The following is a 57,671-nucleotide window of genomic DNA, read 5'->3' as shown; positions in this document are numbered from 1 at the left end:
ATGAAGAAAGCTATAAAAAGTATGAACACGAAAAATTAACCAATATTCAAGCCATAACTCAGGAAAAGGGCGATGTTTATGTGCTGGGCAAAGAAGACAATGCTCGTTGGCATAAATTTAACCACTTGGAATCCAGTGCGCTTAAAACGGTGCCGGCCTTACCGCGAATGGCCGAAAAAGCACAAACAGCGTTGAGTGATGCGATTTCTACAATTTTAAATACGCCAGATGGCAACAGTTATGTTTTTGCTGGGGATAAATATTTTGATACTTCACTTGGTTTGAGTTTTAAAACAAGCGAGGTGTGGGGGCGCTCGCTTAATCCAATTTATGATCAGGATAGTTTGGATGCGGCTTTTGTTGGCCGTGACGGGGTGACCTATGTTTTCTCAGGCGAATGGTTTGTCCAGTACGATACATCAGATTATACCAATAGTACGGTTATGTATCCGCCAAGAAAAATAAGTGATAAATGGCATGGGCTGAAAAATGTCGCATTAGCTTATGTATGGAAAGACACAACCTATTTATGTGAACACCCTGATAACGAAGGAAACTTCCGCTTGCTTCGTTATACAGATGAAGATTACAGCAGACCAGATCCAGGTTATCCACAAATCGGCGGCCCAGATTTTTGGCAGATCCCAGAGGCCTATGCTCAAGAAGGGTTTGATACACTAGATACTATTTTTGTACTCGAAGATAACTTGATATTTATCAGCGACCAAGAATTTATCCGTTTTAATCTAAAGCATGAAACTTGGAGTTATCCGCAGCCACTATCGCTCATTTATCCCGGTATTCCCTTTAATAAAACTGATTTTCAGGACCTGAAATCTGGCTTTGTTGGGGCTGATGGTAAAGCGTACTTCTTCAATGAGCACAGCTTTATAAGTTGTATAGGCGACGCCTGGACACAGCCCAAAAATATTAAAGACTACTGGGGTAAACAAACCAATATATTTGAAAACGGGGTAGATGCAAGCTACGTCGCCTCGGATGGAACGAGTTATCTTTTTGCTGGTAATCAGTACGTTCGTTATAGCATTTCTCTCGATATGCCTAATGACTACCGCTATGTAGATGAAGGTTACCCTAAACACATAGCCACTTATTTGCACGAAGAACCTGCGTTTTCAGCGCTACCTAAAATGTTTCAACAACACTTGGATACGCTAGAAGCTAACAATGAAAGCCATTACTTTTCAGGTTTTTGTGATACAGGGCGCAGTTTGTACGTATTTAGTCAAGATAGCCTACATACTTGGTCAGAAAATAAGTATGAAGTGTACTCCATTGAAGGGTTAGGCCAAGTTGAAAACAACTTCACACAAGGAGGGGTAGTTGATGCTGCCTTTGTGAATAAAGACGATAAATTAACCTATTTATTTTCTGGTGAGCAATACATTCGCTATTCCGGTGATGAATATAGATTTATTGATGAAGGTTACCCAAAACTGATTGCACAGGACTTGGCGTCTGAATTGGGGGTCAATGATCTGCCCGAATATTTTAATGACGGGATAGATGCAGCTTGCTACTTACCAGACCAGGCTCTCTTTTTATCAAAAGATCGCCAATATTTAGCTGTTTATGCTGGTAATACTTCCTCTGGAGATATTAAAAACCTCATTGGGAAAATGGAAAATGCATTCACTTTAGACCCTAAGATAGACGGTGCTTATACCGATGCGCAAGGTGCTTTATATGTGTTTAAAGGCACTCAATGTATTCGATATAGTGATACGCAAAAGTTGCTTTCATTGAATCGATACAATGATGCCTGTTATACCGATACTGGCTTCCCACAGAATATCAATGAACACTGGTCTAGGTTAGATGATGAAATCTTGCCTTCTTCAGGCATAGACAGTGTCTTCAAATTAAATGATCAGGTTTACTTTCACACCGCTCAGAGCTTTGTAACTTATGAGGCTGATTTAAGCGATAAAGATGAAATTAAACCGTCTCAGGTATTGGCATATCGATTTGGTACTTGGTCTGATTATTTGCTTAGTGATATTCAGGCTATCAGCCAATTTAAAGCACTGAATGAGCGTTATACCGGGGGAGAACTTTCATTAACTGAGTTAGTCACAGGCATTAATGGACAGGTTAAAGAACCCTACATGCAATTTGCGGCTATTTTCGGCTTTGAAAAAGAGCAGGTTCGCTGGTTAAAGCAGCATAATGCCTTTTTACCAGGGCCGAACAACGCATTAGAAACGAAATTTGATATAGAACAAGTATTGCGTTTGTATCATATTTTGGCCACAACACAGCGCCTTAATGTAGAGGTTATACCGCTTTATAAGAACCTCTGGCAAAATTTATATGGCGCGATGCGCAATGATGCAAATGCAGCTCTGGCGGCTAAAAATCTTCTGCTACAAGTCGGTTGTGATAACAATTATCAGGTATTAGCCAAGCAAATTAATCGTGAGTTAAATGCACTTAAACGGGATGCACTGGTGCCATATGTGATCTCTCAAGATACAAGTATAGATAACACTCGGGACCTGTATCAGAAACTGCTAATTGATATTCAAATGGACTCAAGTGCTGAAACCTCACGTGTTAAAGAGGCTACAGCTGCATTGCAGTTGTATATGCATCGCTTTTTTGTCAATTTAGAAGACTTACAACTGGATGCGGTTGATCAGCATACAGCACGTGAAGATTTAAAAGAACGCTGGGAATGGTTAAAGAGCTACCGGGTCTGGGAAGCAAACCGAAAAGTTTTTCTTTACCCAGAAAACTATTTACGCCCAGAACTAAGAGATACGATATCTCCTGCATTTAAAGGTCTGCAAGAAAGTTTGACGCAAGGAGAATTAACTGAAGAGCTGGTAAAAGATGCCTACATAAAATATTTAGATGCGTCAACAGAAGCTTGTCAATTAAATATCGCAGGAGGGTATGTTTATGACGACCAACAGAGTAACGATAAAAACTTGGCCTTATTTGGCCGTACTCGTACAGCTCCTTATCGTTACTCTTATCGATTTGCTTCGTTGGTTAATGGCAGTAGCAGAGCGATAAAGTGGCAACCTTGGCAAGAACTGGATATACAAATTCCCAGTGAAAATGTGGAGCCTATCTATGCCTTTAATCGCCTATTTGTATTTTGGACAGAACTTGAAGAAACGATCCCCAATGCGGCTTCTGGTTCAGTTAATATTAGCGAAAGTGGCAGTACTTTTAGTGCGTCTTCCGGCAACAATGTGCAGTATCGCATAAATGTTTATTACTCATTTTATAACCTGAATAAGACCTGGTCTCGGCCACAATTATTAAATACGAGTGGCTATTTATATCGTTCTTTTCGTATCTATCAGAACCAAATAAAGCTTTTTGTAAAAACACTTGTCAATCACGAAGGGCTAACTGAAATACGTGCAACAGTGCGTTGCAAGAACTTGGGCAGTTACTACCATTCAGGCCATGGGCATTATCATTATCATTATTACTATTATGATGCATATCCCTCATTTAGCCTGACCTCAGAGTTAACAAGCCGTTATGTAGGAAATTGGCCAGTTGGTAATCCAGGTCAAAGTGTGTTTAGGAAATTATTCCCCAACGAAGGGAATATAAGCGAGAACAACGCGATTATGCTCAGTGGCCAAGATAGCTCGGTAGACAGCCCTTGGTTTGCCTATAATCATCATAAAGGCAGCAGTTTTCTGGTTAAGCCTGATGTTGTTTCATTGCCTGACAATGTTTGGCCTACAGCTATCACACACAGTAATATGCCTACTTCGGCTACCATTACCGCAGCGTTTCAGGTGGCAGATAACAGCGATGTTTACTTCTTTCTCGCGGATAAAACCTATCAAGTTTTATCCGAAAATGGCACGCAACTATCTGATGCTAAACCCATTAACAGCCGCTGGGGAATGCAATTTTTAACCGAAATGCAGACAACAAAAGCAGTTGATTCAGCATTTGTGATGGATAAGGATATCTATTTGACGCTTCATGAAAAGCTCTATAGATATGATGACAATGCTATAGCGTTTTTAGCCGAAGAACCTCAGCCTCTGAATACCTTGATTGCCGATATACCAGCAAACTGGCATAACGTGGATGCTGGTTTTAGCCGAAATGGAGAGGTATTTTGGTTTAATAATGAAGCCGGCGATGTGCTCAGCAGAACAGGCGGAAATATTCCTCGAAGTATTAGAAGTCAATTTGCATTACCCAGCCAAAGTAATGGTGGAATCATTGATAGACTTGATCATGCAGTTGTCTATAAAGATGTAGTTCATATCATTCGAGACAATGTATACGAAACTTACTCGAATGATGGAGCCAGTGAGGTTTCATCTGAAGCAACAATGCAAAAGATTGCCAATTCGCTTACCGGTACCACAGTAACTGGCCTGCAAGGTGCAAATGAAACTGTTACTGGAATGATGGTATTAAATGAGGGTGTTTGGTTACGAAGTGATAATCACAGTAATATTGTAGATGGACCAGCCTCCTATATTTCCACAGTTAATGACGTGGATCTGGTAGGATACTGGCCTCTCGCAGGGAATGCCAATGACTATCATGAAAATAGTTCCAGTAATAATGGCACGAATCAAGGCGGAGCTAACTGGATATCTGTTACAGATTGTCCCATTTCAAATGGAGATCCGATGTATGTTTTGGATTTGGATGGGGAAAGTGGATACATCAATATTCCCTACAGTTCGGAGCTGCAATCTCTCGAAACTGTTACTGTCGAACTATGGGCAAAGTTAACCCCACTAGAGTCGAGACAGATGCTGGTTTCCAACTCGAATCTCTCGCTACAAGTCACCGACGAAGGGAATATGTACTTTGTATATGGTGGCACGACCATAAGCCGAACGGATGCCAATGGCATAGATGTAAATGATAATGCCTGGCACCATCTGGCGGTTGTCTATGATTCTAGCGGCAACGTTAGACACTATATCGATGGCAACCTTGAGTACAGCGCCAACTACGGCTCCTACAGCCTTCAGCCTTTTACATACCCTTTAACTATTGGTATGGAAAATGTCTATGACCGCTTCTATACCAAAGGCCAAATTGCTGAAGTAAGAATTTGGAAATCAGCCCGGACTCAGCAACAGATACAGGCAAATATCAACAGGAGTCTGCTGAGTCAGGAGGCTTCCTATCCACTTCCCTTCAGTGAAGCTACCAAAGAGTGGAAGTCAGGGTTAAGCTACAACGACAGCAGCAAAACAACCACTATTGCGTTTTATGAAGGTGGGATAGCACGTGCTTGGATAGATAATACCCCCGTTACTTTTGGTGGAAATGGAACCTTTGAGCATGGGTTAAATGTCACCTCAAGTTTTGTTTCCAGTAATGGGAAAAACCTCATCGTAGTCACTGACTCAGAGATCTACCATATTTTCGACCACATTCAGTCACCGGATGAAGTTCTAATCCAACTTAAAGAGGGTAGCAATCAGGGCAAGCTGGAGCATTTACAAAAAAAAGTCTATCTGGGGGATGTAATGCAGCAAAACCCGATTTGGGCGAATAACAGTGTAGATGCGGCATTCATTGGCACAGAGTCGTTGGGTGAAAAAGATGCTCTTTACTTATTTAGCGGTAACAAATACTGTCGTTATTCACCAAATAATGAGGGACAGTTTGCGCCATATGCTGATAACGGCTATCCAAAAGGTATTGTCAATAATATCGAAGGATTTCCGGCTAACTGGCAACAAGTCGACGCCGCTTTCACAGCAACAGATGGCACGAGTTATCTGTTTAACAATGCAACCAAGCGCTACTACCGAAGTGATACTGCTCAGATAGAAGCCATCGATAGGTGGGGAACCTACCTTTCAACAGACTTGATGCGCGAACAGCACGTGAAGGCCGCATTCTGTAACGATAAGTACCTCTATTTGCTAACGGATAAAGAATACTATCGCTACACGTTAACAGCAGAAAAGCAGATCCCCGATGTCATAGACTCGGATTATCCTAAGTTATTGCCAGAACTGGCTACAGAAGATCCATCGGATAATGATGAACCGGCTTCAACCAATATGGCTGAACCAGCAGATGATGAGTCAGCAACAGGGCATGTCAGTGTTGATGCCATTTTCTCATTAAACGGCAGTACTTATGCTTTGCAGGGGACGCAGTACCAAAAACTAGCGTTAGTCGATAGTGCGCTTGAACTGGACAACCTTAAACAGGAAGACTTTCAACCACTCACAGGTACTTGGGGAAATATACCAACCGATATTAGGCAACATGGATTAAGTGCAGCCTTCAATGCCAGCTATGCGGGTTCAAAGGTACTGACCTTTATCCAGAATGAAAACTACATAGAGTATCGCCTTGAAAGTGACAGTGCCTTGCCCTACGTCAATACGGATGTTAAATACGAGTTGATCCGGCTAAGTTCCAGTACCGCAGAGCAATTAAATCAGGTGCTGTTTTCTAGCGGGGTAGAAGGCTTACTGAAAATGTCGACTCAGGAAAAAGATGAATCGCCAACAATCAGTTTTGCGCCAAGCAGCGGGAGAAACATTCAGATGAATGTATCTCAATTTTCAATTGAGCCAGTTAACTCACATCTGGATTTTAATAGTGCCAACGGGCTTTACTATTGGGAAACGTTTTTCCATGCGCCGTTTTTGATTGCCCAAACGCTCAATGCCAATCAAAAGTTTGAGCAGGCCAAACAGTGGTTTGAGTATATTTTTGACCCAACAGAGCCCGGCGATTATTGGAAGTTTCTGCCCTTCTTGGCAGCAGATCCTGACGCCATAATGGCAAGCTTGTTGAACGATTTAGAGCAATTAGCTCTGATCTCCGGTCTGAACGTTAGTCACATACTCACCTACCAGCAAAGCTTAGCGTCTAGGTTAGCCCCTTATCAGGCGGTTTTTCTTGGCTTGAAAGACAAAGCATTGTTTGAAAGTGAACTTACTGACGATCAAAAGCTAGCCAATTTAACCCAGTGGCAGGAGTATAGCCAATTAAAAAATGCGATTGACGGCCTAACCTTGCCAAGTCAACCAAGTACTAAAGAAAAGGAAACATTTAAACGACACTTAGATGGTTTTAAAGAGGGTCTTGCCCTTGTCGCAAAGCTGGATCGCCGTATTGACCTAATGAGTAATTACACTGCTCAGTTGGCAACTTATCTGGACGACCCTTTTGACCCGCACGCTATCGCTTCATTGCGACCACTTGCTTATCGCAAGGCCATCGTCATGCGATATATCGACAATTTGTTGGATTGGGGTGACATGCTGTTTCGCCAATACACCAGAGAGAGCATTAATGAAGCCAGAATGCTTTATATATTGGCTTACGATCTGTTAGGTGAAAAGCCTCAAAACATGGGGAAAGTCGTATTAGAAGCACCTAAAGCCTATAAGGATTTCAAGCACTATAGCGGCAATATGCAAGAAAACTACGACTTTCTGATTGACATGGAAAACTTGGGTACGGTGGCAAACTATGAACCAAGCTTAAGTTTTGCTGCCACGCAGTTTGATACCATTACGCGTCCATATTTCTTCCTTAAAGAAAATGATTTGTTTACTGAATATTGGCAGCGTGTTGAAGACAGGCTCTACAAGATTCGCAGCAACTTAAATATTGATGGTGTAGCTCAGCCACTACCACTGTTCCAACCCCCCATTGATCCTATGGCGTTGGTGAATGCCGTTGCGGGCGGTGGCAGTGTTGCATCTGCCGTTGCCGCGGCTGGCGGGGCTGGTACAGTGCCAGACTACCGATTTGATGTGATGTTAAGCAAAGCGCGCGAAATTACCAGCAAACTTGCCGGTTTCAGTGATGCATTGATGTCAGCGCTTGAAAAGAAAGATGCTGAAGCTTTAAGCATACTCCAAGGCAAGCAAGAGTCGGCCATGCTCAATGTTGCGAAACAGGCTAAGCAATACCAAATTAAGGAAAGTGAGATATCGCTGGATAACTTACAAGCAAGCCTTAAGCGCGCCAAAGAGCAACTAAAGCATTATGATGAGTTGATTAATGATGGCTATTTAGACGAAGAGAAACAACAACTTCGCTTAATGAATGCAGCAACAGGCCTTACCAGTGCTGTTGCGCTTGGCCACCTTGCAAGTGGTGTTTCCTATATGTTACCGCAAGTTACGGTTGGCGCGTTCAGCTTTGGCGCAACCTCAGGTGGTACCAATTGGGGAGCCGTCGCAGGCAAGTTTAGTGAGGCGCTGCAATCCACTTCTGAGGCTGTAAGCACAGCAGGTGAAGTCGTTGGTATTAAAGCCCAATTTGAGCGGACCAAGCAAGACTGGGTATTGCAGCAAAAAATGTCAAAGTATGAAATTGAGCAACTGAGGCATGAGATACGAGCACAAAAAGAACGTATTAAAGCCTCACAACATGAATTAGTACTGCATGACCAAGAGGTTGAGCACAAAAATGCGATTAATACCTTTATGCAAGAAAAATACTCTAATGAGCAGCTTTATAGCTGGATGAGTGGCAAGCTTTCAGGGTTATTATTTCAAACGTATAAAATGGCGCACGACTATGCCAAACAAGCCGAACAGGCATTTATTTATGAAAAAGGCCTAAAAGCGGGAGAGGTGAATTATATCAATGGCATGTACTGGGATAGTTCACAAAAAGGTATGTTTTGTGGGCAATCACTGGAGCTCGATTTAGATCGTATGGATAAAGCTTATATGGAAAATAATGGCCGCAGGCTTGAGATCACCAAAAGCATATCTTTGCTGGAATTGAACCCGCTCGCTCTGTTGGATCTACAAAGCAAAGGAGAATGTACTTTCCGCTTAAGCGAAGAGCTGTTCGACTATGATTTCCCCGGGCATTATAACCGTCAGCTCAAAACCATTTCGGTGACCTTCGAGTTACCTCAGGGGCAAAAAGTGAATGCAACACTGACGCAGCTAAATTCTAAGTTAGTGATGGCACCAGACATTAAAGCGGTTAAACACTTAATGGACCCAAGTAACGAGGCGACCACTAATGTGAGAGAAAACTGGCGTGCCAATCAGCAAGTTGCTTTGTCTCATGTTGACGAATACACAGAAAACAACGGCCTGTTTGAACTGAACTTCCATGATGAACGATACCTGCCATTTGAAGGCACCGGCGCGGTATCAAACTGGCGTTTGGCGCTAAATGGTCACAAAGGCAGTTATAACCCCGATGACTTAGTGAATGTCATTATTAAAGCTCGTTACACAGCCGAGCAAGGCGGGCAACGCTTTGCTAATGAAGTCAAAGGGTTACTTAAGCCTTATCATGCCAACACTGTGTTTGATATGGCAAACCATTTCCCTCACGCTTGGCTCGGTTTAACACAAGGAGGAGAAACTGAAGTACAGATCCAGCTAACGCAAGATATGTTCCCAAATATGAGCAGCAGCAAGGTAATCGGAATGTTGGTGCGTTACCAGTATGCTGAACAATCACAAGGGGCCGTGCTAAACATTAATGATGCATTGCAGCTGAATAATGTGACATACATACAGCCGAGTAACCTCAACATAGATAAAGCAGGCAGCCAATGGACACTGTCATTAAAAGGTGATCCAACAGGACTACAAAATGCAGAAATGGTAGTGGTGTATAAAGCCAAGGTATAAGCCTAAAAAAACCTACTAGCCGTAACTTACCCGGGCGTTCTCGCCCGGTTATTTTTGCAAGCTATTACTGAGTTAGCGCCATCAATAACGCTACGCAAGGGATTTTATAGGTAAGGTTAATTATGAATCCACATTTAAAGAAAAAGCTTCAGCGTGCCAAAAAGAAACTGGATGCAAAAAATAGTATACATTCGGGCTCTGGCAGCTTAAGTGTGAGTAAAAATACAAGCGCACATAGCGCGCCTATTTTCAAAAAAATTGAAGGCAAACAGGCATTGTCGCAAGGCACGCCTAAAACTGATTTTGCCACCGGCCGTACTTTGTTTCCGGTTGATGTTGGTAATGGAAAAATCCAGTACTTACCCAGTAAAAAAGATGCCACCCCCGGTGAGCAAAGACTGGGTATTTTTGTGGCGGATAAATCCATTACCAAAGCACCAGCGAATAGCTTAGACAAACAAGGTAAAATTGTCACTGAATTCGCTACCGGGCGAACCCTATTTGCCACTCAAGACAGATATGGCAAAACCCAATATTTGCCGTCGAAAAGTGAAGCCAGTGCTAAGGAGTTGAGCAGTGGTAAATATGTTCCTGATAAGGCAGTTAAAATTAAGTCGGTCAATACGTTAAAACCCGGTGGAAAAATGGTCAAAGATGTCACGTCAGGGCGTGCACTCTTTGCCACTACCAACAGCAAAGGAGAAACCGAGTACTTACCCGCACGCAAAGATGCCACACCTAAAGAACTCGCCAGGGGCAAATTTGTAAGCAACAAAGACATAAAACAAGATCCACTCAATCCGCTCAAAATGCCCAAAAAAACGGTTACCGATGTAGCAAGTGATCGCACTTTATTTGCCACGATAAGAGAGACTGACGGAAAAGTCGAATATCTGCCCAAATACAGTGAGGCGAATGGTCTGGAGCGTGCTTCAGGTATGTACGTAATGGATCTTGATGTGGCCGAGGATGCAAAAGACAATGAACTGTTGGATCAAGCGCCTGAAGTCGATACCGACAACAATGACCGTAAAGTTTACCCGACCCGAGACGAAGAAGGTGATATTGAATACTTGCCACTGAAGAGCGAAGCGACGGATGAAGAGTTGGCGGATGGTGAGTATATTGATAACGAGGATTTTATTGCGTTTCAGGAGGCAATAAGTAAAGCCAACGTAAATGATGCTGCATCCAGCCAACCGGAGCAAGCACAGAGCGAGCAAAAAATGATCTCTATGCTCAACACTCCAGAAGACATTAATACACTCAGTAAACAAGCCGATGCTACGGCTCCAGACAGGCTGAGTAATGATAGTAAAACAGATGTTGAACTTGATACTGGAATTGAAATCAGCGGGGAAGATACATCGGAAAAACCTCCGATAAGTGGGAATACTAGTGAGGAGGAAAATAATGCCTTGAAGCAAGCACTCAAGCAGCTCTAATAGACACAGTCCAAAAATCAACCATCTCCTTCGATGACAGAAAAATTTAATGATCATATTGTCTCAAATAGCAACCGGTAAAAACTTAGAACAGGCCTAGCAGTGGTTATGTAAACGGCGAGAAGACAGCCACTTTAATAATGATATTTGGCATCTTAGGTTTCACTGGCAAACCATCAAACCCCAGCTCAAAGAGCTATTATTGACTGGAAATTATCACTTTTCCCCTTGCAAAGCCTACCGGGTTAAGGGCGAAAGTATTGGGGTCTGGTGTGCACAAGATGCCTTAGTGTTAAAAGCAATGGCGTTGGTGCTGAGCGAGTATTTATCACCAAAGCTCAGCCAGGATTGTTATCACATAAAGGGCAAAGGCGGGAGTAAAGCCTATGTGATGACAGTAAAAGCAGAGACTTCTCAATATCGGTTTGTCTGTCGTAGTGATGTGAATTCCTATTACGCCAGTATCAATCATCAGATTTTATTGAAACAGCTCAACATGTTTATTCCTGATAGCAAGGTGATGAGATTAATCGAACGCATGTTGACGCGCTTAGATGATGTAAATGGCCAGCTCTATTCGATTGATATCGGCATCAATAAAGGTAACCCCTTATCACCGCTGCTCGGTGCGGTATATCTCATGCCAATGGATACACGATTGAGTGCGTTTTGTCGAAAACAAAACATGCGGTATTACCGCTATATGGATGACTGGGTAATTTTATGCAAAACACGACACCAATTACGCCATGCCGTAAAAATCATGAACACATGCTTGGAAGCGGTAAAACAAACTAAGCATCCTTTTAAAACGTAATTTGGAAGAATTAAGGAGACAGGTTTTGATTTTCTTGGATACCGGATAACGCCAAAGATAAAAAATTCAATCGGCCTCGCCTGGAAAACCTGGGGCAACCACTTTAGCAAACTAAAGCAGCTTTATGAGCAAGGTATCTCGAAAGAATCTATCGCTGAGTATGTGAAAAGGTGGCTCACCTGGGTGAAAAGCGGGGTCAACATTAATATAGACAAAATTATTAAACAAGGGTTAAAGAGTAGCGCTGGAGTTGAGCTAAACCGTCACCATCAGGTGGCTGAGGTTTACTTCGTCTGACTTATTGTGAAGCAAGCGATTTGACCCCTTAGTTTACATACTTATCTAACCATCAAAACACTTTGAAATACCATGAAGATAATCTCATTTGAGTCCATTGTGCGGACTTTCATCTAATTACGAATTGGCTGGTTATTTCTGTGTTAATGCATCAAAAAATTCAATTTATAAATAGGAGCAAATAATGGACCATAAGAAGAAGTCAAAGATGACTAAACAAAAGCAAAAAGCCTTAGATAAAGATGAGGGGCGACAACTAGTACGAATGGCAGAAATCGATATAAAAAAAATCAAAAATGAAATCAGTGAGTTAGAGCATAAAAAGGAAACATTGTCAGGTCTTAATACCCATTATAGTGAAGATAGTGAATTGATGCAGAAACTAATGGGAAATGATGATGAAGGGTATGTCTCTCTTAAAAGAAATACCAGGGTTCAGATGAGAAACAAGTTAAGAGGAGCTGATACTCGAAATAGTTATGATTACCAGATTCAACAAAAAAATAGGCATTTGACTACTACAAGAGGCAAAATTACCACTATATACAATAAATATGGCATTGGAAATGAGCGGCCCCGAAGTGAAAGCGTTACAAGTACCCAGATTAAAATCAATGACTTTCTGAAAATGAGAGGCTGGACACAGAACTCGATAGGGTGGCGTCATCCTCGCAAGAATGATCCTGGTGGAGAAATCTATTGGAGCGCGGGGCAAACAAACACGACAGCAATTAATTATAATGAGCTTGGCTCTTTAATAAAAGGGGTTTCAAAGCAAGATCTTGCAACGGTGATAATTGGACCAAAGGACGAAGGGTATTGGGATGCCTGGAAAGCTATTGAAAACCAAGCAGGTAAAAATAAGAAAATCATAAATGGAGTAAAAATGCTCGCAACAATTGTAAATATTGCCGAACCTAAAAGAGGTGGCGGGGCGGTAAAGATGTTGGTGAATTTACTTAACAATAAAAATATCGGCGATGTACAAGTAGCACTAAGTCAATTCCCGTATATGACTGCAGTGGGTGGCAGGGCTAAAGCTGAAGAGCGACTAGAAGATCTAGAATCTGGACAGGAACATCTAGCTAAGTACTATAACGAGAATCCTTGGTTCAGTAAAGATGACAAAATCGAAGACTTTGAATCAAACTCTGAACAGCAACAGCAACAGCAACAGCAACAGCAACAGCAGCAAAAACCTAAAATCAGGAAAAGTGATTCAGAAGTCATCTCTGATGAGGACGATTTCGATGAAAGTAACGACTATCAATCAGGTCTTCAACAGCAACAAAAAACTAAAATGAGGAGAAGTGAGACAGAAGTCTACTCTGATGAAGATGATTTCGATGAAGATGACGACCATGAATCAGAGCTTCAACAGCAACAAAAACCTAAAATCAGGAGAAGTGAGTCAGAAGTCTACTCTGATGAAGATGATTTCGATGAAGATAACGACCATGAACCAGAGCTTCAACAGCAACAAAAACCTAAAATGAGTAGCAGTGACCGAGAAGGCAACATTGATGAAGAGGATTTCGATGAAAATAACGACTCTGATTCGAATATTCAACAGCAACAAAAACAAAAAACTATGACAAATGATTCAAAAGGCTACTCTGATGAAAAATTCATCTCTCAAGTTGATCAAATAAAAAAGGAGAAAGGCAAAAATTATATTTTAATAAAACCAAAAAATGTTAATAATGATAAAAAATTCGAAGGGTTCCCATTATCTCAATAACAAAATAATGATCTTACGAAAGGTTATGATTTTTTTTTGTAAATTACTCTTTGATGGGCTCTCTGGGCTTAAGTATTGGTTTGGCGCAGAAGACCAAATACCAATGAGTTAAAAATATTGGGGCAGTGATTTTAAGGCTTCAGTGATCCATTTCTATCGTCAAAAAGCATCCAAAAATAAATGTGGGAAAGGTATATTTTTGGGGGCTCGAACACAAATTACACTATTGCCATTGTCAGGTGAATACCGTCAGGATCTCATTAAATATACATGTAACATTAGGGTTAATAAAAGTTTCTAGCGCACCCATTTATCTCTATTACAATAGGCTTGTGTCGAGCTTGATATTGAGATTATCTTCGCCAGTTCACCACAAGTCAAAGGGGGAATTGAGCGAGCACTCGATACACTACAAAATAGACTTATACGTGAGTTACTTAAATCAGGAGTACAAAGAAAAAGATGCGGTTAAGACGCAAAAAAAACAACACCTCAAAGCTGGTGATAGAACATATCAATCACCAGCGTCCTCCTTTATCTTCTAAATTGCATAAACAAACCACGCTAAATCAAATCGAGCTGGTCCCCTTATCTGCCAGTCATCGAGACGACCTAATAAAATACGCCAGCGATATCCAGGTCGCCCGTACTTGTGATCTCCCTCATCCATTTCAACCCAAAGATGCAGATAATATGATTGCTGCGACAAGTAATGCCGAGCGAGCAGATTTTGTGATTTTGTATCAGGGGCAATTTGCTGGGGTAATAGGGTTAGGCCAAATAAACATAGAGAGGTCATCTGCATGGGTATCTTATTGGGTTGCACACCCTTTTTGGCGTAGGGGTATTGCCACACAAGCTTTAGAGCAGTTGAAAAACATAGCCAAGAACGAGATGGGTTTGCAGATACTAATAACGGGCGTGTGGTCGCAAAACCCAGCCTCAAAACAGATATTGGTCAAACACGGGTTTAAAACAGTTCGATGTCATTACAGGACTGAACACTACCACAATCGCTTTAATCAAGAGCATGTGAATGAAATGATATGTCATTTATAATTGTTTGAACCTTAAAGGAGTCCGAAGCAAAGTCAGTTCCAACCAGTGATCCGCACCAGAACTTTAACCCTTAGTTGAATTAGTGTGATTACCAAGGGAAACTGACGGTATAATTACAGAGCGACTTTGACGTAATCACATTATCAGCGTCAGCCCAAGTTGGCAACTCGAGTCGACTTGGGAAGTAGCTCCAACTTAGTCAGCCTTAGAGCGGCTGTATTCATATTTTCTCGTAGCCATAGATAACGCACACCCGCAGGACTGATTTGTACTAGCTCAGACTTGATCTGACAGTTACCCGTTTTTCAATCGGTGACTGTCAGCTTAGATTTGAGCTAAATTTTTTTCTGCCCAAATTCGTTTTCCATCTTCCAATGTTTCAAGTGGCGTTCTGCCACAGCACATTTTTCCTTGATGAGTTCGGTTATTATTGTAATAAACCATCCATTCGTCCAGATCCTTTTGTAATTCTTCTAGGGAGCTATATAGCTTTTTACGGAATGTAACCTGATAAAACTCATTTAGTATTGTCTTATGGAACCGCTCACAGATACCGTTTGTCTGTGGCGACATGGCCTTAGTTTTTTGTTTGGTCGATATCGTTAATCGCCAAATATAACTGGTAATCATGATGCTCGACTTTACCGCAATACTCCGTGCCTCTGTCAGTGAGTATGCGTAGCATTGGCAACTCATGCTGTTCGAAGTAAGGTAGAACCTTATCATTGAGTATGTCGGCCGCTGTAATTGGTGTTTTGGTGGTATAGAGCTTAGCGAAAGCTACTTTGCTGTACGTATCTACGAATGTTTGCTGATAGATACGTCCAACACCTTTTAGGTTGCCAACGTAAAACGTATCTTGTGAGCCTAGATAACCAGGGTGAGCTGTTTCGATTTCGCCACAAGCCTCATCGTCATTTTTCTTTTTTTCAAGCGCAGCGATTTGGCTGTCTGTTAAGATAATACCTTCGTTAGCTACTTTGTCTTCCAATGCTTTCAGGCGCTTCTTAAAGTTCTCTAAATTATGACGTAGCCATATCGACCGAACACCACTGCCTGATACAAATACACCTTGCTTTCTTAATTCATTACTCGTTCTGTGTTGGCCGTGAGCAGGGTAATCAACAGCATATTTTATAACAGCTTGTTCAGTTGCCTCATCGACTCTGTTTTTAATGTTTGGAGACTTACGACTTTTATCAACTAACGCATCGAGCCCGCCATCTTCGACCAGCTCTTGATATCGATAAAATGTATCTCTTGAAACGCCCATAACTTTACAGGCTTTAGAAACATTACCTAATTCTTCAGCAAGATTAAGCAAACCAGTTTTGTGTTTAATGATTGGGTTGTTAGTATGTAACATGAGAGTTACCACCTTTAAGTTGTTTTGATTAAAAGATTCGACACCTTTATCAAAACGGGTAACTCTCAATTTTTCAAATCGAAATGTCAGATGAAGTCGAGACTAATTCAACTGATTTCAATGTCCATTTTAGCCTTGAGCTGACGAGATATTTGAGCTTGGCCTAGGTGAGGGTTTTTAAGGCTGAAGTCTATAACGACTTTTTCTAGTTCTTCTTCGGTTCTATTTTTATATCGTAAATCAGGTGTCTCTTGCCGCCTTAGCGCGTCAATTCCGCCTTCTTTGATGAGTCGCCTGTGGCGGTAAATGGTGTCTCTTGATACACCACTGAGCATAGCAGCTTCGGATACGTTGCCAAGCTTGTCTGCTAATGCTAAGACATCTAATTTTTTCTGTATCTCGATATCTTCCATTGAGGTTTGTTCTGCACAACTAAATCAGGACACTTTTCTTAAAGAACTTAGCTCATACTCCGCTGGCGATAAATCACCATTAGCAGTATGCAATCTTTCTAAGTTGTAATAGTGTATATACGCGGCTACGTCTGTTCTCATATATTTTCGTGTTGGCTGAGGCACTTTTAACAACCAATCATACTTTAAGTACCCGAAGAAGCGTTCTGCAACCGCGTTATCCCAACAAGCACCTACATCTCCCATGCTGTCCCGAACTGGTGTATTGTGACCCCGACCTGAATGGTACACTAAACCTATTGGTGGTGGGCGCAAATTATGCGCTTTTATAATCGCTTTACTTACTAAGTCTGTCGTCATGCGCTTATCAATGTGTCAGCCGTCAATTCGTCAGGAGTATAAATCCATTACTAGGTACATTCAGCCTTCACCCGTTCTCAAGTACGTGACATCACCAGTCCAAACTTGATTTGCTGCTACAGGATTGAACTTTTGATACAATAAGTTATCAGCCACGCTATCACTGTGTTTGCGCTTCGTCGCTACCTTATAGGCAACCCATTGTATCACAATTAAGCTGAGCTTTTTCATGAACTGTTGAACTCTATAATTACTCACCTGAAAGTCTTTCTTGCATAACTGTTTCTTTAATTCTCGGTAACCCAAGCTATTTCGGCTGCTTTTAAAATCGCTTTGGCGCTTAGATATAGATTAAGCTGCTCAGGTGCGATGCACTTCACAGGCCTATTCAGCCAATCATAATAAGTGCTGCGACTCACACCAATTACTCTACAAAGCTGCGTAACAGGAAATATCGACGAGAGTTGTTTTATCGTTTTAAACGCTGTTTGGTTTCCTTTAGCAACAGGGAATAGGCATTTTTTAGGATTTCTTCTTTGTGTGCCTAATCATTGATTTTTATTAATAACCTTCAAAATCTCAGCTCGCTAATCAGCATTTAGGCTTGTTCCAGATTGCTCTGCTTCAAACTTAGCTATCCAGTTGTATGGTAACTTATCTGTGATCCCTAAGGATGCTGCTGCTTTGGCAACGCTATGAATTTGTTCTGTGACCAATGCAACAGCTTCTTGCTTAAACTCTGTTGGATAACTTCTATTTGTTCTTTTTGTCATTTTCCACTCGATATTTGGATTATACTCCATTATCAAAGTGCCCTGTATGATTAGAGCAGATCATGCCTTCTAATAAAGGAAATGCTTGAGTTTCGGAACTAGAAAGATATATCACACGTTTATATAATATATCATTGAGTTGTGAGTCGGAGGTTGGGTTTTGTAATTCCTTAACTTTCATTATATGATTCCATTTTAAATGATTATATATTTTAAAAATTAGAAGTATTATTACTAGGTCAAAAATGACCGGTTAAGATTAATAAAAATATAAACCCAACGCGTAAGGGAATGAATGAAAAGTCAATATAATGGCGGGTGCTTGTGCGGAAACATTCGATTTGTCGCAACAGGTGAAGCGCGTAATCCACATACTTGCTCGTGTAAAATGTGTCAGCGTCATAGCGGTTCATTAACTCAAGTATGGGTTGAGTTTGATAAAAAAGACGTTAACTGGGTTGGACCGGGGGGAATTCCGAAAATTTGGCGTTCTTCAGACTATTCATCACGTAGCTTTTGCGACGTGTGTGGTAGCACATTAGGGGCCATAGATGACGACCCAGTGATTGCTTTAGTGCTCGGCACTTTTGATTCGCCCAATAGAGTCGCACTTAGGCCAACCTCACATTCTTATGTATCAAAAAAGCCGAAATGGTGGCATGTTAACGCTGAGGTTTGATAAGCTCATAGACTGTATGATTTGCCACTAGAGTGTTCAAATGCGGCAGTCTGTTAAAGCATATATCTGTTCGAAGTGGTGGAGATCAACTCCCAAAAGAAAAAAGGCCGGGCACGGGTAACTAATGACACAAGTTTGTCGTAATTATCACTAAAAAAATTAGTCAAACTTGGGGGAAAACAATCATGAATCAACATGAAAAACTCAATTATGTGGAGTTTGCTGCAAATGATTTGCAAGCGACAAAAGCTTTCTTTACTCAGGTTTTTGGTTGGGAGTTCGTCGATTACGGCCCTGAATATACTGCTTTTACAAACCAAGGGTTAGATGGGGGCTTTTATAAAGCGGAAATGTCCAGCCAAGTTGCAAGTGGTGGCGCGCTATTGGTATTTTACAGTAGTGATATTAAGGCAACACAGGCAAAGGTAGTTGAAAATGGCGGTGAAGTTGTAAAACCTATCTTTGAATTTCCGGGCGGCTGTCGCTTTCACTTTGTAGAGCCAAGCGGTAATGAATTCGCTGTCTGGTCAGAAACGCAGTAGTTTGATTTAAATATCTTAGTGAATTAAAAAGCACAACTGATCCATACCGTTACTCAATTCGTTTAGTGAGAAAAGACTAACACGAGATAAAGGTATGTTTGGATTTTTAAAACCTGACCCAGTAAAAAAACTCAGAAAGATTTACGACAAAAAGCTTGAGCAAGGTATGCATGCGCAAAGAAATGGAGACATTAAGGGCTATGCCATGTTAACAGCTGAAGCTGAGGCTATTTGGAAAGAGATTGAGACATTGCAAAATAAAAGCAATTAGCTTGAAGTTGTTAAGATTAATAACGCACAAAAAACGGCCATTCTAAATTAAGGGTATGGTCGTTTTCACTATTTTATTCTTATTTATGGAATAAATAGGCACGCTTCACTTACTGTAAGATGTTATTTATTGTATCCTCCTTGTGAATATTTATTAAAAACAAGGACAACATACGGATGATGACATCGGTTTTCAAATCGGCCAGATTTGCCGCACTCTACACAATAATTGCTAGCACGACATTGTCTGCATACGCTAACTCCGTTGATGACCTAATAAAACACACCATGGAAAAACGCAATATTCCTGGGTTGCAACTTGCAGTGGTAAAGAACAATAAAATCGTAACAGCCCAAAGCTATGGTTTGGCTAACTTACAACATGACGTACCGGTTAAAAATAGCTCCATTTTTTCGATAAATTCAATGACCAAAGCCTTCACAGGGGTTGCCTTAATGCAATTGGAGGAGCAAGGCATATTGTCAATTGATGATGAAATTGGCAAGCATTTACCAGATTTACCCAATGCGTGGCAAAAGATTAAAATTAAACACCTGATGGCCCACACCTCTGGTTTACCAAGGATTTTAAGCGGACATAACATAGACTTAATTGTCAGAGGTAACCCAAAAGCGTCTTGGGATAAAGTGCAAACATTACCTATGGCGTCTGAAGTGAATAGCCAATTTTCTTATAACCAAACGGGTTATGTGATTGTCGGTAAAATTATTGATAAATACGTTGATGGTAACTTTATTGAGTTTATAACAGAGCATCAGTTAAAACGCGCCAAGATGAACTTAACCGCCGACGCTGGTTTTGAATATATGACACCAGTGATTAAGGATCAGGCGCAGCAGTACGTTTATGATGGTCAAAACAAGCGCTTTATCAATATTCAGGGTCAGTTTTCATACATGATGAGAACCGCAGCAGGTATGAATTCAACTGCGACAGAATTGGCCAATTACCTGATTGCACTGACAAACAAAAAACTGACTAAAAACCTGGATGGGCTTTGGGCACCGGTGGTGCTAAATGATGGCACCATTAGAGGCTTTGACAAGCTGCAAAATGGTTATGCCATTGGCTGGCAAGTAATAGACAGAGAAAATCACCCTGCGGTCAGTGCCAGCGGCGGTAACGCGGTAACCATGGTGTATTACCCAGAAGATAATGTATCTGTGGTTGTGCTAACAAACCTTGCTGGTGCTCTACCTATTCATTTTACCGATAAAATAGCAGCAGAATATATCGAAGGATTTGCGTTGTAATTTCCAGCATTATGAGTGGTACGGTCTGATTACAACTATCAGGCCGTTTAATACGAGTGAAATAGCATAGGCCTTTAGGAGGGGGACACCGATATAGTTCGTAAAACAGCTTCCTTATTACTCACACCATACAACGCTCCTTGTTATCAAACCAAAATAATTATTCAACAATATACCTTTAAGATATTTTCTCGATATATAAAAGCATGAGGGAAAATAATGAAAGGAGCTCTACCTAGTATTTTAGTTTTATTTCTAGAGGCTTGCATGCCAAGCAATGTCTACGATGCACCTAAAACGATGGACTTAATAGCCAAAACAGAAGCAGCCGCACCAAACTCTATTTATGGCGTTTATCGTTTTAAAGTTAAGTCTGCCGCAAGGCGAGGAAGTGTTGTATTTTTAAATACTGAAGATGATTATCGTGATAGGCGCAGTGTTGCAATCGTACTGGATTTAGAGGAAATAAAACAGCTTACTGAACTGCATGGACAAAGTCCTGAGGTGTTCTTTTTGAATAAACAAGTAGAAGTTGTTGGCGAGGCGTATAGAGCAAAAGTTAATCTTTATTGCCTACCGGGCGTTAAACCGACACAGTACTATTACCAAACACGGATATCAGTACAACATTATGATTTTATTAAAGTAATAAACGAGATAGGAGAGGTGACTTAAAGCAAGGTTCAAGTCACCAAAAAGACTATTTTCGAAGTGAAATTGAGTTCGCTTCGATATCAATCTTGCCTTGCTTAAATAAGCCACCAATGGCTTTTTTAAAGTTAGCTTTACTGGTTGAGAAAGCTTGCTTGATAAGTTGAGGGTCTGACTTGTCACCTAAAGGTAAAAAGCCGTTGTTTTCTTCTAGCTTGGCAAGGATTTGCTCACCAAGGCCTGAAATCTTCTCGATCCCCGGCTTTTCAAGTAGCACATCAATTTTGTCGCCTTCGCGTACTTGCTTAATAAAGCCTTTCATACGCTGGCCGATGTACATACGCTTAAATACCGTATTAAAGAACACCATGCCAAAGTGCGTTTCATTAATAACCACTTTGTAGCCAAGATCTGTTTTAGCAGCCACGATTAAATCGACTTCTTGGTTTTTCTCGTAATTCGCAGGTGTTTTATTAACAAACTTATTGAGGTTACTTGAAGCGCATAAACGCTTGCTGGCATTGTCCAAATAAAGCTTTACTAGGTAGCTATAGCCTTCACGCATTTTTGGCTTTTGCTCGTTGTATGGCGCTAGTACATCTTTTGCGATGCCCAAGTCCATAAATGCACCAACTTTGTTAATTTGCTTCACACGAAGTAAGGCAAACTCACCTACTTGTGCAATGGGATCTTTGGTAGTTGCACAGGCATGACCTTGGTTATCTGAGTAAATAAAGACTTCGACGTTATCGCCTTCTTCTAAATATTCAGGCTTTTCATCCAAAGGCAAAAATACATCGCCAAGCTCTTTGCCGTCGAGGTATGCGCCTTCTGCACAGATCTCTTCAATCATTAAAAATTGCTTAGTTCCTAGCATGGTTTATTCCTCAGTTGGCTTTGGTTTTCTGCGAAGTGGTGCATGACCATCCACATCAAATGGTGCTGCAATCGGTTTTTTCGGCACTTTAGGCTTTTTAGTAAACTTACGCTTTTGTTCTGGCTTATTTGCTTTTTGCGGCTTCTTACCTTTATAAGCAGGTTTTTTAGGCTTTTCTTTAAAGCCTTTAAACTTACCTTCTAAACCTTCTACTGTGTGGAAAGTCAGTTCTTCTTTTAAGTACTGTGCAATCGCTTTATAGCTCTTCCAGTCTTTTGGACCAACCAGTGACGCCGCAGTGCCTTTAAATCCTGCGCGTCCTGTACGACCGATACGGTGAACGTATTCTTCCGCTTGCTTTGGTAGGTCAAAGTTGATTACGTGCGTCACGTTTAATAGGTCAAGACCACGTGAAGCGACATCGGTAGTCACTAACACTTTATAAATGCCACGGCTGAATGCATCCATGATATCTAGGCGCTTGTTTTGCGCTAAATCACCTGCGAGGCCAATTGCTTTGATGTCCATCTCATTTAACAGCTCACTTAAACGCGTAGTGTCTTGGCGGGTCGCGGTAAAGATGATGCACTGGCCAACTTCGTCTTGTTGAACAAAGTGTTTAAGTAACGCTTCTTTGTGATCAAGGTGGTCTGCGAAATACAGCGCTTGTTGAATGTCGCCGTGTTTTTCGTTACTGCCACTTAATAAAATCTTTTTTGGAGACTGTAAAAGTGCTTTGGCAGTAATTTCAACTTGCGCGTGCTCTAAGGTCGCTGAGAACAACATAGTTTGACGCAGGCGGTGATCAGCTTGGCTGTTAATCGCATTAAGTTGCTTGTCAAAACCCAAATCAAGCATTCGGTCTGCTTCATCAAAAATAAGTAGCTCAAGGCCAGACAAACGCAGGGATTGCTGCTCTAGATGGTCAGTAATACGACCCGGTGTGCCAATCACAAAGTGCGGGTTTTTACGTAGCGCTTTAACCTGATCATTAAAGTTCTCACCACCGAGTACCTTAGTGGCTGTCATTGCAGTACCTGCAATTAATAGACGACACTGTGAAAATACTTGGTTAGCAAGTTCACGGGTAGGAGCAACAATGAGTACACGTGGGTCGCGCTTACTCAGCGCTTTTTGTTTCATTACACGCTGAACAGCAGGTAATAAAAACGCCAAGGTCTTTCCTGAACCGGTTTTTGACTGGGCAAAAACATCGTGGCCTGCAAGTGCGGTAGGGATAGCATGAGCTTGGATCTCTGTTGGCTCATTAATTCCTTGATGTTGTAATTGCTTCTCAAAGCGTAGGTCAAGGCCGAGTTCGGAAAATCTCAAAGTTACTTTCTCCAATCATTATTCTAAAAAACGCGCCATTATAGCAAAGTGCCAGACAAAGGCACTATATAAATATAGGGTTAAAACTGTTTTTGCTTTTGTTTTAATCACTTGGAACAAAAACTCAGCACTTGATTCTGCGTGTTTTGCATTTGTTTCATAAATCCGTAAAATACACGCCTCAGCGCCGGATTTACGATTCGGTTTGTGCCTACGCGTCGTGTTTAAGTGTAGGTTGTTTTAAAGCTTATAAAAGAGAATTATTATGACTAAACCTTATGTTGTTTGTGCAATGTATAAGTTCGTTTCACTGCCTAACTTTGAGCAGATCCGCCAACCTTTATTGCAAGTTATGGAAGAAAACGAAGTGCGTGGTACGCTACTTCTAGCAGAAGAAGGTATTAACGGTACCGTTGCTGCGCAGCGTGAAGGCATTGATGCATTGCTAGCATGGCTAGACAAACAACCCGGTTTAGACAACATCGTTTACAAAGAGTCTTACGACGAAACATGTCCGTTCTACCGCACTAAAGTTAAGTTGAAAAAAGAGATCGTGACCATGGGTGTACACGGTATCGACCCGAAAAAAGTGGTGGGTACTTATGTTAAGCCTGAAGATTGGAATGCACTTATCTCAGATCCAGAAGTGGTACTTGTTGATACACGTAACGATTACGAAATTGAAATCGGCACGTTCAAAAATGCAGTTGACCCAAAAACTAAAACTTTCCGCGAATTCCCTGAATGGGCTGAAAAAAACCTAGACCCTAAGAAAAACAAAAAAGTAGCTATGTTCTGTACTGGCGGTATTCGCTGCGAAAAATCAACTGCTTACATGAAAGAGCAGGGTTTTGAAGAGGTTTATCACCTAGAAGGCGGTATTCTTAAGTATTTAGAAGACGTGCCAAAAGAAGAGACAATGTGGGAAGGTGAGTGTTTCGTATTTGATAACCGCGTCGCAGTTGACCATGACCTAAACAAAGGCTCTTACGAGCAATGTCACGCATGTCGCATGCCTATCACTGAGGAAGAAATGCAATTAGAGCAGTACATGGAAGGGGTTTCTTGCCACCACTGCTTCGACAATGTGACTGAAGAGCAAAAAGCCCGTTTTGCAGAGCGCCAAAAGCAAATGGAACTGGCAAAAGAACGTGGTGAAGGCCATATTGGTCACGAAGCGCAAGAAGCACTGCGTCAACGTAAAGAGCAAAAGCAAGCGCAAAAAGAAGCGCAGCGTAAGCAATCAGCTTAATTTGCTCTAGCTTTTAAAAAGTAATATCGATTTTTAACGCCCTCGGTCATATGGCCGAGGGCGTTTTTGTTTGCTTGGTTTAATATGTATTACCACTCTTACAAAGTAAAATAAACTCAATAATTTAAAACAGATTTCCCTGTTTAAGTAATATGAGCGTACTTAACATTTGATATATCCTTAAAATCAGGTTCGATCTCAGAAGCCTATATAGGGATGAATTGTCAGAGAGAGATGAAATGCCGCTCACAAGTGAAAATACCAGATGAGAAATGGTTGGCAGCAGTTAGCCGTGCCTTTGACTTGCTTTGCATGCCTTGGCGCTGAGTTATCTCAAACAATGTCTCCATTTAAACTCTCGCTTGCTGGAAACGCTGAAGTAGGGGTGAGTAAAATAGCGCTTAGGGCATCAACATCAGAAGCTTCAATCGTTGAATGTAACTAGAGTACGCTTGACGAAGGCCCGCAAAAGCGGGCTTTATTATTTTTAAGGTTGGCTGAAATCTGTTCGTTTTGAAGTTATTTGAAGAGCTCACTGGACGCGTCTTTATTTTCAATATATGCATTATTTGAAAATAATAGGCATATACCTTGCAGTCACTGATGTAATCAAGGGAACAAGGATAAGTATAGTGATTGTTCAAGGCCAATCTTTTAGTTATAACCAATATCAGACTCAAAACCGAGATAATTTATCTACGGAAAAGCCAGGCAAAGTATTGCCGCACCATACAGATAGTGCTCAGCTCGCGATTGAGAAAGAGTATGATTTTACAAAAATGTCGATGAAAGAGCTCTCAGCGGCATCAAAGGTATTATATGACGAAGGAGTAATAAATCTTGGTCAACATGCATCACTGTCTTTGCATTATCACGCAACAAAAACAGGACTTAATCAGGCGAGTGGTGCTGTGTCACCAGCTGCGCTTGCTAAGGCTGAGAGTGAGCAGATTGATGTCATCGCAATGCAGCGTGACAAGTTAAGAGAAGCGACTAAAAATGGTGTTGAGTCAGAGATCGAATTTGCAAAAGACTTACTTAAAACATTAGAGGCATATCAATTTGGTGCTGGTGGAGCGTTTTATACTAGTGCATGATGCTGTTCTAATGTTTTAAAAGGATATATAGTGGACTATAAACAAGGATTTATTTTCCAACATTTGCCACATATCGCTTTGCTCTTATTAAGCGTTGGGGGGCGTTACAAACGATATTGGCCAGCTTAATGATAGAGCGGTTCTGTAGGTGCTCTTATGACTGTGATTTTTATCTGCCGCAACAAATTGTGTTTGTGATGGCAATAGTATACTTCCTCTCTCTTATATTTTCACTTATTTGTGCATTTATTTCAGCATTTAAGACTCAGCAGCCCATTGCACATAAAGTACTGTTTTTAAGTTATTTAGCAGTAGTTTGCCAAGTGTATTATATGGCAAGTTTATAATATTGAATGCGTCGCTAAATTAGCTTGTCACACAGTGATCTTTTTCGATTATGTGACAAAGTGGTTTGAACAGCCAATTTGATCCAAGACTTTAGTAGATCAATTCCATTTTTACATTGTAATTTCACATAGTTAGTCAATACTCAAATATCAAGGTAACTAGGCAAAGCCTAAGGAAAATTTGATGTTGAATAATTTCTCTGTACAAAGCCGTTTATTGTCGTTGTCTGGATTACCTGCAATCCTTTTTGTGATTGCGACAGTGTTTACGCTCACTACGATTTCTCACCTCGTTACGAACATGGACAAGATGTACTCTGGCCGAGTCTTACCACTTAAAGAGATTAAAGTGGTCTCAGATAACTATGCGGTGGTTATTGTTGATACATTTCATAAGTTAAGAGGCAAGCAATTAACGCCATCACAAGCGCTTGATAATATTGAAGAGGCCAAATCAATAGCCATAGCCGAGTGGGAAATTTACTTAGGAGGTAAGTTGACCAGTCAAGAGCAATCGATAGTTCAGCAAATTAAGCAGGCTGAGCGGGAAGTTAATCAGCTTATTCAAGAGTATCAGCGCTTAATAGCACAAGATAAGTTTGACTCTGTGCCTTACAACCAGTTTGTTAAAGATCTCTACGAGACGTTTGACCCACTGAGCAAAGGTTACAATGAACTGATGGTGCTGCAGCTAGATGAAGCCAGCAAACTGATTGAAGTGAGTCATGAAGAAGCGGGTGCAGCAAGGATTGGCATGATAGTCGCGTCTGTACTTGTGATTGTTGTTATGCTGAGTGTAAGTTGGTTGATCTACGGCTCTATCCATAAGCCATTAAAAGGTTTGCGACGTACCATTAAAACCATTGCACAAAATGCGGATTTAACGCAGCGGGTAAAAGTGGTTGGCGAAGACGAGCTTAGCGAAATTGGCAATGACTTTAATATGATGGTCGATTGTTTGCACAACCTTGTTCAAAGTCTTATTGAAATGATAGGTGAATTGACCTCGACATCTACCAATTTGACATCTATTAGCTCATCGATGGCAAATACGTCTCAGGATCAAGAGCAGCAAACCGCTATGATTGCGACAGCTGTGACGCAAATGAGTGCTGCTATTCAAGAAGTGGCTAACAATGCACAGTTAACAGCACAAAAAGCTGAAACATCGGGTACGCTTGCTCAGCAAGGTACGAGTACCATCACTCAAAATATCCAGTCGATTGAGCAGTTAGCCGGCTTGGTTGCAGACAATACCGAACAAATTCAAGCTTTAAATACGCAAAGTAACGAAATTAACCAAGTTGTATTGATGATCCAAGGTGTTGCCGAACAAACCAATTTATTGGCATTAAATGCTGCGATTGAAGCTGCTCGGGCTGGCGAGTCGGGCAGAGGCTTTGCGGTCGTTGCAGATGAAGTTAGGCAGCTGGCGCATAATACGCAAAAAGCAACTGAGTCAATTAAAGAGATGATCACCAAGCTACAGTCAATGGCGCAAAATGCCGTTACTGCGATGGAAAATGCGCAAACGAGTGCGACTTCGAGCGTTGAAAAAGCGAACGAGTCGGCAAAATATATGAATGAAATCAATAGCGCGGTGAACGAGATCATCGATATGAATGTACAAGTTTCGACTGCGACTGAAGAGCAAACCTCTGTGATTGCTGAGATTAGCACAAATATTAATGAATTTAACAATAGCATCATAGAAATTGCTAAAAACGCGCAGCTCAATGCTGAGGTGAGTAGTGCACTGGGGGATTACACCAGCAGCTTGAAAGAAAAGGTTGATTCATTTAAGGCATAAGGTATCGAGTGTTTGTGTTCTTGAGTTTGAATCAGGAACTATTTATTCTGCGGCTAGTTTATGGTTTCCGGAGCAAGTCCGGAATGACGTAGAGAATCTGCGATGGGTTAATAGAGGCGTATCGATTACCTTTGGTTAGAATGGTTCATTTCACCTTGCGTGAAAAGAATGCCAGCGCTTCGCGATGTGTCATTAACCTTTCACACGATATTCACCTTGCGCAAATTAAACGTACTCGCTTCGCTCGCAGTCGTTACATTTTGCACGTTAATCCTGAATTTGATTCAGGATCCATATTCAATCTGCTTTGTTCGGTTTCAGCATTAATAGATTACATGTAAGCCTCTACCATACATTTAAGCTGGGTGTCGTTTACCATGACAGTGAATATAGGGAGAAATCCACTTAAGGTATGTATCAACGGTTCTGAGTGAATATTGCTTAGTCAACATAAACTCGACGATGTGGCTTAAAAATGGTGAATGAGTTCTCATTAAGTCAGCTCTAAAAGATATCTGTATTTATACACAGAGTTACTGTGTATCTCCCATAGTCAAGAAAACGACCTATTGGGTCGTTTTGATCCTTTCCATAATGTCTATAATGATTGAAAAATATATATGTAGCAACAAGTTAGTTATTGTGATAAAACTGGTAAAAAGAGAAAAATACCCCGTGGTTCGGTAGAAAAACGACCCATTGGATCGATATTAAATTGTTAAGCCGTAAGAGGTAGTAATGGACTTATTCGAAAATCTCATAGATGAAACACTTCTGAAAGCGTGTAACCTTGATATATATACCTTTGCGATTTATTACGAACACGAATCTGGCTTTGTAAGTATTTGTATTGACACTGAAGAAAACTCGAAAGTTCGATTAGCTGAATCGAACAAGTACAGTATGAAATACTTTCGACAGTCCATCATCGAAGGAGATCTTGAGCAAGCCTTACTATGGCAAGCTAATATTGGTCGTAATCTATCACTTGGCGACTTTACTGCGATTAACATCGTTGAAAAATATATTGAAGACGAATGCGTTGATAGTCGTTTCTATCTAGATATGGTGAATGCTATCGAAAGCAAGGCTGACAAGATCCTTAAGCAAAGCAGCCATGGCGGCTCTTTACTTTTTTGCTGCTCCACAGCGGAAGAAGAGGTTGGGTTGACTTGGGTCCGAGAAAGCGCTTAACAAAACCCATCCACCCGATGCCTTCCCGCCGCGTTATGTGTTCAACTAAGTTGTACGTTTATGAATAAACCGAGTGTAAATAGCAAGAGCGAACTTTTATCATTGATAAAGTCTTTGTCCTTGGAAAATCCTGAAAGTTGGGAAAATAAAACTGCTAGTGATTTTGTTGAAGCTCTTGGAGCTTGGCTCAATGATGCTGATGGGTATTATAAAAACTTCAATCTAGCAGTTGACGCAGATACGCCAAGTTGGCAGCTATTTGCAGATGCAATTCAAGCAGCAAGACACTATGAGTAATTAAACACATCACAAACGCTTCAACCAAAGGACGCAAAACAACAGGCTTGTGCTCTTTAGTCGCTAATTCTAGCCTGCTATTTTGCGCCGGTTAAGCGAGGTGTTAGGGATACACATGAATATCGATAAAGATGATCGTTCAGAACTTCATTATGCTGCTTTAGAAGGAAATGCAGAGAAGGTTCGAGCACTTATTCAGTCAGGTGCGCTAATAAATCGTCAATGTAAACAAGGCTGGGCAGCATTGCATTGCGCCGCTCAAACAAATTGCTGTGCAACAGCTTCATTACTTTTAGAAGCCGGAGCAGACTTAGAGTTAAGGGATGTCTTTGGTAACACTCCGCTCTGGAGGGCAACCATGTCGTGCAAGGGGGATGGCAGTGTTATAGAGCTTCTTTTGTGTGCTGGAGCAAACCCAAATGCTGAAAATAAGTCGGGTGTCAGCCCTGTGTTATTGGCTAAAACTATTGGTAACGACAACGTGGCTCAGTTTTATGAAAAGTCCTAACAAAGCGCTTCTGTCTGGAAACTTTCCGCTTAGGCGAGCGTTAGTTACCACGGGCGTTTTTCCAGCCCCCAAAATTTAAGAGTCAAATAATGATATCGAGATTAGTTTTAATTTTTTTAGCAGTAATCCTGACGGGGTGTACAGCAACTTACCAACCACTTAAGGCTAAGTATGGCTACGTGGTTATTCCTAAAAACGGTACATATTACATTGAGTATCACGGTACAGATAAAGTGTTTGTTGAGGAAAGCTGGGTAAAAGCAGCTGAGGAAACTTGCCCTGATGGTTTTAAAACTCTTTCGAAATGGGATGAAACTATACACGGAAGCTTTAAGTCTCCAGTTGCGGGGCAGATGGTGAGCTTAGGTACTAGGGATTTCCTTCTTTTAGGAAGAATAAAGTGTAATTCGCCGATGAAACCGAATACGGAGCTAACAAACTCGGCTTGGACTCATCTTCACCAATCACAAAATGACTATGTCAGTAGTGCGTATGTAGCGCAGAAAATAAATATGACCCATAGGCAAGTAAGATTTATGGCTACAGCCTCAGTTGCAGAGGCTATTGACTACTTCGATTGGAAATTTGAAGAAGTTTTAAAAAGCAGTGTCAATGGTGAACTAACTTCTAAAGTTTGGCTTAAGAGAGATGGTGCTTTGCCGATTGGTTTTGTCATGACATATAAAGGAGACTGCCCTGTAGAAATGAAAGTTGTCCCACCAATGGCTATGGTGCTATTGGGTTTTAATACAAGTAAAGTCTCAAATTCCATATTATCAGCAACACATGGAGTATTTAAAGTAAAGCCTAACTGTATAAAGTTAGGGAAGTAATGCGGTAACTAACAACCGCTTAAGCGAGGCGTTAGAAATAAAATGGAGTATCTGCAATGAAGCAAGTTTTAGTGATCTTTTTCACTTTATTAATTCTCGGGTGTGATACTACACCGAAAAAACCTCTTTCGGCGGGTAGTTTTCAATTAACGTCAAATGATCCTGAGTACGGCTACACGGAGAATAAGCCAATAGAATTGGGTGGCTTTTTACGTGGTACTAAAAGTGCTGGTGCACACATAGAATATTTTGAAGGGCTAATAGGTCCGAACGGTGAAAAAGTTAAAGTTACACGGCTTGGCAGTTGCTGTGCATTTGAAGATAAATCAATGCCTTTTGGCGGTGGCATGTTAGATCGTTACCAGCTGTCATATAAAGGTCAAGAAAAGCCAGCTATTATTTACGTCAATTTATACAAATTTAATAAACCTCTAGCGCCTAAAGGTTTTGCATTGCTATAAATCATTTCTAACAAGCTGTTCAAGACGGGACTGGTAAAGTTTGGCTCGGTTTCGCTTCGCTACACATTTTAGCCAAACATTATCAGCCCCGTAACAGGGAGTTAGCAGTAGAAGGAAGCATATGAGCAATATCGATTACTCAAAATACACAATTGATGAATTATTTGATGTAAAAAAGAATATTTCCCCTGATTCACCAAACTACGCATTATTACTCTCTGAACTCGAAAACCGAAAAGAAGAAGTTAATGACGCAGTAATCAAGTCAGAAGAAGAGGCCTTTTCGTTAGCCGAACATAGAGTCAAGATAATTGGTTATTTCCAATTAGTTGCCTCAATAGTAATCTTGTATTTCTTTATAAACTCACTTCTAGGTGGCGGTGCTTCTATTGAAGGAACGGTGTACTATTTGTTCTTTATCACCTTGAATGCTATTGCAGGCTTTACTGCCGTGAAAGAGAGGTACAAGTGGTATTGGGTATCCATTTTTAACCAGATTTTACAAATACCAAGTATTGCTATCGGTTCAATTTCAGCAAATTACTCCGGATTAGGTGGCGTACATATTGGCTTAAGTTGGGGCGAGGCATATGAATTAATATTATCCGCACCATTTTCTCCTGGTTTTTTTTACCGAGAATACACGGCCACTTTGCCAACACAATCATTTGCTATAGATCTCCTTGCACTTGTTTATATAGCAGCATTGCTAACGGTTGGCGAGGTTAAAAGTACTGCTAACAAACAATTAAATCAGGACAAATAGCAGCTGGTTTTTGTTCATACACTGCTTGTTTTATATACTTGTAATTTGCCTATTAATGTGGGTGTTAGTTTACTTTAAAAATGGTGATTAAATTGAAATATGTAGTAGTCGCGTTTTTGTTATCTATATCAATTGATGTTATTGCTCAACCAATTACAGATATTGAACTTTCAAAACGCTTAGTTGGCTCATGGACAATTTCAAAAACTGATATGTATTATGGACAAGAAGGTCATGTTAGCAACTATAGAAATGATGGAATTATAGAGCATATTCAATACACTTCTGGTCAATGTAATTCAATAGACTCAATTACTTTGGGCAGTTGGTATATTGAAGACGGGCAACTTACGCTCAAGGTAACAGAAAGTAGCGGTCAAAACCCTCTTCCAGTGGGTATAATAGTCACAGACAAGGTAGTCACTATCGATAATAATTATTTTGTTTTTATTTCAAGTGAAGGGCGCAAAGTACACAGGACACGTAGCAGTAAGTGTTTATAATCAGAAACCTAACAAGCCAGAAACCGAAACTAATAGGAGAAACTAATAGGACAGACACAAATCTTTTGCTTAATTCGAGTTATTTGACTACTGTTTAAATATCCAGTTTTACGTTGAGTTGAATAGGAATGACAAGAGCAAGGAAAGCCCTGATAGATTTGTCGTCGACGTCTTATTATCACTTTATAGCACGGTGTGTACGCCGTGCTTTTTTGTGCGGAGAGGATAAGTATACAGGTAAAAACTTTGACCATAGACGAACATGGTTAGTCGATAGAGTAAAGTTGCTAAGCAGTGTATTTGCCATTGAAATAGTGGCTTATGCCATCATGAGTAATCACTATCATTTGGTCGTCAAAGTGAATAGACAGCAAGCACTTAATTGGTCAGATAATGAAGTGATATCAAGATGGTATAGGTTATACAAGGGTAGCCCAATCATTGATAGATACCTTCACGGTGATACGCTCAGTGAGGCAGAGCAGTTACTTGTATCTGAGTTAGTTGAAAAATGGCGAGTTCGGTTGTACGACATCAGCTGGTTTATGAAAAACCTCAATGAATACATAGCAAAAGAAGCAAACAAAGAAGATAATTGTACCGGTAAATACTGGGAAGGGCGGTACAAGTCTCAAGCTTTGCTAGATGAAACGGCATTGCTCAGTTGTATGGCTTACGTAGATTTAAACCCAATCAGAGCCAACACGGCAAATAATCTAGAGGATAGTGATTTTACTTCGATTCAAGAGCGCATAAGGCACTTTAAAAACTCTAAAGCAACTGCACAAAAATCTAATCAAAATAATGAAAATGCACATCAAATCAAACAGCCAAAAACACTAAAATCGTTTGGTACAAGAGAGTATGAAAACACATTGCCTTTTTCGTTTTTGGATTACCTCGGGTTAGTTGATTGGACGGGTCGCCATGTTCACCCAAAAAAGAAAGGGTCCACCCCAAAGAGTGTACCTGATATTCTAGTATCGCTGAATATTGAAGAAGCAACTTGGCTGGATAGGGTGCAAAATTATAGTAATCACTATAGCAACTTTGCAGGCTCAAAAACGGTATTAAGAGCGCATGCTGCTAAAAATGATGTTAATTGGTATAAGGGAGTTGGTTAGTAATAAGTTGTTTGAGCCTTGCTTATAAATCAAGTTTTTTCATGTCTAATAAAATGAAAATATTCCTATTTGAAGTTAATATCTAATGTAAGGTACTTCTCGATATTTCTATAGTGAAGAGCCTATTGTTTTGGAATGATATCTCGAAATTTGCTTCGCTTTTAAAAATGTGTCTGTCCGTTTTTGTTTCGTGTCCGTTTTTTTTTCGCCTTGGTCACTTATTTTAGCCTAATATTTTTCGTCGTTTATTAAGGCGTTATATGCCTAAGGAAGTCAATGAGTAATCAGGTAGATATTTGCGCGAAATTCGATGCAGAATATACGCCTTGTAATAGTAAGGAAAAATTGGGAATTGCCATTGAAACAATCGGTAAGCTTCCTATAAATGGCCTAAGGCATGTTGCAGAAAATGGAACTTGTGGTTGGTATATCTGGTGCGGTGAAGAATGGAGCGATGAAGCAGACTTCTTCAAACCATTATACGTCAGCCATATTGATAAATACCTTCCTCAAATAGTGCCTTATTTAGCATTACCTCCTGGGCATCGGTTTCTAATTGCTGATGGTTACGAGGATATCTGGCAAGACTTGGCTTTAATCGGCATATAACAATTTAATTAAAAAATGGACGCAAAACAGCAGGCTTGCGCTCATTCTTTGCTTAGTTTATCCTCTATTTTTCGCCGTTTATTAAGGTGTTATATGCACTCTAAGGTTTGGTGTTCTTTATGTTCCAATATTCACCAATAATTATCGGTTTCAGTTCTGTTTTATTGCAATTTTATATATTAGCTAGCTTCAGAAGACTAATCCCTAAATTGGCAACGAAGTTATATGATGGTGTTGTTTTCAGCTCAAAATGGGAGCACCAAAAAAAAGCAATCAACTTTCTATATAACCCTAAAATTTGGCGTTTTGTTAAACAAACAAATATTAAGTTCGCACTGTACTTGAACTTTACTCTAGCACTGACTTTTTTATTTCTAATTTTTGTGGATAATTAATACATATTACATGCCATTAAAGTGGGACTGCTAAAGCTAGCGCAGCTGCGATCCACAGTTTATCTAAGCTATATTAGCTCGTTAATTAGCCGTTAGCCCATAGAAACTTTTACGCGAAATTCACCTAAATACAGACGACTTAAAACGTTTCTGTCCAAAAATGAATTATAACGATCGTCCGCTTTTCGCTCATAGCTGCCTGTCAGGTGAAGTCTAACTCTATTCACTTAGGTAGTAAGTCAGATATGAGCTAGTACACATTATCTTTTCGCACGTTAATCTCTTCGTCATCCTGAGCTTGATTCAGGATCCATTTTTTCTGTGATTATTCTATGGTTTCCGGAGCAAGTCCGGAATGACGTAGAAAGAATCTGCTCTGGTTTAACAGAGGCGTATCGATAAAATTGCTCACTTCACTCGCAGTCGTTGCATTTTGCACGTAAATGACCTTGTCATCCTGAGCTTGATTCAGGAACCATTTTTTCTGTGACTAGTCTATGGTTTCCGGAGCAAGTCCGTAATGACGTAAAGAGAATAAGCGATGTGTTAATAGATGGGGTCATGATGTTGCTTTCTTATCGGTTAAACATCTAACCCAAATCCGTCATCCTGAACTCGTTTCAGGATCCATGCTTAACCCACTACTACTGGGTTGGTGCGTTTAAAGGGGTGTTGGTCATCTTTGGTTAAAATGACTCACTTCACCTTGTGAAAATTGAACGCACTCGCTTCGCTCGCAGTCATTACATTTGCACGTTAAACCTGAAATTAAATAATATCGTTTACTTAAAAACGACATGAGACGTTTAACCTCCTCGGGGGTCATAACAATTCGCAACTTAGATTGGCGCTTACCATGACAGTGCATATAGGAAGAAATCCACTTAAGGTATGTATCAACGGTTTTGAGTGAATATTGCTTAGTCAACATAAACTCGACGATGCGTTTTAACAATGGTGAATGATTTCTCATTAAGTTAGCTCTAAAAGGTAACTGTATTTATATACAGCATCGCTGCGTTTCTCCCATAGTCAAGAAAACGACCCAGTGGGTCGTTTTGAATCTTTCCATAATGTCTATAATGATTAAAAAATATAAATATAGTAACAAGTTAGTTATTGTGATAAAACTGGTACATTGAGGAAAATGCCCCATGGTTTGGTAGAAAAACGACCCATTGGGTCGATATTAAATTGTTAGGTTTCAACATGAATTTGACTACGCGTAAACTGTGGTACTTATTCTTTGGTGCTGGTGGGTATTTAGCTGGTATTCCAGCAATTTTGGGTTTAACTGCATCAGGAATATCGGTCCTACTAGGTGAAGTTGCATCGTTAGATTTGTTTGTGGTTACTCTCGGTGGCTTTATTGGTTTAAGTACGGCCACTTTCACTTGGTTAAATCTACCAATTAGCAAGCTAAAAATTAAGGCGTGGTTAACATTGGGAATTACCGTAGGATGTGGCTCTTCAATTGCTGCACTTACGATTGTATGGACTTGGCCACCAGTTTTTTTAAATGGTGATTTTTGGGATATATCCATTGGTAGCTATGTCTATTTTCTTCCGCCTATAGTAGGTTTAATTTTAATTTGTGAAATCTGGCTTGCAGAAAAATAAAGTGCTTAAACTAGGTCTGAAACCTAACAAGTGCATTATGAGCGGAACCAAAAAGCTTGACTTGGTTCGTACCTCATCAATTATAGCCAACTATTATTAGCCGTTTATTTACGGCGTTAAATTGCCTTAAGGGAGCTGTGAAACTTGAATATTAGCGAAAACGGCTTTGAGATATTAGAGAGCTTTCTATCTCAATGTGAAATGCAATCTATAAAGGCAGAAGTAAATGAATTTCCTAAAACCTACCCAAAGTACGGTATCCGTGGGGCTAATGATAAATTCCAAACTATTCAACAATTATGTTCATCTGAAAAACTAACGAAAATGGCTGAATCTATTTTAATGGATAAGGCTAATTTGGTAAGAGTAATTTTCTTTGATAAAACGCCAGAGTATAATTGGTTGGTTACTTGGCATCAAGATAAAACTATTTGTGTAAATACAAAAGCTGATATTGAAGGCTGGAAAGCTTGGAGTATCAAAGATGGTAAACACCACGTTCAACCATCTATAGATGTTTTAAATAAAATGGCTGCGTTTAGGATTCATTTGGATGATTGTGATGAGGATAATGGTTGTTTAAAAGTTATACCTAATAGTCATAAATTAGGTATTTTGACTCAAAATGAAATTGACTCAATCACTCAAAACCAACCAGCATTTTCGTGCGTGGTTAAAGCCGGCGATGCATTGATCATACGCCCACACCTTTTGCATTCATCAAGTAAATCCAATAACCCCAGTAATAGGCGTGTAGTTCATATAGAATTCAGTAGCTATCAATTGCCTTGCAATTTAGATTGGGCGTAGGGCAATATAACAAGTTAATTAAACAGTGAACGCAAAACGTATGTCTTGCGCTCCTTCGTCGCTAACTTTATCCTGCTATTTTTCTCATTTTATAAAGGCGTTATTTGTTTTAAGGAGTATGTGTGAACCTTCAAGAGTTTATCGAAGAAACATTAGTCGAAATTTCACAAGGCATCGAAGCTGCAAATAAAAAGCTTAATGTGAATGACCATTGCCTTTATGCTAAATATGTTTTAAAGGATTCAAAAGACGACCTCAAAAATAGCTTAATTAACTTTGATGTTGCCGTTACAACAAAGCTTGAAGCTAAAGGTGAAGGTAAAGGAAAGTTTAAATTATTTGTTGCTGATGCAGATTTATCTGCAAGTGGGAATATCGCAAATGAAAAAGTATCTCGCGTAAAATTTAGTGTTTCAGCAAATAAAACAGTAGGCTACACTGTAAATAAAGATTAAATCAATACATAAGAAATGCGTCATAGTGAATATTAGTCGCAGTCCGTTCCGGCCTAAACGCGCCTAAAATCACCATCCGTACGCGTTATGCATTGCAAGGAGAGGGAAGTGATTCCTAAAGGATTTAAATTAATTGACCATCTAACAGCAGAGCAGAAAGAGCAATACCTTGCTGAGAAAGAAGCAAAGAAAATTGAACAGGCTAATGGTCAAAAAGTGTTACGAAGATTTAACAAATTGGTTAGAGAGCATGATTTTACTAGACGTAGTAATTGGTTTTCAAAGGAGGCAGGACATGTTGCGCATGTGATTCACTTCCACAAATATACGTTTGGGCCAACATTTAGAATGCATGTTCTGATTCGGGCACTTAATGACTCTCGTGAACATGTTGCATTAAATGGTATGCCAGATATTGATTTACACCCTTACGAATCGAGCTTCAAGTATGAAAATACTGAAGAATCAATTCAATTATGTGCTGACGCCATGTTTCAGGCTTTCCAGGAAGTGGCAATACCTTGGTTTAAATCAAATACACTTAAAATTCTTATTTCAGAAAAAAGCCCGTTAATTGAATCAGGTCGTGAGGGCTTAATCGAGGCGTTAAATGGTAAAGGGAATCCAGAGTATGTTGAAATATCGAGAAAGTTATTGGGGTTAAAAGTATAACAAGGCGCGCAACCTGACAGCTGACGTTGTCGTTTCGCTTGGCGTTATGTCTTAGGGAGGATATTTTGAACGAAAAAAGTATCTCAATTACAGTAGCTGTAGCATTTATTGTTAGCTCATTCCCTTTCGTATTTAACTTAGGGTTTGAAATTATTCTTTTAAAAGGGATTTGGTTAACCTCGTCAGCTATTGTCGCCTCTCTTTTTTATTATGTGTTCGCCGTTTTTTCTTTGTATTATTCTTTAAATTCCCAAAGGTTTAACTATAAATTCGCAGGCTTTACTCTGGAAAACAATAAGTACATGATTCATTTTCCGCTAATTTTATGTACTATTTTTCAGTATGGATTTTTGTTTCTACCATGACAGTGAATATAGGAAGAAATCCACTTAAGATATGTATCAACGGTTCTGAGTGAATATTGCTTAGTCAAGAAACCAAAATAGTACAGGCACAAATTTTTTATGGTGAAGAGCCCATTGTTTTGGAATGTTATCTATAAAAATTACTTCGCTCTTTAAAGTGTGTTTGTCCGTTTTGGTTCTAACATACATGCTAGCGGCGTTCGCAATATCTGGCTGAAGGAAAATATGAATACTACTGCGTTACGGTTAGCAAAACTTGCCGAAACTCGACAACATTGATAGGGTGATCACGTCAAAATCGCTTGGTACTTATACCGTCAGTATCCCTTGGTAATCACACTAATTCATATAAGGAAGTGGTACACAGACAATGAGGTACTTTAAAACCCCAGAATTTCTTTTCGAAGTATTTGGTGAAAAACAATCAATTTTAGAGGTTTGCTGTACTATTGTATTTGCCTTACTTGGAAGTTGGATTGTTTATTCAGTTGCAGATATAAGCCTAGATAATTGGAAATCAATCATAGCTTTTCTATTAATCGGTGATGTGTTGGCTGGCTGCATTGCTAACTTTAGCTATGGAACTAATGAGTTTTACTCTAATCGCCCCAAAAATCGCCTTATCTTTATCGCCATTCATGTTCATATTGTAGTTATTGCATGGTTGCTTTCTGAGTCAATGAGTAGTGCAATAATTGTTTGGTGCTACACTATCGTGTCTGCATTTATAGTCAATGCTTTAAAGGGGAAGTCAATTCAATCTTTTGTTGCTGCTAATTTAATGTGTTATGGCATTTTTTTATTAATCTGCTTGTCACTTCCACTTTGGTTCCTAATGGTTAGTATGTTTTTCATGATTAAGGTGTTGTTTAGCTTTGCAGTTGACCACTTTGGAAAGCAGGATATTTGTTGAGTACAAAATGAAATTTAAGAAGTTGTTTAGCAAGGACAAAATATAGTTAGCGTTTGTTCCTTTGTAGCTAATTTTACCCAACTATATTTAGCCTATTAACAGGGTGTTTGTCCAAAAATAAATTAGAACGACCGTCCGTTTTTCGCTCATAGCTGCCTGTCACATGAAGTATAAATCTACGCACTAAAACTGTAAGTCAGATATCAGATATGAGCTAGTACACATTACCCATTCGCACTATATTCACCTTGCACAAAGCCAAATTAACAGGCTTCGCTTGCAGTCGTTACATTTTGCACTTGATTCAGGATCCATTTTTTCTTTGACTATTCTATGGTTTCCGGAGCAAGTCCGGAATGACGTAGCAGAGGATCTGCTTTGGGTTAATAGGGGTATTGTTTTTGTTTGGTTAAAATGGCTCATTTCACCTTGCGCGAAAAGAATGTCAGCGCTTCGCGCCGTGTCATTAACCTTTCACACGATATTCACCTTGCGCAAATTGAACGTACTCGCTTCGCTCGCAGTCGTTACATTTTGCACGTCAATCACCTTGTGCGAAAAGAATGTCAGCGCTTCGCGCTGTGCCATTAATTTTTCGCACAATAGCGATTTGCACCAAGGCCATACTACTTCAATCGTGCAAGGTGATGTATGGCGATTGCATCCATAGGTTTTAGTTGTATTAAAGCTGTGCCGTCTTGCTTTACAGTGATAGATCTCCCTATACACGGCCCTTGATTAGTATCTATGCTCAACTCATCACAATATGTGCCGGGTAGTAAACCGGTTTGAAGCGTGGCGTGCATTGTTTTATCTTCACGATTAATCGCGACAAAGCCCAGATCTCCGCGTGAAAACGCAATTTGGTTTTTACCATTGTCCCACCAATTTGAGATGGTTGGATTGTCGGCCGTGTAACTTCTAAAACGTATTGCGCCAGCGATCATAGGCTTTCTATGTTCACATTGCCACAAGGTGTCTTGGCAGTTGAGTTTACCAGATTGGTGAACAGGCACTTTTGGCCCGCCAGCATCGGTATCACCGTTAAATTCGTAACTGGACATCACTTTTGGATAACCATACGGATAGGCCAGCATAAATACGTTAGCAAGGTCATACAATGTTTTATCTTTGAACGTGACGATGTCGCCAGCACCACCGTGACCACGCTGGTTGTCGTGGTTGTCTGTGAATATGATGGCCTTTTCACTGGGCATTAAGCCCCAGTCTTTAACAAAGGTTTTAAGTGAGGCAAGCTTCCCTTGTTTAAAAACATGGCTCAGTTTAACGCTGTATTTAAATTCTGTGACCATGCCGTTGCTGAGATATGGCACTGATGTGATTGCTTCACCACCTTGATCTATGACTTCTTGAAAAATAAGCGGTGAGTCATTGAGTTGTTTTAAAATTGCGGCGATATCCTCAGTGGGCATGTGTTTACTGGCATCAAGTCTGAATCCTGCCACGCCTAAGCCTGTAAGTTTGTTTAGGTAACTGGCGATTTTTGCCTGAACGCTGACAGAGTCAGTATCTAAATCGTGCAGGCCAACAAGTTCACAGTTTTGCACGCGCCACGCATTATTTACGTAGTCGGTGCCTTTGATAGCACAGGGTTTGTGGAAATCTTTAGGAGAGTAAATAGGGTAGTGTTTATTGCCATAAGACTTGCCAGCAATACTTTTACCGCTACCGTGTGCCATGTGATTAATAACTGCATCGACATATATGTCCACGCCTTGCGCTTTGCATCGCTTTATCATATCGACGAATTGCGCTTTGTTGCCACCTCGACTGTTCAGCTCATAAGTGACGGGCTGATATCTTGTCCACCACTGTTCGCCTGCGATATGTTCATTAGGCGGTGATACTTGAACTGCTTTGTAACCTTGAGGTCCTAAAAACGTCTCGCATTCAGTGGCAATATCGGGCCAAGACCACTCAAACAAATGTACAAATGTGTTAGGGGTATGCCCCGATGCATTCACATTGGTAGATGCAATGAGTGCAAGTCCAGCTAGGGTAGGGAGTCGGTTATTTTTCATTCTTATATTTCTCATTTTTTTGAGAAAGACAATATATCGGTCTTATGGTAATAATCGTATTGAATACGTATGCAAAATGGCAACCAAAAACGGTTGCCATACACAAATTTTAAGGTGTTATCTTAACACTAGAGAGCCTGTATGAGGTGGGTGTTTTTACCAAACTCAAATACATTTAGCTTACCACACTGCGCGAAGTGGTTATTGCTAGCATAAGGTCGGTTTGCTTGGATAATATCACTTTCCCATCCTTGACCATTTTTGACAAATGCTTTTAGCTCGAACCAGCCTTGGTGAGTTTGACTGCAATCCATTTCTACATCAAGTTTCCAGTAGTGCGGGCCCCATTGGTTTAAATCTGACTCACCAAATCCATGAAGATCGTAGCTTTTCTTTTCACCCCAATTTGCAGGCCAAACATTGGTTGTCCAATCTAAAGCAGTCCCTTGGGCTTGATTTGATTGACCAGGTTCAGTTGCCTGCCAGTCAAGGTAGGTATCTCCTGATTTCCATGGTGCAGTGGTTTGATTTCTGAGGTTTAGGTGTCTAATTGGAATTTGGCAAAGTACAGGATTTTGGTCGCATTGCAATCCACGCTGTGACGCTGCATTGTGGTCCAAGCCGCCGCGTGCGAACATATCTTGGCCGCTTTGTGTTTGTGCTTTTATAAATACAACGGTTCTTTGCCAATCTCCGTCGCCGTCATTAGGGGTATCTGTGGCAATACTTTGGTGATGGATAGCGATTGCATCCATAGAGGACAGTGATATTTGAGCAGTTCCATCGCCATCAACCGTAATTGCTCTGCCATTGCAATATCCCGCACTTTTACCGCCAGAAAGCTCGTCACAATATGTGCCCGCAGGGAGACCGGTTGCCAACCTCACATTCATATTGTTTGATTCTCTATTGATGGCCACAAACCCTAAATTACCGCGCGAAAAAGCAATTTGGTTATTACCATTGTCCCACCAATTTTGTACTGACCAGTCATCATTGGTATGATTTCTAAAGCGCATTGCGCCTGCGATAAAGGGCTTTCTGTGCTCACATTGCCAGTGCTGTGCGTTGCAATTTAAATTCTTACCTTGATGAACGGGCACAGTTGGGCCGCCGGCATCGGTATTGCCATAAAATTCATAGCTAGACATTACCTTTGGATAGCCATAGGGGTAGGCAAGCATGAACACATTGGCCAGTTCATATAGTTTGCCGTCGTGAAAGGTGACTATAGAGCCAGCACCGCCATGCCCGCGTTGATTGTCATGGTTATCAGAAAATACAACGGCTTTATAGCTTGGCATAAAGCCCCATTGCTCACCAAAAGATTTAAGCCAAGCAAGCTGACCTGTTTTAAATGTTTCGCTGAGTTTAATGCTGTATTTGAACTCAGTGACTAAGCCATTTTGAAAGTATTCGGAAGCTTGAACAGCTTCACCACCTTGATCTATGACCTCTTGGAACACCACAGATTGCTTATTGAGTTTACCTAGAATATCGCCGATGTCGTTCGCAGGCATATGCTTGCTTGCATCTAAACGAAAGCCCGCAACGCCAATATCTAGCAAGTCATTTAAGTAATTTGCAAGCTGCGACTGCACATAAGGTGAATCGGTGTCCAAATCGTGTAATCCCACTAATTCACAATGCTGCACGCGCCATGGGTTATTGCCGTAATCTTCAGGGTTAATTGCACAGGTTTGATGGAAGTCATTTGGGCTGTAGATGGGATATTGTTTGTTACCAAACTGACTGCCTGCGACCCCGGTACCGCTTCCGTGTGCCATATGATTTATCACCGCATCGACATAAATATCGACCCCTGCAGCCTTACATCGAGATACCATGTCGATGAACGCAGCTCTATCTCCGCCGCGACTGATAAGTTGATAGCTAACAGGTTGATATCTTGTCCACCATTGACTCCCGGTGATATGTTCACTCGGCGGCGAAACCTGGACTGCCGCATAGCCTTGTGGCCCTAAAAAGGTTTCACATTCTTTTGCGACATCAGGCCAAGACCATTCAAACAGGTGAACAAATGTGGTTGGTGCACCTGTGTTACTAGGCGTAGCATAGGTGCTGTTTGATGCAAGTACCGAAACACTTGCGACGATTGGTAGTACTATATTTTTCATTATTGTGCCTCTCATTTACATGAGTTTTACAATATAAGGCGCTTTGAGGAACATTCCATTGAATACGTATGCAAAATGGGATCAAGCTTGCATGTTGTTGTTTTTTAATGCTATGAATTAGGTGGTTTAAGTTGTCCATTCTATATTTAAAGAATAAATATTTCTTTAGTGTTAAATAACTACTCTATTATAATAAGCTATGTGTACTTTTTATGGGTATATAGAAGTCAGTGCAGTATTTAAATGTGGAGTATGGATGCAAAAGGTCTTTGTGAGTGCCTGTTTAATGGGCAATAAAGTAAGGTATAACGGAAGTAACTTATCGCTGGATGAGTCAGATAAGCGTTGGTTAGATCTAAACGTCAAGCTTGTTGGCTTTTGTCCAGAAGTCTCTGCTGGTTTACCGATACCTAGAGCGCCGGCGGAAATTATCGGAGGCGAAGGGCGTGATGTCATCCACCAACAAGCGCGTGTTGTCGGGGATGATGGAGTCGATGTGACAGATGCCTTTTTAAATGGTGCCCATCAAGCGCTGCAAATTTGTTTGCAACAACAAATAAAATACGCGGTTTTGGCAGAGGGTAGCCCATCTTGCGGAAGCGAAAAAATATATGATGGCACTTTTTCTGGTAAGAAAGTAACCGGTGCTGGCGTTACTGCACAACTGCTCAGATCCAAAGGCATCAAAGTCTATAGCCAACACTCTGTTATGCAGTTAATTGAGCAGCTAGAACGTATTAGCACAACGAATAAATATAAAACAATTAGTTAGTATATTCTTGCATTAACTTGCAAACTACTTGAGTTAATTGGCTATCATTTTGCATTAATTGCTTAAGCTTGTCGCAAGGTAGCCACATAATATCACAAGGGGTGTCACTGGTGATGTCGGTTGCGCATGCACCGCTTAGCAATGCGGTTAGGGCAATTGATTCGCCGGGCCCTTTATTTGTACAAGTGTGCTTTACGTCATTACCTGATGATACGTTCCATTGTTCTTTAACGCTTCCTCTCACAATAACGCCAATTTTAGACAGCGGCTGGTTTTCGTTGCAAATTACTTGCTGCGCTTCATAAACCTGATGCTCTACAAAAGCGGATAGTTTTTCACGTGTGGCGAGCGGTAAGTTCTTAGCCCAAGGAATATCATTAGTAAATTGTTGTTGCTTGGTCGTTTTGAAGATTGACTCACTTTGGAGGTTGGCCATTTTGTCTTCAACGCATGCTAATAGCCTTTGAGCTTCGGGCTTATCTAACACAGCTTGCTTAAGCTGTGCATTGATGACAGCGCGTTCGCGATTGAGCAACAACCTAGTCGCAGCTTGTGTCTGCAGGGATTGAATAATCTCTGGAAAGCTCTCATGTAATTTGTTCATACGCTCAAGTGTGCGTGTTTTGTTATCTTTGACATCTTTTAACACTAAATTGGCAGCAGACTGGCTGGGCGCTAAGGTTTGCACATGACTTTGCAGTGCCTCTTGTGCGTGCATAAACCCCCGAGCAATATCGTAACCCAAGGCAAGTTTCTTAAAATAAAAGGTCAATAAGAGCTTGTTTAACCATGAATATTGCCTCAGTGGTTGCAACCATTTGGGGGTTTGCCATACCGTATAAATGGAGGTTCTTGGGCTAATTTGGGGTTCACCGTCTAGGGCAGATTCAACCGCTTCAACTAATTTGCTAGTAGCTTGCTTGCTCAACATCCCTTGTTCAAATTGCGTCCAATAATGTTTTCGCTCAGTCTCGAGTAGTCTCCTTTTGTATGCCGTGTTGAGCTCTTCTGTGGTTATTTTATTATTTGCTTCGGTCTCATTGAGTGCTTGTAGTTGCGATTTTTGCTTTACGGTTTCCCAGTCTGCGCCTTGCAAAAATGGGTTGGTCATCATCACAGGCAGCATCTCGTGTAGCTCATTATTGATTGTGCCTTGGGCTTTGTCTACAGTTGCTTGTTTTGCTGGCGGTAATGAGTTTAAGCCGAGTATTTTAAGTAAGCAGCCCATTGTGGAGCCGTTGACTAATATGGTTAAGACTACGATGCCTGCACATAAAAACAGCACCCGATCACCAATTTCTTTTGGTATGACATCACTGGCGACTACGGCCAGCGCCAAGGCTAATGACACCGCACCGCGCAGTCCACCCCAGCACAGCACCGCAGCTTTTGGAAAATTAATACCAATACCTAATCTCGTTAGGGCTGGCATACACACGGTGATAGAGATTGCCCTAATGATTAAAATACCCGCGTAAAGCAATGCCAGCATTTTCCATGCTTGCATATCATTTAGTGGTACACGGATAGCGACCAATATGCCAACCAGTAAAAAGATAAGTGTGTTGGCCATGTGGGCCATCATTTCCCAAAAATGATGTAAAAATCCAGCGACTTCGGGGCTGATCCGAGTTCGACCGATACTTGCAAACATTATGGCTAACGTGACAACCGCAACTACCCCCGAAACGTGAAAGTTCTCTGCAATAAAAAATACTGAATAGGCAGCTGCTATGGTTAAAGAGATTTCGATCATTGGGTCGTTAAATACATGCTCTATCCACATAATACATAGACCACCTACGGCTAAGCCTATTGCCAGACCTACTAATACAACTTGTAAAAACTCAGCAGTGACATGCAAAGGCGATGAAAGTCCAGCGTTGATATCACCGCTGTAAGTGGCGCTAACCCATACAAAAAAAAGTGAAAAGAACACGATTGCCGTGCCGTCGTTGAGCAGCGACTCGCCTTCAATGAGGGTTTCAAGGCGCTTTCTAGAACTGACTTCTTTTAACAGCGCGACGACAGCCACCGGATCTGTGGCACTGATCAAAGCACCAAACATTAGGCAAATGGCCCAGCTCCAGCCCCAGCCATCGGGCACAATGGCAAAGATGAGCTCTGCTGTTAACCAAATCGCGAGCATTAAACCTGGGACGGCCAAAATAGCGATTTGCGTAAACATGCGGCGGAATAAATGCACCTCCATGGCAAATGCGCTTTCAAAAATGAGCGTCGGCAAAAACAGATATAAAAATAGGTGAGAGTCTATTTCGGCAACCAAAGATAAACTCTGGCCAAATTCTGGGGCGTATGCATTAAACAAGTCTGCTCTTTGTAGCAACCCGATTGCAATGCCTAGTAATAAGAGCGCAACCGTGTAGGGGACTTGTGTGCCTTTTAAAATATGCCGCACAAATGCGCCAATAAAGAGTGCGAAGATAACAAACAGCAGGATCAATAGCCCTGTGCTAAATGCCATAGTACTGTGCCTATGCAGGTTGAATGCTCTAAGTTTAGAAAAGGAATGTCAGGTTCGCTAAGATTAAGCAGGGTAGAGGGTGTTTAAATTTCAAAAATGTTCATACAATAGAAACAGATAGTGTGTGATGTAATTAGGTTGAATATGGTCAAAGGTAGTTGCAATTGTAACGCAGTGCAGTTTGATATCAGTTTACCAATAACGGATATTTATGTTTGCCATTGCTCAATTTGCCGAAAAACAAGTGGCGGAAATGGTGTGTCGGTTGCTGTGGTGAATAACAAACACTTTGCTTGGCTGACAGGTACCGACAAAATCAAAACTTGGCATAAACCAGATCATGACTGGGTTTGCAGTTTTTGTACACAGTGTGGATCAAACCTGCCTGGTAAAAACGATGAGCAGCGTATGTATGTGCCGGTAGGGTTAATCGCAAACGACGATTTAGTGGGCGCTAAGGTGGTTCATCACATGTGGGTGAGTTCAAAAGCCTGCTGGGACGAAATTGGTGATCAAGGTCAGCAGCACGATGGGTTTATTGATTAATCTGCTTTGAAAAAAAGAGGTGCAAGGGGCACCTCGATGTATGGCAGGCCTAATGTGTTTTATCAGTCCTTGTTTAATCCTGTTCTGACTCATCTTCGTCTGCTTTTGGGCAAACGCTTGGGTAGCATTTAAAGACTTCTCTTAATCCTCTAAATACACCGACATGTAATACTGAACGATGGTTTTCGTCATGGGTAATGTCGTATCGAATTGTGGTCGCATCTGTATCAATCAGGCTGTTTGCGGCGTCATCGATTGCTGTAATGTGCTGCAAGTAAAGCGCTTGGTGCTCAGGAGGAATGTTTTCTTCATGTGCAGCTACGATATAGACAGAGAAGGCTTTTTCATCAAATGTGTCTTCTGCTGCTTCAACCCACTTTGCAACGATACCATCGTCCCACCACAGTGAAGGGTCAATGGCGACATAGCCTTTAAATAGAGGCTGCATGTGCTCTGATAATAAGCTAGTGATTGTGAATAGTCCGCCAAGTGAATGACCAGACAGCACTCTAAAGTCATCTGTACGGTATGTGTTATCAATAAACGGGATAACCTCATCTTTGATAAAGGCTTTTAGTTGGTGGCTTTGTCCGGTTGCGACTGGAATTGGACTATTTTTAGGTTCTGTTGGGGTTAAATCGCGCGCTCTGTGATGACGAGTATTGATAGCGACCAAAATTGCGTCTGGTAACATGTTTGAGCGTTGTAAGAACCACATATTGTGACCAGTTAAATATTGCAAGTTCTCGCCGTCAGTTGTGTAAATAACAGGGTATTGCTTGTCGCTATTTTCTGGCGCATTGTAGCCTTCAGGCAAAATTACCCACACAGTACGCTCTTCACCGAGTGTTGAAGACGAAATAGTATGTTCAGTAGGCAGGTGTTCATATTTATAGTCAAGGTAAGAGGCATTGGCCAAAAAGCTACAGGCACACATCAATAGGAAAGCGAGCTGCTTCATAAGTTTACTCCTTTGTTTAAGTTATTTTAAGGACGAAACAGTTATGAAATTGTTTAGCTCTGTAGTTAGTACATAGGTATGTATAGCTTATTTAATTAAAAAATTTATAGGCTTTAACCCTAACTATATATTTAATAGTCGAATACCTTAAACCGTGGTGGTTTTATCACAATAAGAGTAATAGTATGGACAGGGCTGCCATTGATTTTTTTAATATAAATGAGCAAGGCTTTTCCTGTCGACTTAACAACGTAAATGTAGTTACTGATGATTTATAAAGGACAAAGCCCATATTGTCCGAAAACCTATTATTTTAGTAGCCGAATTTGACTTCAGCCTTATTGTGCAGTTGTTCACCTACATTTTGCGCGTATTTTAAAACATCAAAGTTGCCCTTGAAAAAGCTAATATCTCCCATCGAGCTGTAAGATTCATCGAACACCTCTTTAAAATCTATGATGTCTTTAAAGTTTTCTGCATTGACATCAAATTTTCCCCAAGCAGGGCCTTTGCCATCAGCGCCTCTATCGTACGCTAAGCTTTGCATGAATAGGGCAGGGACTTGCTTTGCAAGTTCAAGTAGGTCTTCATTTTGATTGAGTTTTTCTTCTAGGTAGCTTTTATTCTCGTGACTGATTGCACCACTGACGACAAATTCCCCTATTTCATCAATTGAAAACCCCCAGCCTGTTGACTCGGCGAGTTTTGGGTCTGTGCTTTTTAACTCGCTCATAAATGATTGATAGTGTGTTTGCATATCCCTAAACAAGTCTGCGACACCACCAAAATATAACGTTTGGGAGACTTTGTTGAGTCGTTCAGGGTCATAGGTATGGGATTCAAGCGTCATTTCGCCAACATTTGGGTCATTGATTATATGTTGGTCGTCATGAGATGTATTTTGAACGTGTGCCACTGCTAGTGTCTCTACTTCATCAGTAATGGGTTTAGCATCCATAGATGAAGGATTTTTGTTTGATGCGTTATTGGGGGCTGGTGGCGGAAAATTACTTTGGTTCGCTATCTTCATTACATAATCCTTATATAGAAGACTTGTTATTGGTTTACATATCGACAGTTACACTAAGGTCTTTAGTTATTAATTTCTAATATGTACAAATATCTACTAGTCATCAAAACGAGTTTTAGGCTTTTTGTTGGCGTAATCCATTTTATACTGCTTTTATAAAATCACTATTTAGTCAAATTGTATCATTAATATAAATAAAATTTACTGTTCTAGTATAAACACGTATTTCGAAATGTTGCATACTAATTATACACCGTGTTAAAAAGGGTGTTTTAATGAACTGTAAAGCTGACTTCATCATGCAAAAATGCTCAATCTTGCAGCACTTACCAAAAGCCAAACTAGGCTATCTGCCAACACCAGTGATTAAACTTGAAAATCTTACTCGAGTTTTAGGTGGTCCTGATATATTAATGAAGCGGGATGATCTGACTGGCCTTGCGCTTGGCGGAAATAAGACAAGAAAGCTTGAGTACATACTCGGAGGTGCGATTAAAAAAGGCTGTGATACGGTAATAACGGCAGGCGCTCAGCAGTCCAATCATTGCAGACAAACAGCGGCAGCTGCTGCGAAATTGGGGTTAGATTGTCATCTTTTATTGGGAGGAGAAAAACCTGCCAACTTCAATGGAAATCTATTACTTGATGAGTTGTTTGGTGCACATATTCACTTCACCAAGGAAAATCGAAAAGGAGAAGACATTCCTAATCTCGTCGAAACCCTGAAAGCATCGGGGCACTCACCGTATGTGATACCGTATGGGGGATCGAATGAATTAGGGGTATGTGGGTTTATAGAAGCAGGTTTTGAGCTTTCGACACAAATAGGTGTTGATAATTTAAGTCATGTCTTTTTTGCCTCAAGCTCGGGTGGTACACATGCCGGTCTGATGATAGCCAAGTCTTTATTGAGAGATAAATATGAGCTCATTGGCATACAGATTGATAAAGCTGAAAACGAAGCCAATAGCTTTCAACAAAAAGTACTAGCGCTTGCAAATTCAACGTGCTCATTTTTAAATTTACCGCAAAGTTATCAAGTTGATGAGGTAGTGCTTGATAAAGGTTATTTAGAGACAGGTTATGGTGTTTTGACGGCACAAGAAAAAGAAGCGATCCAACTATTGGCTAAATCAGAGGGGATTTTACTCGATCCTGTTTATACGGGAAGGGCTTTTGCTGCCATGGTAGATAAAATTCAAAAAAGAGAGCTTCCAAATGATAAACAGGTACTGTTTTGGCACACAGGTGGCGCGCCTTCTTTATTCGCTTACAGTAGTGCGATTTTATAGTCGTATAGTAAGCTATACATTGCATAAAGTCTTTCAAAATCGGCACTTTGCGCTTAGATTGCATTTGTATATTGATTCCTTTAAATTTGCAAATGTTGGTTTGATCCACCAGCTTGGTTGCGTACACGTTTTTAGCAACTCTAACCCTTACATATAAAATGACTTAAAGTTATTTAAATTTTTCAATATGAATTATGGAAAGCACGTAAAATATGGCAGTTCTAGAAATTTTAACAGCCCCCGATCCAAGATTAAAAACAAAAGCAAAAAAAGTAACTGATTTCGATTCTGTTCAGACCTTGATAGATGACATGTTGGAAACCATGTACGCGACAAGTGACGGGATAGGTTTGGCTGCAACACAAGTGGGTAGAGACGAAGCGGTTGTAATTATCGATATTTCAGATGAGAGAAATGAACCTCTTATTTTGGTCAACCCTGAAATCACTGAAGGTAAAAATAAAGAAAAGGGTCAGGAAGGGTGCTTATCAGTGCCTGATTACTACGCTGAAGTTGAGCGCTTTACGTCTGTAAAGGTCACAGCGCAAGATAGAATGGGTAACCCAGTTGAAGTTGAGAGTGATGAGTTTTTAGCCATTGTAATGCAGCATGAAATCGACCATCTTCACGGCAATTTGTTTATTGATTACCTTTCACCGCTAAAACAAAAAATGGCGATGAAAAAAGTTAAAAAATATTTAAAGCGTTACGCTTAACCATATTTTTTCGAAGCAGCAACTGTCATGCTGCTTCATCATAGCCCCTACATTATAAATTATTCTTGAGTGCTTTTTCACCATCTTGTATGGTCTTTCATTAATTCATGTTTAAAACCATATAAATCTTAAGGAATGAATATGCGAACGCTTAGCTTGAGCTTTTGCCTTGCGATCTTGTTACTGTCTGGTTGCGCCAGTACTGGCGAGATAAAAAAACAAAGCACTGCAAATACAGTAACAGCCAACGTGAAAGCGCACAGTGAAGGGCTAAAAATGTATTTTGGATTATCCATTCCAAGTGGAGGACATATCACGGCAAGTCAATGGCAGCATTTTGAATCAACCCAGTTAGCGGCCACATTTTCAGGTTTTAGTATCGTCGATGCGGTAGGTTATTACAAAGGTAAGAAAGAACACACAAAAGTAGTGACTGTTTATAACGCCTCTGCTGAAGACATTGCTGCGGCTAACGTACTGGCAAAACACTATAGTCAGCTATTTAATCAAGACTCTGTACTTATTGCTCTGCTCGATATTTCACAAGTGCGCTTTGTTGGAAAGGAATAGGCGATGGGTTGTGTTAAGACTATTGCTGAATATCTTTTAGCAAAACCTTTTAGTAGCGTCAGCCAACCGTTTGGCGAGGGCGTTGATGTATATAAGGTAAAAGACAAAATGTTTGCAACGCTTGCGCCAGAAAAAATGCGTCAATCGCAAGGTGGACATTGGTGGTTAAATTTGAAGTGTGACCCTGATGAAGCCCATGCGCTGCGTGATATATTTGACGCTGTTATTCCTGGATACCATATGAATAAACAACATTGGAATACGGTAATTCTTGATGGTACTGTGCCTAAAGGAGAGATAGAACGCATGATCGACAACTCATTCTTGTTAGTTGTCAAAAAGATGCGTAAAAGTGAGCGTCAGGCAATATTACTGCATTTGTCATAATTATATTTGAACTTTTAATACAATAAGCCCTCTTACCTAAATTAATAACAAGGATGGGCTTATGTTTCCTTTCGATGTATTTACTGCATATACCACAGCATGTCTTCTACTCGTTATTTCTCCCGGGCCTGATAACATTTTGGCAATCGCGAGAGGGATAAGCCAAGGGCGATTAGCAGCCTGTATTTCTGCCAGTGCTTCTGGAGTAGGTATTTTATTTCATGTATTTGCTGCGACGGCTGGATTGACGTTATTAATTCAGACATCAAATATTGCTTTTTACATCGTTAAATTTATCGGCGCCAGTTATTTAGTTTGGTTGGGCGTTAAGGTGCTTCTTAATCGAAATTTGATTATTATCGAACCTGTAGAAGCAAAGTCATATAAAACCATTTTTGCCACAGGCTTTTTTTCCGCGGCATTAAACCCAAAGCCGGGGATTTTTGTACTTGCGTTTGTTCCTCAGTTTATCGACCCAAGCTTAGGCAGTGTTTCGATCCAAATGATGGTATATGGTGCTTGGTTTGCGTTACTGACTACGCTTGGTTTTGGATTAATGGGCGCTTTTTCGACGCAGCTAAAGATGTTTTTGGTTAATAGGCCCAAAGTGTTACAGGGGCTAAATATTTCGGCAGGCCTTACTTTTGTCAGCTCTGGCCTTGCCGTCGCTCTGATGAAGCAGCGATAACCTCTTGCATTAGTTCTGAACAGTCAAAATCGACAAAGTTAATTGACTATTTTACGACAAATAAGTTGGGTAATTTTTGTAACTTAATTCATTTTTAGTTACATTTAAATTTATCTAATATATTGGAATAAATGTGGTTTTTATTTACTGTAGCTAGAAAAATTAAAGGAGAGACTTACAGTGTACAAATCCATTATTGCAATTACTGTCGTGGCAGTGTTAGCTGGATGTCAAGCAAATAAGGCTGGCACCGGTACTAATTCAGTCAATGCTACAGCACAAACCCACAGTCAAAGTGCCGTAGAGGCAGAGACGCAAAGATTAAATGCTTGGTTTGCAGAAAAATACGAACAAGAAATGCAAATGAGCCCAATTATGATGACGATTTATGGTCGAAAAGATAAATATGACCAAATCGATGACGTATCTGAGCAAGCTGAAAAGCGCAAACTGGCGTGGTTAGCGGGCACGGTTGCTGAGCTAAGATCGCAATTTGATTACAGTAAATTAGATGATGAGGCTAAAATCTCTTATGATCTTTGGCTTTATGAGTATGAGCAAGAAAAACAGCAAGCGAAGTTTTTTGAAAATGAATATGTGTTTAATCATATGTTCGGTATTCAGTCATTTTTCGTCCAGTTTATGATTAATTACCATAAAGTAGACACGATTGAAGACATGCATGCGTACAATACTCGTCTAGTTAAAGGATCTGACGCGATTATTGAGCTACTTGGTCAGGCTCAATCTAGAGCGAAAAAAGGCATTAGGCCACCTAAATTCACTTATGAGGGGGTAATTGGCCAATCTAAAAGTATCATCAATGGTGCCCCATTTATTGAGAGTGATAAAGATTCGCCCCTTTGGTCAGATGCCAAACGCAAAGTACAAAAGTTGATTGATGATAAAACGATTAATCAAACACAAGGCGATGAGTTGCTTGCGCAAACGAAAGCTGCGTTGCAAGGTGAATTTAAAACATCTTATACAACGCTTATAAATTGGTTTGAGCAAGATATGGGCAACTTGAAACAACAAGATGGCTATGGTGTTGGCGACCTTCCAAATGGCAAGGCTTTTTATAATTATAGGCTAGCAGATCAAACCTCAACCAATTTAACAGCAGATGAAATTCATAAGATTGGACTTGATGAAGTATCCCGCATTAAAGGAGAAATGATGCAAATTATTGATCAAGTTGGCTTTGAAGGCTCTTTACAGGAGTTTTTTGAATTTTTCCGCAGTGATCCTCAGTTTTTCTATGAGAACAACGATGAAGGCAGGCAAGGGTACATTGATGATTCTATTGCCTATTTAGATGAGCTTAACAAAAAACTACCAGACTATTTTGGGATCTTACCTAAATCAAAGTTGGTGGTTAAGCGAGTTGAAGCATTTCGTGAGCAACCGGGCGCAGCGCAGCACTATATGCCTGGCACCAAAGATGGTTCTCGTCCTGGGGTTTACTATGCCCATTTGATTGATATGACATCGATGCCTAAAAATACAATGGAGTCGATTGCTTATCACGAGGGTAACCCAGGTCACCATATGCAATTGTCTATCGCGCAAGAGCTAGAAGGGATCCCGGAGTTTAGAACTAAAGCACAATTTACAGCATATTCTGAAGGATGGGGACTGTATTCTGAACTGCTAGCGAAAGAAATGGGTGCCTATAAAGACCCTTACAGTGATTTCGGTCGTTTATCGAATGAAATGTGGCGTGCAGTGAGACTAGTTGTTGATACTGGTATTCATGCAGAAGGTTGGTCTGAAGAGCAGTCTATTTCTTACTTTATGAATAATGTGCCAATAAACGAGACCGCTGCGCGTTCAGAAATTCGCCGATACATGATTTTGCCAGGACAGGCTACATCATACAAAGTGGGTATGATAAAAATTCTTGAACTGAGAGAACATGCAAAAGATGAACTCGGTGCAAAATTTGATATCAGAGGCTTCCATGACACAATTTTAGGTGGCGGCGCTATGCCATTATCGATACTGGAAAGACGAGTGAATACTTGGATTGAAGAGCAAAAGCGCTCATAAATAATTAGAATCTACTTTGTAAGTAATAAATGCACATGCTTTTTAGCCTGTGCATTTTTTGTGGCCATTAATATCAAAAATGTTCAGAGTCGTTGATTTAAAGTCATAGCCTATTAGGTTCGATCTGCACTAAAAGTGAATTATTTTGGATTGGTTATTTCATTACCTCCATGAGTTTTAGAGAAGTACACATCCAACTTTTCCATTTAAATCAGTTTATTAAGTTTTTTTGTGGAGGCCTCGATGGGTTTTTATAAGTTCTCATAATAAGTAAAAACATTGGACTAATTGTATTTGGTTGCTATGATTGAGATTCACTCTAGGTTTGAGTGAATGTTCATTAAGAGCAATTAATTTGAGTTCAATACATTAAATAAAGGAATGACCATGAAAAGAGCGATTTTATCTAAAGTTACATTAACTAGTCTTGTTGTATTATTTTCTGCCAATGTTTTTGCTGGGACTTCTACCTGGATAGGGTATGCAAAAGGGGTTGATGATGCAGCAGAACGGGCGCGAGCAGTTCACCCGAACTCTTGGGTGCATAGCTGCAAAAACGTGAGTGTCTCAGCCCCTTGGCTTTATACTTGCACAGTAGTTAGTCGTAATTAAAACTAGAACTGTTTGTGGGCTGTATTGCGTCAAAAGGATCAAAGTCGTTGACTTCACTTGAACTTGACGGTGTAAACTAACCATCACTAAAACAATTAAGGCTTTAGTACAAAAGTGCAGCTCAGTACTAGCATCGGCACAAAAACTGCTTATTTAACGCATTTGTGATTAAGGCAGCAAGGTGTATTCGAAAAGTAGTTGTTGTTGATTTAGGTGAGTAGTAACAATCCTGTCTTAGATAACAAGGTAACCTCAGCAAAAGCTGAGGTTTTTTGTGTATTTAGTCCCAATTGCTCAAAGCATATTATTAGCAGGCGATCTTAACTGCGTATGAAAAATATGTAATGGGTTAACTGCTATTAAAGACGAACCGATAGTCACGGCTTGACAAATTATTGAACACCTTAAATCTTTGATTCAAAGAGCGAGACATTATATGACTTTCAAGCATTGCAACGATGGTATATGAATGGAAAGAGTTAAGTTGATTTTGCATAGGAAAGAGAATCTTTTATTTCATAAAACTTCAAAAAATTAGCAGGAAAAGAATATTAATATATATATTAGACTTTATTATAATGATGGGGTTCTTTTTTTGAGGTTTAATGTTGTACCATTGCTGCTTATTGCCTTCATGAAATGGCAATATAATGTTAAAGAATTCATATAGGGATAGTACGACTAAGTTATAAGGTTTCCTATATTAATTGTAATGTTGTGATATTAGCTTCCCTTACCCTTGCGGATTATTTATGTATAAATACCTTGCTGTTTTTTCACTTTGGTTATTTTCGTTTGATGCTTATGCCAAAAGTGACTGTTTAAAAAGTTTGAAAGGCACTGATGTCAAAATGATTCTTGATACTTGTTTTACTTTTGAAGAAGGTAAAATGGATATGGCATTATTGTTTGGTACACACTTTACCCATAAGTTTGGTAGTAAAGACAACCCATCACCTGAAGCTATTTATTTAAAGGCACAAGTTGATAATGAAGACCCTCAAGCTATGTTTATATGGGGCCAGTTTGTATTAGGTATCGCCTACGATGAAATATCGAGTTTAGAAATGAGAGAAGAATCAAAATACTGGGTGAATAAATCAGCCGATAGTGGCTATTCCTATGCTATGTATTCAATCGCTAGTGCTTATGCAATCTCGACTGAAACTACAGCTAAAAGCGAAGCCGAGAAAGAAAGAGCAATTTATTTTGCTAAAAAACTAAGTGAGCAAAATTTTTTAGATGCAAAAGAATTATTAAATAAAATTAATAAAACTCCAAGTAAAGAAGATTTTACTCTCAATGTTAACTCACTCTATCAAGAGCATAAAAAATTAAGTGAGCAGCAATTATTAGATTTAGCAAGTGTTTTCTCTTTAGGGTGGTATGACAATTATAGACATAAGTCATTAAAACTAGGTCTGAAAAATTTAAAAATAGAAAAAGATACTGACAAAAGTGTTTTTTTATTACAGCAAGCTATGAAAATGCACAATAGTTCTGAGTCAAGTTATCAAATCGGGGTAATTTTAGAAAAAAAGAACTCTAGTGACACTTTTAAATACTATTTATGGGCCGCAGAAAATAAACATCCTGAAGCTGCTGCTTGGGTAGGGGATTTTTATGCTTGTACTGGTGAAAAAGAAGTTGGATTAAGCTGGCTCCATAAGTCTGAAACGTTTGGGTATGAGTACGCTGATTTTTCTTTTGGGGAAATTGAGGAGCTGGGAGAGCCTACTACTTGCCAACCATATTGGAATAGTTGGCCAAAGCAGAAGCTGAAAATATAGGGAAGTATGAAAATTAAAGTAATAAGAGTCGTTGATTTCACGTCGGTA

At 40.3% G+C, this 57,671-nt stretch carries 46 protein-coding genes and 3 pseudogenes (1 of these 49 running past the window's edge); 38 read left to right on the top strand and 11 right to left on the bottom strand.

The window, feature by feature from the left end; all coding sequences use genetic code 11:
- The 5 genes from L1077_RS22225 to L1077_RS22205 form a co-directional block, all read left to right on the top strand.
- Positions 1–9,614, top strand: partial view of a hemopexin repeat-containing protein gene (locus L1077_RS22225; protein WP_237139052.1) — the 3' portion only. 5,566 nt of this gene lie to the left of the window's left edge; only the last 9,614 of its 15,180 coding nucleotides appear in the window; its start codon lies off the left edge, out of view; it ends in the stop codon at positions 9,612–9,614.
- Between the two features lie 122 nt (positions 9,615–9,736).
- Positions 9,737–11,059 (top strand): hypothetical protein, encoded by a 1,323-nt coding sequence (locus tag L1077_RS22220; RefSeq protein WP_237139051.1) that lies wholly within the window; start codon positions 9,737–9,739, stop codon positions 11,057–11,059.
- A gap of 202 nt (positions 11,060–11,261) precedes the next feature.
- A complete protein-coding gene (locus L1077_RS22215) occupies positions 11,262–11,876 on the top strand; it encodes a reverse transcriptase domain-containing protein (protein ID WP_237139050.1) in 615 nt (204 codons plus the stop codon).
- A gap of 481 nt (positions 11,877–12,357) precedes the next feature.
- Positions 12,358–13,914, top strand: coding sequence for a hypothetical protein (locus L1077_RS22210; RefSeq protein WP_237139049.1), 1,557 nt, complete (start codon positions 12,358–12,360; stop codon positions 13,912–13,914).
- Between the two features lie 462 nt (positions 13,915–14,376).
- Positions 14,377–14,973 carry a GNAT family N-acetyltransferase gene (locus tag L1077_RS22205; RefSeq protein ID WP_237139048.1) on the top strand — a complete coding sequence of 199 codons (597 nt, stop codon included), beginning with the start codon at positions 14,377–14,379 and terminating at the stop codon, positions 14,971–14,973.
- A 324-nt stretch (positions 14,974–15,297) separates the two neighbouring features.
- Here L1077_RS22205 and L1077_RS22200 read toward each other — a convergent pair.
- The 3 genes and pseudogenes from L1077_RS22200 to L1077_RS22190 all read right to left on the bottom strand — a co-directional run bounded on the left by L1077_RS22200 (position 15,298) and on the right by L1077_RS22190 (position 17,885).
- A pseudogene (locus tag L1077_RS22200) lies at positions 15,298–16,339 on the bottom strand (IS481 family transposase).
- Positions 16,340–16,446: 107 nt separating this feature from the next.
- Positions 16,447–16,752 carry a helix-turn-helix domain-containing protein gene (locus tag L1077_RS22195; protein ID WP_237139047.1) on the bottom strand — a complete coding sequence of 102 codons (306 nt, stop codon included), beginning with the start codon at positions 16,750–16,752 and terminating at the stop codon, positions 16,447–16,449.
- A 24-nt stretch (positions 16,753–16,776) separates the two neighbouring features.
- A pseudogene (locus L1077_RS22190) lies at positions 16,777–17,885 on the bottom strand (IS3 family transposase).
- A gap of 295 nt (positions 17,886–18,180) precedes the next feature.
- On the opposite strand from L1077_RS22190, the gene L1077_RS22185 reads away from it, so the two are divergent.
- The 5 genes from L1077_RS22185 to L1077_RS22165 all read left to right on the top strand — a co-directional run bounded on the left by L1077_RS22185 (position 18,181) and on the right by L1077_RS22165 (position 21,326).
- Positions 18,181–18,564 (top strand): GFA family protein, encoded by a 384-nt coding sequence (locus L1077_RS22185; RefSeq protein ID WP_237139046.1) that lies wholly within the window; start codon positions 18,181–18,183, stop codon positions 18,562–18,564.
- 185 nt (positions 18,565–18,749) lie between these two features.
- Positions 18,750–19,106, top strand: coding sequence for a VOC family protein (locus L1077_RS22180; protein ID WP_237139045.1), 357 nt, complete (start codon positions 18,750–18,752; stop codon positions 19,104–19,106).
- A gap of 94 nt (positions 19,107–19,200) precedes the next feature.
- Positions 19,201–19,377: a DUF6435 family protein gene (locus L1077_RS22175; RefSeq protein ID WP_152614486.1), complete on the top strand. Its 177-nt coding sequence runs from the start codon at positions 19,201–19,203 to the stop codon at positions 19,375–19,377.
- Positions 19,378–19,553: 176 nt separating this feature from the next.
- Complete coding sequence (locus L1077_RS22170; RefSeq protein WP_237139044.1) at positions 19,554–20,651, top strand: serine hydrolase domain-containing protein; 1,098 nt, start codon at positions 19,554–19,556, stop codon at positions 20,649–20,651.
- A gap of 219 nt (positions 20,652–20,870) precedes the next feature.
- The gene (locus L1077_RS22165; RefSeq protein WP_237139043.1) at positions 20,871–21,326 is read left to right on the top strand and encodes a hypothetical protein; all 456 of its coding nucleotides are present in this window, start codon (positions 20,871–20,873) and stop codon (positions 21,324–21,326) included.
- A 25-nt stretch (positions 21,327–21,351) separates the two neighbouring features.
- Here the strand turns inward: L1077_RS22165 and L1077_RS22160 are convergent, their stop codons facing one another.
- Together L1077_RS22160 and L1077_RS22155 are read right to left on the bottom strand one after the other, a co-directional pair.
- On the bottom strand, positions 21,352–22,179 hold the full coding sequence (locus tag L1077_RS22160; protein ID WP_046357872.1) for a CvfB family protein: 828 nt from the start codon (positions 22,177–22,179) through the stop codon (positions 21,352–21,354).
- A 3-nt stretch (positions 22,180–22,182) separates the two neighbouring features.
- On the bottom strand, positions 22,183–23,511 hold the full coding sequence (locus L1077_RS22155) for a DEAD/DEAH box helicase (RefSeq protein WP_237139042.1): 1,329 nt from the start codon (positions 23,509–23,511) through the stop codon (positions 22,183–22,185).
- Positions 23,512–23,776: 265 nt separating this feature from the next.
- Between L1077_RS22155 and trhO the strand changes: the two genes are divergently transcribed.
- The 4 genes from trhO (at position 23,777) to L1077_RS22135 (ending at position 28,017) form a co-directional block, all read left to right on the top strand.
- Complete coding sequence (trhO, locus tag L1077_RS22150; RefSeq protein WP_039608899.1) at positions 23,777–24,763, top strand: oxygen-dependent tRNA uridine(34) hydroxylase TrhO; 987 nt, start codon at positions 23,777–23,779, stop codon at positions 24,761–24,763.
- Between the two features lie 265 nt (positions 24,764–25,028).
- The gene (locus L1077_RS22145) at positions 25,029–25,208 is read left to right on the top strand and encodes a putative glycoside hydrolase (RefSeq protein WP_237139041.1); all 180 of its coding nucleotides are present in this window, start codon (positions 25,029–25,031) and stop codon (positions 25,206–25,208) included.
- 187 nt (positions 25,209–25,395) lie between these two features.
- Complete coding sequence (locus L1077_RS22140; protein WP_237139040.1) at positions 25,396–25,860, top strand: hypothetical protein; 465 nt, start codon at positions 25,396–25,398, stop codon at positions 25,858–25,860.
- A gap of 531 nt (positions 25,861–26,391) precedes the next feature.
- Positions 26,392–28,017, top strand: a complete 1,626-nt coding sequence (locus L1077_RS22135) for a methyl-accepting chemotaxis protein (protein WP_237139039.1) — start codon at positions 26,392–26,394, stop codon at positions 28,015–28,017.
- Between the two features lie 356 nt (positions 28,018–28,373).
- Here the strand turns inward: L1077_RS22135 and L1077_RS22130 are convergent, their stop codons facing one another.
- Positions 28,374–28,511, bottom strand: a complete 138-nt coding sequence (locus tag L1077_RS22130; protein WP_237139038.1) for a phage integrase N-terminal SAM-like domain-containing protein — start codon at positions 28,509–28,511, stop codon at positions 28,374–28,376.
- Between the two features lie 244 nt (positions 28,512–28,755).
- Here L1077_RS22130 and L1077_RS22125 point away from each other — a divergent pair, with 244 nt between their 5' ends.
- The 14 genes from L1077_RS22125 to L1077_RS22060 all read left to right on the top strand — a co-directional run bounded on the left by L1077_RS22125 (position 28,756) and on the right by L1077_RS22060 (position 39,542).
- A complete protein-coding gene (locus tag L1077_RS22125; RefSeq protein WP_237139037.1) occupies positions 28,756–29,211 on the top strand; it encodes a hypothetical protein in 456 nt (151 codons plus the stop codon).
- Between the two features lie 60 nt (positions 29,212–29,271).
- A complete protein-coding gene (locus L1077_RS22120; RefSeq protein ID WP_237139036.1) occupies positions 29,272–29,508 on the top strand; it encodes a DUF7660 family protein in 237 nt (78 codons plus the stop codon).
- A gap of 115 nt (positions 29,509–29,623) precedes the next feature.
- Complete coding sequence (locus L1077_RS22115; RefSeq protein WP_237139035.1) at positions 29,624–30,016, top strand: ankyrin repeat domain-containing protein; 393 nt, start codon at positions 29,624–29,626, stop codon at positions 30,014–30,016.
- Between the two features lie 89 nt (positions 30,017–30,105).
- Positions 30,106–30,849, top strand: coding sequence for a hypothetical protein (locus tag L1077_RS22110; protein ID WP_237139034.1), 744 nt, complete (start codon positions 30,106–30,108; stop codon positions 30,847–30,849).
- A 56-nt stretch (positions 30,850–30,905) separates the two neighbouring features.
- Entirely contained in the window at positions 30,906–31,310 is a 405-nt protein-coding gene (locus L1077_RS22105) for a hypothetical protein (RefSeq protein WP_237139033.1), read from the top strand.
- Between the two features lie 121 nt (positions 31,311–31,431).
- On the top strand, positions 31,432–32,076 hold the full coding sequence (locus L1077_RS22100) for a hypothetical protein (RefSeq protein WP_237139032.1): 645 nt from the start codon (positions 31,432–31,434) through the stop codon (positions 32,074–32,076).
- Between the two features lie 92 nt (positions 32,077–32,168).
- Entirely contained in the window at positions 32,169–32,579 is a 411-nt protein-coding gene (locus L1077_RS22095; RefSeq protein WP_237139031.1) for a hypothetical protein, read from the top strand.
- Positions 32,580–32,707: 128 nt separating this feature from the next.
- The gene (locus L1077_RS22090) at positions 32,708–33,703 is read left to right on the top strand and encodes a transposase (RefSeq protein ID WP_237139030.1); all 996 of its coding nucleotides are present in this window, start codon (positions 32,708–32,710) and stop codon (positions 33,701–33,703) included.
- 276 nt (positions 33,704–33,979) lie between these two features.
- The gene (locus L1077_RS22085; RefSeq protein ID WP_237139029.1) at positions 33,980–34,312 is read left to right on the top strand and encodes an immunity protein Imm33 domain-containing protein; all 333 of its coding nucleotides are present in this window, start codon (positions 33,980–33,982) and stop codon (positions 34,310–34,312) included.
- Between the two features lie 1,604 nt (positions 34,313–35,916).
- Entirely contained in the window at positions 35,917–36,327 is a 411-nt protein-coding gene (locus L1077_RS22080; RefSeq protein WP_237139028.1) for a hypothetical protein, read from the top strand.
- Between the two features lie 144 nt (positions 36,328–36,471).
- Positions 36,472–37,137, top strand: coding sequence for a phytanoyl-CoA dioxygenase family protein (locus L1077_RS22075; RefSeq protein ID WP_237139027.1), 666 nt, complete (start codon positions 36,472–36,474; stop codon positions 37,135–37,137).
- A gap of 122 nt (positions 37,138–37,259) precedes the next feature.
- Positions 37,260–37,592 (top strand): hypothetical protein, encoded by a 333-nt coding sequence (locus tag L1077_RS22070; RefSeq protein ID WP_211037350.1) that lies wholly within the window; start codon positions 37,260–37,262, stop codon positions 37,590–37,592.
- Positions 37,593–37,700: 108 nt separating this feature from the next.
- Positions 37,701–38,264: a hypothetical protein gene (locus tag L1077_RS22065; protein WP_211037351.1), complete on the top strand. Its 564-nt coding sequence runs from the start codon at positions 37,701–37,703 to the stop codon at positions 38,262–38,264.
- 735 nt (positions 38,265–38,999) lie between these two features.
- Complete coding sequence (locus L1077_RS22060) at positions 39,000–39,542, top strand: hypothetical protein (RefSeq protein ID WP_211037352.1); 543 nt, start codon at positions 39,000–39,002, stop codon at positions 39,540–39,542.
- Between the two features lie 632 nt (positions 39,543–40,174).
- Here L1077_RS22060 and L1077_RS22055 read toward each other — a convergent pair.
- A pseudogene (locus tag L1077_RS22055) lies at positions 40,175–41,584 on the bottom strand (alpha-amylase); the annotation flags it as partial.
- Positions 41,585–41,712: 128 nt separating this feature from the next.
- Positions 41,713–43,722 carry an alpha-amylase gene (locus L1077_RS22050; RefSeq protein WP_237139026.1) on the bottom strand — a complete coding sequence of 670 codons (2,010 nt, stop codon included), beginning with the start codon at positions 43,720–43,722 and terminating at the stop codon, positions 41,713–41,715.
- A gap of 256 nt (positions 43,723–43,978) precedes the next feature.
- Between L1077_RS22050 and L1077_RS22045 the strand changes: the two genes are divergently transcribed.
- Complete coding sequence (locus tag L1077_RS22045; protein WP_237139025.1) at positions 43,979–44,494, top strand: DUF523 domain-containing protein; 516 nt, start codon at positions 43,979–43,981, stop codon at positions 44,492–44,494.
- On the opposite strand, the gene L1077_RS22040 is transcribed toward L1077_RS22045, so the two are convergent.
- Entirely contained in the window at positions 44,487–46,979 is a 2,493-nt protein-coding gene (locus L1077_RS22040; RefSeq protein ID WP_237139024.1) for a cation:proton antiporter domain-containing protein, read from the bottom strand. The two genes, L1077_RS22045 and L1077_RS22040, sit on opposite strands and share 8 nt — an antisense overlap.
- A 144-nt stretch (positions 46,980–47,123) precedes the next feature.
- Between L1077_RS22040 and L1077_RS22035 the strand changes: the two genes are divergently transcribed.
- Positions 47,124–47,525, top strand: a complete 402-nt coding sequence (locus L1077_RS22035; protein WP_237139023.1) for a GFA family protein — start codon at positions 47,124–47,126, stop codon at positions 47,523–47,525.
- A gap of 73 nt (positions 47,526–47,598) precedes the next feature.
- On the opposite strand, the gene L1077_RS22030 is transcribed toward L1077_RS22035, so the two are convergent.
- Complete coding sequence (locus tag L1077_RS22030; RefSeq protein ID WP_237139022.1) at positions 47,599–48,486, bottom strand: alpha/beta hydrolase; 888 nt, start codon at positions 48,484–48,486, stop codon at positions 47,599–47,601.
- A 313-nt stretch (positions 48,487–48,799) separates the two neighbouring features.
- Positions 48,800–49,516 (bottom strand): hypothetical protein, encoded by a 717-nt coding sequence (locus L1077_RS22025; protein WP_237139021.1) that lies wholly within the window; start codon positions 49,514–49,516, stop codon positions 48,800–48,802.
- 275 nt (positions 49,517–49,791) lie between these two features.
- On the opposite strand from L1077_RS22025, the gene L1077_RS22020 reads away from it, so the two are divergent.
- The 8 genes from L1077_RS22020 (at position 49,792) to L1077_RS21985 (ending at position 57,623) form a co-directional block, all read left to right on the top strand.
- Positions 49,792–50,808, top strand: a complete 1,017-nt coding sequence (locus tag L1077_RS22020; RefSeq protein WP_237139020.1) for a D-cysteine desulfhydrase family protein — start codon at positions 49,792–49,794, stop codon at positions 50,806–50,808.
- A gap of 212 nt (positions 50,809–51,020) precedes the next feature.
- The gene (gene def / locus L1077_RS22015) at positions 51,021–51,524 is read left to right on the top strand and encodes a peptide deformylase (RefSeq protein ID WP_237139019.1); all 504 of its coding nucleotides are present in this window, start codon (positions 51,021–51,023) and stop codon (positions 51,522–51,524) included.
- Positions 51,525–51,665: 141 nt separating this feature from the next.
- Positions 51,666–52,094 carry a DUF3574 domain-containing protein gene (locus L1077_RS22010; RefSeq protein WP_237139018.1) on the top strand — a complete coding sequence of 143 codons (429 nt, stop codon included), beginning with the start codon at positions 51,666–51,668 and terminating at the stop codon, positions 52,092–52,094.
- A 3-nt stretch (positions 52,095–52,097) separates the two neighbouring features.
- Positions 52,098–52,481 carry an MmcQ/YjbR family DNA-binding protein gene (locus L1077_RS22005; RefSeq protein ID WP_237139017.1) on the top strand — a complete coding sequence of 128 codons (384 nt, stop codon included), beginning with the start codon at positions 52,098–52,100 and terminating at the stop codon, positions 52,479–52,481.
- A 61-nt stretch (positions 52,482–52,542) separates the two neighbouring features.
- Positions 52,543–53,169 (top strand): LysE family translocator, encoded by a 627-nt coding sequence (locus L1077_RS22000; protein WP_237139016.1) that lies wholly within the window; start codon positions 52,543–52,545, stop codon positions 53,167–53,169.
- Between the two features lie 180 nt (positions 53,170–53,349).
- The gene (locus L1077_RS21995) at positions 53,350–55,221 is read left to right on the top strand and encodes a DUF885 domain-containing protein (protein WP_237139015.1); all 1,872 of its coding nucleotides are present in this window, start codon (positions 53,350–53,352) and stop codon (positions 55,219–55,221) included.
- 387 nt (positions 55,222–55,608) lie between these two features.
- Positions 55,609–55,833: a hypothetical protein gene (locus tag L1077_RS21990; RefSeq protein ID WP_237139014.1), complete on the top strand. Its 225-nt coding sequence runs from the start codon at positions 55,609–55,611 to the stop codon at positions 55,831–55,833.
- Between the two features lie 752 nt (positions 55,834–56,585).
- Positions 56,586–57,623 carry a hypothetical protein gene (locus L1077_RS21985; protein ID WP_237139013.1) on the top strand — a complete coding sequence of 346 codons (1,038 nt, stop codon included), beginning with the start codon at positions 56,586–56,588 and terminating at the stop codon, positions 57,621–57,623.
- Positions 57,624–57,671 lie beyond the last annotated feature (48 nt).

This window comes from Pseudoalteromonas luteoviolacea (assembly GCF_021654285.1).
In the GTDB taxonomy this organism is placed as follows: domain Bacteria; phylum Pseudomonadota; class Gammaproteobacteria; order Enterobacterales; family Alteromonadaceae; genus Pseudoalteromonas; species Pseudoalteromonas luteoviolacea_J.
The sequence above is the reverse complement of the archived record's forward strand: the minus strand, read 5'-3'. Positions and strand labels throughout refer to the sequence as shown.

What these genes read in the sequence shown, in the direction of transcription:
- L1077_RS22020 (WP_237139020.1), top strand. Translation starts at nt 49,792, where the DNA reads ATGAACTGTAAAGCTGACTTCATCATGCAAAAATGCTCAATCTTGCAG.
- L1077_RS22090 (WP_237139030.1), top strand. Translation starts at nt 32,708, where the DNA reads ATGACAAGAGCAAGGAAAGCCCTGATAGATTTGTCGTCGACGTCTTAT.
- L1077_RS22035 (WP_237139023.1), top strand. Translation starts at nt 47,124, where the DNA reads ATGGTCAAAGGTAGTTGCAATTGTAACGCAGTGCAGTTTGATATCAGT.
- L1077_RS21985 (WP_237139013.1), top strand. Translation starts at nt 56,586, where the DNA reads ATGTATAAATACCTTGCTGTTTTTTCACTTTGGTTATTTTCGTTTGAT.
- L1077_RS22175 (WP_152614486.1), top strand. Translation starts at nt 19,201, where the DNA reads ATGTTTGGATTTTTAAAACCTGACCCAGTAAAAAAACTCAGAAAGATT.
- L1077_RS22025 (WP_237139021.1), bottom strand. Translation starts at nt 49,516, where the DNA reads ATGAAGATAGCGAACCAAAGTAATTTTCCGCCACCAGCCCCCAATAAC.
- L1077_RS22010 (WP_237139018.1), top strand. Translation starts at nt 51,666, where the DNA reads ATGCGAACGCTTAGCTTGAGCTTTTGCCTTGCGATCTTGTTACTGTCT.
- L1077_RS22080 (WP_237139028.1), top strand. Translation starts at nt 35,917, where the DNA reads ATGAATTTGACTACGCGTAAACTGTGGTACTTATTCTTTGGTGCTGGT.
- trhO (WP_039608899.1), top strand. Translation starts at nt 23,777, where the DNA reads ATGACTAAACCTTATGTTGTTTGTGCAATGTATAAGTTCGTTTCACTG.
- L1077_RS22030 (WP_237139022.1), bottom strand. Translation starts at nt 48,486, where the DNA reads ATGAAGCAGCTCGCTTTCCTATTGATGTGTGCCTGTAGCTTTTTGGCC.
- L1077_RS22160 (WP_046357872.1), bottom strand. Translation starts at nt 22,179, where the DNA reads ATGCTAGGAACTAAGCAATTTTTAATGATTGAAGAGATCTGTGCAGAA.
- L1077_RS22130 (WP_237139038.1), bottom strand. Translation starts at nt 28,511, where the DNA reads ATGAGAACTCATTCACCATTTTTAAGCCACATCGTCGAGTTTATGTTG.
- def (WP_237139019.1), top strand. Translation starts at nt 51,021, where the DNA reads ATGGCAGTTCTAGAAATTTTAACAGCCCCCGATCCAAGATTAAAAACA.
- L1077_RS22045 (WP_237139025.1), top strand. Translation starts at nt 43,979, where the DNA reads ATGCAAAAGGTCTTTGTGAGTGCCTGTTTAATGGGCAATAAAGTAAGG.
- L1077_RS22125 (WP_237139037.1), top strand. Translation starts at nt 28,756, where the DNA reads ATGGACTTATTCGAAAATCTCATAGATGAAACACTTCTGAAAGCGTGT.
- L1077_RS22115 (WP_237139035.1), top strand. Translation starts at nt 29,624, where the DNA reads ATGAATATCGATAAAGATGATCGTTCAGAACTTCATTATGCTGCTTTA.
- L1077_RS22005 (WP_237139017.1), top strand. Translation starts at nt 52,098, where the DNA reads ATGGGTTGTGTTAAGACTATTGCTGAATATCTTTTAGCAAAACCTTTT.
- L1077_RS22185 (WP_237139046.1), top strand. Translation starts at nt 18,181, where the DNA reads ATGAAAAGTCAATATAATGGCGGGTGCTTGTGCGGAAACATTCGATTT.
- L1077_RS22170 (WP_237139044.1), top strand. Translation starts at nt 19,554, where the DNA reads ATGATGACATCGGTTTTCAAATCGGCCAGATTTGCCGCACTCTACACA.
- L1077_RS22060 (WP_211037352.1), top strand. Translation starts at nt 39,000, where the DNA reads ATGAGGTACTTTAAAACCCCAGAATTTCTTTTCGAAGTATTTGGTGAA.
- L1077_RS22205 (WP_237139048.1), top strand. Translation starts at nt 14,377, where the DNA reads ATGCGGTTAAGACGCAAAAAAAACAACACCTCAAAGCTGGTGATAGAA.
- L1077_RS22000 (WP_237139016.1), top strand. Translation starts at nt 52,543, where the DNA reads ATGTTTCCTTTCGATGTATTTACTGCATATACCACAGCATGTCTTCTA.
- L1077_RS22195 (WP_237139047.1), bottom strand. Translation starts at nt 16,752, where the DNA reads ATGGAAGATATCGAGATACAGAAAAAATTAGATGTCTTAGCATTAGCA.
- L1077_RS22120 (WP_237139036.1), top strand. Translation starts at nt 29,272, where the DNA reads ATGAATAAACCGAGTGTAAATAGCAAGAGCGAACTTTTATCATTGATA.
- L1077_RS22210 (WP_237139049.1), top strand. Translation starts at nt 12,358, where the DNA reads ATGGACCATAAGAAGAAGTCAAAGATGACTAAACAAAAGCAAAAAGCC.
- L1077_RS22165 (WP_237139043.1), top strand. Translation starts at nt 20,871, where the DNA reads ATGAAAGGAGCTCTACCTAGTATTTTAGTTTTATTTCTAGAGGCTTGC.
- L1077_RS22145 (WP_237139041.1), top strand. Translation starts at nt 25,029, where the DNA reads ATGAGAAATGGTTGGCAGCAGTTAGCCGTGCCTTTGACTTGCTTTGCA.
- L1077_RS22050 (WP_237139026.1), bottom strand. Translation starts at nt 43,722, where the DNA reads ATGAAAAATATAGTACTACCAATCGTCGCAAGTGTTTCGGTACTTGCA.
- L1077_RS21990 (WP_237139014.1), top strand. Translation starts at nt 55,609, where the DNA reads ATGAAAAGAGCGATTTTATCTAAAGTTACATTAACTAGTCTTGTTGTA.
- L1077_RS22100 (WP_237139032.1), top strand. Translation starts at nt 31,432, where the DNA reads ATGAGCAATATCGATTACTCAAAATACACAATTGATGAATTATTTGAT.
- L1077_RS22105 (WP_237139033.1), top strand. Translation starts at nt 30,906, where the DNA reads ATGAAGCAAGTTTTAGTGATCTTTTTCACTTTATTAATTCTCGGGTGT.
- L1077_RS22085 (WP_237139029.1), top strand. Translation starts at nt 33,980, where the DNA reads ATGAGTAATCAGGTAGATATTTGCGCGAAATTCGATGCAGAATATACG.
- L1077_RS22135 (WP_237139039.1), top strand. Translation starts at nt 26,392, where the DNA reads ATGTTGAATAATTTCTCTGTACAAAGCCGTTTATTGTCGTTGTCTGGA.
- L1077_RS22040 (WP_237139024.1), bottom strand. Translation starts at nt 46,979, where the DNA reads ATGGCATTTAGCACAGGGCTATTGATCCTGCTGTTTGTTATCTTCGCA.
- L1077_RS22110 (WP_237139034.1), top strand. Translation starts at nt 30,106, where the DNA reads ATGATATCGAGATTAGTTTTAATTTTTTTAGCAGTAATCCTGACGGGG.
- L1077_RS22220 (WP_237139051.1), top strand. Translation starts at nt 9,737, where the DNA reads ATGAATCCACATTTAAAGAAAAAGCTTCAGCGTGCCAAAAAGAAACTG.
- L1077_RS22180 (WP_237139045.1), top strand. Translation starts at nt 18,750, where the DNA reads ATGAATCAACATGAAAAACTCAATTATGTGGAGTTTGCTGCAAATGAT.